Genomic DNA, 56,889 nt, shown 5'->3' with positions numbered 1-56,889 from the left:
CCGCCAAGGAGGAGTACCTCCTCGATCTCTACCGCACCCCCACCGAGGCGCGTTATTGATGCGTGAGCGTTTCTGGGAGCAGTACCCCCTCGAGGAGCTCACCGCCGAGGAGTGGGAGGCGCTGTGCGACGGCTGCGGCCAGTGCTGCCTGCTGAAGTTCCAGGATGACGAGAGCGGCGAGCTGGCGGTGCTCAATCTGGCCTGCGAGCTCCTGGATCTCCACAGCTGTCGCTGCAGCGACTACGAGAACCGCCTTCAGCGTGTGCCGGAGTGCACCCGGCTCACACCGGAACTGATCGACCAGTTCCGCTGGCTGCCCCACTCCTGCGCCTACCGCCGGGTGGCAGAAGGGCGCAAGCTGGCCCGCTGGCACCCGCTGCTCTCCGGGGACCCGGAGCGGGTCCACCGCAAGGGAGTCAGCGTGCGCAGCTTCGCGGTCACCAGCCGCGGGGTCCCCGAGGAGCAGTACGAGGACCATATCATCGCGGTGATTCCCATCGATTGACGGGGCCCTCCCCGGGGGAAGGGCTAGGCCTCGCGGTTTTCCACCCCCAGTGCCCAGAGGATAAAGGCGTCCTGGCGGGCGCCGTCGTGCCACGCCTTGAAACGCCCCGAGGCGCCGCCGTGGCCGGCGGCCATGTCGGTGCGCAGCAGCAGCGGCCCCCGGGCCGAGTCGAGCTCGGTCAGCCGGGCGTAGAGCTTGGCGGGCTCCCAGTAGGGGACCCGGGTGTCGTGCCAGCTGCCCTGCAGGAACAGGGTCGGGTAGGGGGCCTTGGCCAGGTTGTCCAGGGGCGAGTAGGCGCGGATGCGCTTGCGGGCGTCGGGCTCGTCGGGATTGCCCCACTCGGTGTATTCGGCGGTGGTCAGCGGCAGGTCGGGGTTCTCCATGGTGCGCAGCACGTCCACGAAGGGGACGTCGAGCACTGCGGCGCAGAAGGCCTCCGGGTCCAGATTGAGGCTGGCGCCCACCAGCAGCCCGCCGGCGCTGGCGCCATAGGCGGCGATGCGCTCGCCGTCGCTGATGCCGTGCTCCACCAGACACTCCCGGGCGGCCAGGAAGTCGCGGAAGCTGTTGGCCTTGTGCTCCAGCTTGCCGGCCAGGTACCAGGGCTCGCCGCGGTCGCCGCCGCCGCGCACGTGGGCCACGGCGAAGGCCGCGCCCCGGGCCAGCAGCTCCAGGCGCGCCACCGAGAACCAGGGGTCGAGCACCTCGCCGTAGGCACCGTAGCCGTAGAGCAGGGTGGGCAGGGGATGGCCGACGAGATCGGCTCGCATCACGACCGAGACCGGGATGCGCTCGCCGTCGTGGGCGGTGGCCCAGAGCCGCTCGCAGGCGAGCTGCTCGGGCCTGAGGTCGCCATGGATCGGCTGCTGCTTGATCAGGGTGCGCTCGCCGCTGTCCAGGTCGTGCTCGATCCAGCTCACCGGCAGCACGAAGGACTCCTCGCGCAGGCGCAGGCGGCGCTGGTCAAAGTGGGGTGCATCGCCCAGGGCCAGGCTGCAGGGCGTCTCCGGCAGCGGCAGGCGCTCGTCCCGGGTGACGCCATGCTCGGCATCGAGCTCCAGGACCCTGAGCCTGACCTGGGCCTCCTCATGGTCGCGCTCGGTGAGCACCAGCCCCCAGGCGAAGGCGTCGACCCCCTCCAGGGTATCGTTGTCCCGGTGGGGCACCAGCGGCTGCCAGGCGTCGGCATCCGCGCTCCGCTCAAGCCGTGCCTCCTCGATCACATCGAGGCAAAAGTGGGTCGCGCCGCGGTTGTGGAGCAGGTAGAAGTGGCCGGGGCGATGGTCCAGGGCGAGCTCCACGCCGCTCTCCCGGGGACGGAAGCAGCGGGGCGGCGTGGCCGGTGCCCGGGCCGGGATCAGGTGGCACTCGCTGGTGTCCTTGGAGGCGCTTTCCAGCACCAGCCACTCCCGTGAGCGGGTCTTGCCGAGCCCCAGCCAGAACTCCGGATCCTCCTCGCGCAGCACCAGCGCAGGCTCACTCGCCACGCCCTCGGCCAGCGCCAGGCGCCAGACGCTCTCGGGGCGCTGGGTGGCATCGTAGCGGGTGAAGAACAGGGTGGCGTTGTCCTCGGCCCAGGTGAGCTCGGGGCCGATGCCCTCCAGCAGGCGCACCGGCTCGCCATCGGGGAGCCGAGCCAGGAAGAGGTCGAACATCTCGTCCCCGGTGGTGTCCTCGGTCCAGGCGAGCCAGCGCTCGTCGGGAGAGAGGGCCATGTCGCCGAGCTCCAGGAAGTCGTGGTCGGCGGCGCGGGCCTCGAGATCCAGGAAGGGTGCGGCACGGTCCGGCTTGCCGTTGGGGTGGCGCCACCATACCGGGTAGTCGGCCTCGGCGGCGGTCTCGCTCCAGTAGGTGTAGTGGTCCAGCGGGGAGCGCAGGCCGTGCACGGCCAGCTCGCGGCGGGCCAGGTGGCCGTGGTAGAGCCGCTCCACCAGGCTATCCAGGGGGGCAAACCAGGCGGCACACTCGGCGTTGGCCGCCTCGAGGAAATCGGCGACCGCCGGATCCTCGCGGTTCTCCAGCCAGTGCCACTCGGGGTCCTCCGGGCGACGGAAGCGGGCCACCGGGGAGTCGGCGGCCGGGCTGTCGGGGCGATGCGGCGGCTGTGCTTTCATGGTGGGAGATGTACCATACTCAAGACTGTGAATAGAGAGGTGGCAATGCCAATTACCGATTCGATGACCCTACTATGGCTGGTCTACGCCGTCCTGTCGCTGGTGGTGCTGTTGACCGGCTACCTGGGCCTGGCCTTCCTGCCGCGGCTGCTGCGGTTGCCGATCACCTGGCTGGTGGCCGGCGTGATGTGGGTGCCGACGCGCTTCCAAATGCCGCTGCTGGAAGCGGGGGAATTCTACACCGGTCTGGCGCCGGCGGTGGTGGTGGCCCTGGTGGGCCTCCTCGAGCGCGACAGCGGCCTGATGCTGCCGGCCCTGATGCTGACCGCGGCCGGTGCGGCGGCGGGCGTGGCCTTCGGGCTGCTGCTGGCCTGGCGTGGCGGCGACCGCGACCACTATGTCGACATGGATGACAACGAGGACGATGCCCCTCCCGCCCAGCGTGGCGGTGGCGGGCGTCGCGAGCCGGTGATCGGCTGATCGCACGCCGAGCATCGGCCCAACAGGAGCCGATCAGCGGCTAAGGAGCCGGGCATGGCCGGGGCGTGGATGATGACGTCGTGGAGGAGCCGTCGGGCGGGGCGTGGCCTCGCCGGCCTGCTGCTGGCGGGCCTGCTGTGGCTCGCGGCCGGGGTCGGGCTGGCGCAGCCGGTTGAGGAGAGCCCGGACGTGCGGGTGATCATCGATGTCTCGGGCAGCATGCGCAGCAACGATCCCGACCAGCTCGCGGCCAGCGCCCTGGAGCTGCTGTCCGCGCTGCTGCCGGACGGCACCCCGGCCGGCGTCTGGACCTTCGGCGAGCGCGTCGACAACCCGCTCCCGCTCGGCGAGGTCGACGACGAGTGGCGCGAGCGTGCCATGGCCCTGCGTCCCGCCCTGGTGGAGTACCAGCAGCACACCGACATCGAGGCCGCCGTGCGCAGTGCTGCCGAGAGCCCGGCCAACGGCTGGCGCCACCTGGTGCTGCTCACCGACGGCATGATCGACCTGGCGCCGGCACGGGGAGCCAAGCCGGAGATCGACCTCGCCTCGCGGCGTGCCCTGCTCGATGAGCTTGCCCCGGCGCTGGCGCAGCGCGGGGTGGTGGTGCACGCCATCGCCTTCTCCGACGAGGCCGACCTCCGCCTGGTGGAGCGCCTCTCCCGCACCACCGGTGGCCTGCCGGCCCTGGTGCAGTCACCGGAGAGCCTGCTGGGTGCCTTCGTGGACATCGTCGAGCGCATCTTCCCCGCCGACCAGGTGCCCCTTGCCGAGGGGCGCTTCGCCATCGAGCCCGGCGTCGAGGCCTTCTCGGCGCTGCTCTTCCACGCTCCGAACGGCGATCCCCTGACCCTGGTGGCCCCGGACGGTACGCGCTTCACGCCCGATTCGCCGCCGCCCGGCGCCCGCTGGCAGGTGGAGCCCCGCTTCGACCTGCTGCGGGTGCCGGACCCCGTCCCCGGCGAGTGGCGCGTAGAGGGGGAGATCGCCGACGACAGCCGCATCGGGGTAAGCGGTGCCGTGAGCCTGCAGCTGGCGCCGCTGCCGGCCGTCCTGACCCCGGGGCAAACGCTGCCGCTGGAGGCCTGGCTGGCCCGCGGCGGGGAGCCCTGGCAGGAGGCCCCGGAGGATCTCGCCATCAGCGCGACCCTGCTCGATGCCAAAGAGGCGCCGCAGGCGGAGGTCTGGCTGGCCCGCCAGGGGGAGCGCTTCCTCGGCGAGCTGACGGTACCGGAGCTCTCCGGAGCCGCCCGCCTGCGCTTTCAAGCCCAGGGGGAGGGGATCGACCGCCTGCGCGACCTGGCGGTGAACGTGCAGCCGCTGCTGAGTCTGCTGGACGAGGCCGAGGAGGGCCTCGGGGTTGGCGATTCGCGCCCGGCTCCCCTGGGCGAGCGCTTCCACGAGGATCTTGCCACCGGCCGCGAGGGCGAGGCGGTGCCCGACAGCGCCGCCGACCGCTTCATCGATTTCATCCACGATCTGCCGGCCCATGCCGCCACCCTGTGGCGCGAAGGCCGGCCCTGGCTCGAGCGCCGTGGCGCGGCCTTCGCCGGCGACCCGCGCCAGTGGGCGGTGGCGGGCCTGGTGGTCGTGCTGCTGCTGACCCTTTTGGCCCTGCGCCGGACCCGGCGGCGTCGCCGGGTCGTCCACCGGGAGGATCCGTATGTGTGAGCTTTTGGGCATGAGCGCCAACGTGCCCACCGATATCTGCTTCAGCTTCACCGGCTTCCTGCATCGCGGGGGCGGCACCGGCCCCCACCGCGATGGCTGGGGCATCGCCTTCTACGAGGAGGGCGGCTACCGCGACTTCCGCGACCCCCACCCCTCGGTGCATTCGCCGATCGCCCGGCTGATCACCGACTACCCGATCAAGTCGAACATCGTCATCAGCCATATTCGCCAGGCCAACGTCGGCCATGTCCGCCTGGCCAACACCCACCCCTTCGTGCGCGAGATGTGGGGCAGCCCCTGGTGCTATGCCCACAACGGCCAGCTCGAGGGTTGGCGGGGCCTGCCGCTCAGCTTCTACCGCCCCGTCGGGGATACCGACAGCGAGCACGCCTTCTGCTGGCTGCTGGGCGAGCTGCGCCGCTGCTTCCCGGAGCGCCCGCAGAGCGACGCCGAACGCGAGGGGCTGTGGCGGCTGCTCCACCAGCTCTGCGAGCGCCTGCGCGGCCTCGGGGTGTTCAACCTGCTGCTGGCCGACGGCGACTACCTTTACACCTTCTGCTCCACCAAGCTGGCGCATACCACCCGGCGGGCCCCGTTCGGCCGCGCCAGCCTCTCGGACGCCGAGCTCACCGTGAACTTCGCCGAGCACACCACGACCCACGACATCGTCTCGGTGATTGCCACCGAGCCGCTCACCGACAACGAGGCCTGGGAGCGCATGGTCCCGGGGGAGCTGCTGGTATGGCGGGATGGCGTGATCCAGGCGTGCTACGGCCGCCGAGATGCGGGAGATCGGCCGGCTGGCCTTTTCGGCGGCCAGGGCACAGGCTAGCGGTGAGGGGGCCGGAGGGAGCGGTTTCAATCCATTGTTTCAATCGATCGTTTTACACTCCGAGTTGGCCGGTTTAAGGTAGGGCCCCGGGACAACAACAAGCGCCGGTGGTCCATCGGCGACTCAGCGGAGAGACGTGATGAGTGAGCATGCCAACGCCCCGATCCTGTCCGGCCCCGAGCTCAAGGGGATGGAAGAGTACGGTTCGGTCAACGATGTCTTCCAGGCAGCGGTCAAGCGCTATGCCGACAAGCCGGCCTTCAGCTGCATGGGACAGACCCTGAGCTTCGCCGACCTGGATCGCCTCTCCGGCGATTTCGCCGCCTGGCTGCAGCACGAGACGACCCTGCAGCCCGGCGACCGCATCGCTATCCAGCTGCCCAACGTGCTGCAGTTCCCGGTGGCGGTGTTCGGCGCCATGCGGGCGGGCATGGTGGTGGTCAACACCAACCCGCTCTATACCGAGCGGGAGATGGCCCACCAGTTCAAGGATTCCGGCGCCAAGGCAATCGTGATCCTGGCCAACATGGCCGACAAGCTCGAGAAGATCCTCGACCGCACCGATATCCAGCACGTGGTGGTGACCCAGCTCGGTGACCTGCACGGCTTCCCCAAGCGTCCGCTGATCAACCTGGTGGTCAAGCACGTCAAGAAGATGGTGCCCGCCTATCGGCTGCCCGGCCACACGCCGTTCCGGCAGACGCTGAAGGAGGGGGCCGCCCGCCAGCACCGCGACGTCAAGCGCGAGCTGGATGACATCGCGGCCCTGCAGTACACCGGGGGCACCACGGGCCTGGCCAAGGGCACCATGCTGACCCACCGCAACCTGGTCGCCAACATGCTCCAGGCCGGGGAGGCGATCGGCAAGGGGCTCAACAACGGCGAGGAGGTGGTGATCGCGCCGCTGCCGGTCTACCACATCTACACCTTCACGGTGAACTGCCTGTTCCTGATGGAGACCGGCAACCACTCGATCCTGATCACCAATCCGCGCGATCTGCCCAACTTCGTCAAGGAGCTCAAGGGGCTCCAGTTCACCGCCTTCATTGGCCTGAATACCCTGTTCAACGCCCTGTGCAACCGCGAGGACTTCCGCGCCCTGGACTTCTCTAAGCTGCACCTGACCATCTCCGGCGGCATGGCGCTGACCAAGGCGGCGGCGGAGCGCTGGAAGGAGGTCACCGGCTGCGACATCGCCGAGGGCTACGGGCTCACCGAGACCTCGCCGGTGGTCAGCTTCAACCCGGTCGACGCCATCCAGCTCGGCACCATCGGCAAGCCGGTGGCCGGTACCCGGGTCAAGGTGGTGGATGCCGACGGCAACGACCTGCCCTTCGGCGAGCCGGGCGAGCTCTGCGTGCAGGGGCCCCAGGTGATGAAGGGCTACTGGAACCGCGACGACGAGACCATCAAGGTGATCGACGACGACGGCTGGTTCCACACCGGCGACATCGCGGTGCTCCAGGAGGATGGCTACATCCGCATCGTCGACCGCAAGAAGGACATGATCCTGGTCTCGGGCTTCAACGTGTACCCCAACGAGGTGGAGGATGTCGTCGCCACCCATCCGGGCGTGCTGGAGTCCGCGGCGGTCGGCGTGGAGGACGAGAGCAGCGGCGAGGCGATCAAGCTCTTCGTGGTGCCACGCACGGATGACCTCGACCCCGACGAGCTGCGCGCCTGGTGCAAGAAGGAGCTGACCGGCTACAAGGTGCCCAAGTACGTGGAGCTGCGCGACGAGCTCCCGAAAACGAATGTCGGCAAGGTGCTGCGCCGTCAGCTGCGCGATGAGGAGCGCGAGAAGGCCAAAGCCGCCTCCTGAATCGTCGATAGCCGCTGCCTGGCAAGGCCATAGTCAGCCTCAATGGCTCGGATTAGGCGCTGCCCTGGCGGCGGCGTTACAATGATCTGCCCGTTCCGGCTTGCCGGTGCGGGCAGTTTTCCTTATTGCCCTCCACCCCCGGAGCCGCCGTGTCCGACGTGACCATCGACCCTTCTCTCGCCACCGATGCCCTGACCGATGCCGACCGCCTGCGCGCCCTGCGCCAGGCCCTCGACGGCGTGCTGCTGCGCGACCGCGCGTCGCTCGACAAGCGCCTGCACGGCCTGGCGCGGCGGCTGAAGAAGGGCAAGCCGGTGGATCGCGGCCTGGGCGAGGTGGAGCAGGCCGTGGCGCGCTCCCGGGAGGCGGTGGCGCGACGTGCGGCCCGCCCGGTGACGCTCAACTATCCCCCCGAGCTGCCGGTGGTGGAGCGCCGCGAGGAGATCCTCGACGCCCTGCGCGACCACCAGGTGGTGGTGGTGGCCGGCGAGACCGGCTCCGGCAAGACCACCCAGCTGCCCAAGATCTGCCTGGAGCTGGGGCTGGGGCGCCGCGGCTTGATCGGCCACACCCAGCCGCGGCGGCTGGCGGCGCGCTCGGTGGCCGCGCGGCTGGCCGAGGAGCTCGAGACCCCGCTGGGCGAGCAGGTGGGCTACCAGGTGCGCTTCACCGACCAGAGCAGCGACGACACCCTGGTCAAGTTGATGACCGACGGCATCCTGCTGGCGGAGACCCGCCACGATCCCGACCTCACCCGCTATGAGGCGATCATCATCGACGAGGCCCACGAGCGCAGCCTCAACATCGACTTCCTGCTCGGCTACCTGAAGCGTCTGTTGCCCCGTCGCCCCGACCTCAAGGTGATCATCACCTCGGCCACCATCGACGTGACCCGCTTCGCCGAGCATTTCGCGCTGCCGGGCCAGGATGGCGAGGTCACGCCGGCCCCCGTGGTGGAGGTCTCCGGGCGCACCTACCCGGTGGAGGTGCGCTACCGGCCGCTGGCGCGCGAGGCCGACGACGAGGAGGATCGCACCCTGCAGGAGGGCATCCTGCAGGCGGTGGAGGAGATCGAGCGCATCGAGCGCGACAAGCGCTGGCTCCATGGCCCCCGCGACATCCTGGTGTTCCTGCCCGGGGAGCGGGAGATCCGCGAGACCGCCGACACCCTGCGCCGGGCCGACCTGCGCGGCACCGAGATCCTGCCGCTCTACGCTCGCCTCTCCAATGCCGAGCAGAATCGCGTCTTCGCTCCCCACGCCGGGCGGCGCATCGTGTTGGCCACCAACGTCGCCGAGACCTCCCTGACCGTGCCAGGGATCCGCTACGTGATCGACCCGGGCCTGGTGCGCATCAGCCGCTACAGCTACCGGGCCAAGATCCAGCGCCTGCCGGTGGAGCCGATCAGCCAGGCCAGCGCCGACCAGCGCAAGGGTCGCTGCGGCCGGGTGGCCGAGGGGGTCTGCATCCGCCTCTACGACGAGGAGGACTTCCTCTCCCGTCCGGCGTTCACCGACCCGGAGATCCGGCGCACCAACCTGGCTTCGGTGATCCTCTCGATGCTGTCGCTGAAGCTCGGTGACATCGAGGATTTCCCCTTCGTCGACCCGCCCGACTCGCGCTTCGTCAGCGACGGTTTCCGACTGCTCTTCGAGCTGGGTGCGGTGGATGCCGGCAATCGGCTGACGCCCATCGGGCGCAAGCTGGCGCGGCTGCCCATCGACCCGCGTCTGGCCCGCATGGTGCTGGCTGGCGCCGAGCAGGGCGGACTGCGCGAGGTGCTGATCGTGGTCGCCGGCCTGGCGGTCCAGGACCCCCGCGACCGCCCGGCGGAGAAGCGCCAGGCGGCCGACCAGGCCCACCGGCGCTGGCAGGACCCGGACTCCGACTTCATGGCCCTGCTCAACCTGTGGGACGGCTTCGAGGCGGCCCGGGAGTCGCTCTCCGGCAACCGACTGCGCCGCTGGTGCAAGGACCACTACCTGAACTACCTGCGCCTGCGCGAGTGGCACGACACCTTCCGCCAACTGCGCCAGCTGCTGCGCGACATGGAGATCGAGGTGCCGCCGCCGGCGCCGCGGCCCGCCCCCGAGGAGGGTGATGCCGAGCAGGCACGCCAGGAGGCCCGCCGCCGCCATGCCGCCACCCTGCACCGGGCGCTGCTGCCGGGGCTGCTGTCGCACCTGGGGCTTGCCACCGAGAACCGCGAGTACCTGGGGGCGCGCAACCGCAAGTTCGTCATCCACCCCGGCTCCGGGCTGGCCAAGAAGTCGCCCAAGTGGCTGATGGCCTTCGAGCTGGTCGAGACGACGAAACTCTTCGCTCGCACCGTGGCGAAGATCGACCCCCAGTGGATCGAGCCGGTGGCCGGCCACCTGGTCAAGCGCAGCTACGCCGAGCCCCACTGGGAAATGAAGCGTGCCCAGGTGGTGGCCAAGGAGCAGGTGACCCTGTTCGGCCTGCCCATCGTGGCCGGGCGGCGGGTCCACTACGGCCCTATCGCGCCCGCCGAGGCCCGCGAGCTCTTTATCCGCCGCGCCCTGGTGGAGGGGGAGTTCCGCACCCGCGGCGAGTTCTTTGCCCACAACCGGGCGCTGGTGGAGGAGGTCGAGGACCTGGAGGATCGTGCCCGGCGCCGCGACATCCTGGTGGACGAGGAGACGCTGTTCGCCTTCTACGACGAGCGCCTTCCCGAGGGCATCCACAACGGCAAGGGCTTCGAGGCGTGGCGCAAGCAGGCCGAGGCCCAGGACCCGGACGTGCTCAAGTTCGACCGCGCCGCGCTGCTGGCCCGGGAGGCCAGCGAGGTCACCGAGCGGGACTACCCGGACGAACTGGTGCTCGGCGGAGTGCGCTACCCGCTGGCCTATCACTTTGCGCCCGGCGCGCCCGACGATGGCGTGACCCTTACCGTGCCGGCGGCCATGCTGCCCCAGCTGCCGCTGGCGCGGCTCGAGTGGCTGGTGCCGGGGCTGCTGCGCGAGAAATGCATCGCCCTGATGAAATCGCTACCCAAGGCGGTGCGCCGCCAGGTGGTGCCGATTCCCGACTGGGTGGACGCCGCCCTGGAGGCGCTGGTGCCCGACGACGTGCCCCTCACCGAGGCGCTGGGCGAGTTCCTGCGCCGGCGCACCGGCGTGCGCGTCCACCCCGACGACTGGCAGCGGGACCAGCTCGAGCCCCACCTGGTGATGAACCTCAGGGTGGTGGACCATGAGGGCCGAGTGATCGGCCAGGGGCGCGACGCCCGGGCGCTGGAGCGGCGCTTCGAGGAAGCGGCGGGGCAGGGCGCCCGGGCGCTGGCCGAGGAGGTGCGGATGGAGGCGCCGGTGGCGGGGCTGCCCGAGGCGCCGCTGCCCGAGTCGCGGGTCACCTCCCAGGCGGGTATCCGCGTCGAGGCCTACCCGGCCCTGGTTGCCGACGGCGGAACCTTCCGGGTGGAACTCTTCGACCATCCCGACAAGGCCCGGGAGGCCCACCGCGATGGCGTGGTCAGCCTGGCCATGCAGCGCCTGCCCGAGGCGGTTCGGGCCATCGAGCGCCTCAAGGGGCTCGAGACCTGCGCCCTGCTGTTCGCCAAGGTGGGCAGCAAGCGCCAGCTGATCGACGACGTGGTGCGGGCAGTGTTCACCCGGGGAGTGGCGCAGGACCCGTTGCCGCGCTCGGCGGCTGAGCTCGAGGCGCGCCTGGCGGCGACCCGTGCTGAGCTGCTGCCCCGAGCCGAGGCCCTGGTCGTGACCCTGGAGGCCGCCCTCAAGGGCCACCTGGCGGTGACCAAGGCGTTGAAGGGCAACCTGAACCTGGCCCTGGCCCTGGTATACAGTGACCTCAAGGCGCAGATGGCACGGCTGGTCCACCCCGGCTTCATCAGCGAGGCGGGGGAGTGGCTCGAGGAGTACCCGCGCTACATGGAGGCGGCGCTGATCCGCCTGGAGAAGGCCCCCCTCGAGCGCATGCGCGACCAGATGCACATGCAGGAGATCCACGCCCTGGAGTCGCGCCTCGAGGCTCGTCTGCAGAGTGAACGCCGTGGCGGCATGGCGCCCCCGGCGCTGGCCGAGTTCCGCTGGTGGATCGAGGAGCTGCGCGTCTCGCTCTTCGCTCAGCAGCTGGGGACCAGATTTGCGGTCTCCGCCAAGCGCCTCGAGAAGCGCTGGGCGGAGATCACCGGGCGCCCCTGAGCGCCCGCATGCACAGCGGCCGCGACGAGCGGCCTTGGCGGCTTGGGCCGCGAAAGGGAGAGCGTATGACCAACGTCGTGATCACCGGCACAGGACTCTTCACGCCGGAGCACACCATCGACAACGATGCCCTGGTGGCCTCGTTCAATGCCTGGGTGGACGCCGAGAACGCACGCCGTGCCGAAGCCGGCATCGAGGAGCGCCTGGCGCACTCGAGCAGCGAGTTCATCGTCAAGGCCTCGGGCATCCGCAGCCGCCATGTGCTCGATGCCGAGGGCATCCTCGACCCCGAGCGCATGCGCCCTCGGCTGCGCGAGCGCAGCAACGACGAGCCCTCCATCCAGTGCGAGATGGGGGCCGTGGCGGCCCGCCAGGCCCTGGCCCGTGCCGGGGTGGAGGCCGCCGATATCGATCTCGTCATCGTCGGCTGCTCCAACCTGGAGCGCCCCTATCCGGCGGTGGCGGTGGAGCTGCAAGCCGCGCTGGGCGCCGGCGGCTACGCCTTCGACATGAACGTGGCCTGTAGCTCGGCTACCTTCGCCATCGAGACTGCGGCCAACGCCATCCGCGCCGGCAGCGCCCGCCGGGCGCTGGTGGTCAACCCGGAGATCTGCTCGGCGCACCTCAACTTCCGCGACCGCGACAGCCACTTCATCTTCGGCGACGCCTGCACCGCCATCGTGCTGGAGCGCGACGACCTGGCCACCAGTGAGGCGCGCTTCGAGATCCTCGGCACGCGCCTGGTGACGCGCTTCTCCAATGCCATCCGCAACAACGCCGGCTTTCTCAACCGGGTCACCGACGCGGACCCCCAGGCGCTGGACAAGCTCTTCGTCCAGGAGGGGCGCCGGGTCTTCAAGGAGGTCTGCCCCCTGGTGGCGGCGCTGATCGGGGCGCACCTGCAGGCGCTGGGCTTCTCCGGCGACGACCTGGCGCGGATGTGGCTGCACCAGGCCAACCGCCACATGAACGACCTGATCGCCCGCCGGGTGTTGGGCCGCGAGCCCAGCGAGCAGGAGGCGCCGATCATCCTCGACCGCTACGCCAACACCAGCTCGGCGGGCTCGATCATCGCCTTCCACCTGCACCATGATGACCTTACCGCCGGAGCGCTGGGGGTGATCTGCTCCTTCGGGGCGGGCTACAGCGCCGGCAGCGTGGTGGTGAAACGTGTCTGACGCCCAGCCAACCATTCGCGAAACGAGCCGCAAGGAGAGCAGGATGACAGCCACTACGACAGGAAGGCGGGGCAGGGCGGCGGCGGGTCTGCTGGCCGTGGCGATGCTGGCCGGCTGCGCCAGCACCGCGACCATCGAGGAGCGCCATCCCGATGACCCCTGGGAGGGCTTCAACCGGCGGGTGTTCGCCTTCAACGATGCGGTGGATCGCGCCGTGCTGAAGCCCACCGCTCGGGGCTATCGGGCGGTGACGCCCCAGCCGGTGCAGACCGGGGTGGGCAACTTCTTCTCCAACCTGGGCGAGCCGCGCACGGCGATCAACAGCCTGCTGCAGGGCAAGCCGGGCAACGCGGGCATCGCCATGTCGCGCTTCCTGATCAACACCACCGTCGGCATCGGCGGCCTATGGGACTTCGCCACCCATATGGAGATCACCGGCCGCGATGAGGACTTCGGCCAGACCCTGGCCGTGTGGGGGTGGGAGGAGTCACGCTACCTGGTGCTGCCCCTCCTGGGACCGAGCACGGTGCGCGATACCGGTGGCCTGCCCGCCGACATGTACAGCTATCCGACCACCTACATCGAGGATGACGAGACGCGCCTCGGCCTTACTGCGCTGCGCATCATCGATACCCGGGCGGGGCTGCTCGACCAGGAGGAGCTGATCCGCGGTGACCGCTACAGCTTCATCCGCGACGCCTGGCTGCAGCGGCGCCGCTTCGAGATCAGCGATGGCGAGATGGGCGATGACCCCTTCGCCATGGATGACTTCGATTTCGACGACGCCGACTTCGACGACGCCGACGTCGACGACGCCTTCTCCGACTGAGGCCCCCTACCATGGATCGTCCCAAGCAGCTGATCGGTGTGATCGATGCCCCCGGCCCGGCGCGCAACGCCCTGGCCGAGACCATCGCCCGTGACGGCCTGGCGGTGATCGCCGCCGACAGCCCCGATGAGCTGCCCCCGGAGGTCTCGCTGGTGGTGGCCCATGCGCGGGCGCTCTCCGAGGAGCAGTGGGCGCCGCTCTGCGAGCGCCTGCCGACCCTGGTGGTCAGCGACAGCCGCGAGTTCCCCGGGCTGCTCTCCGCGGTGGATGCGGGCCTGGTGGATTACATCGTCGAGCCGCTGCGCCACGGTCAGCTGCTGCGGCGGATGATCCGCAAGGTGATCGAGCTGCGCCGCCTGGAAGAGGCGCGGCGCGAGGATCAGGCGCGCCTCGAGGAGCTCAACGAGAGCCTGGAGACCCACCTGGCGATGCTGCGCCTCGACCAGCAGGCCGGCGGCCAGATCCAGCGCAAGCTGCTGCCGCCGCGTCCCCAGACCTCGGGAGGGGTCACCTGCGACTACTGGTTCGCCCCCTGGCTCTATCTTTCCGGCGATTTCCTGGATTTCCAGCGCCTGGACGAGCGCCATCTGCTGTTCTATTTTGCCGATGTCTCTGGCCATGGTACCTCCTCGGCCTTCGTCACCGTGCTGCTCAAGTACCTGGCCAACCGCTGGCAGGGCGAGTGGGACGGCACCGCGCCCGAGGCCCTGCCACCGCGCTGGCTGAACGACCTGAACCGTGAACTGCTGGACACCGGGATCGGCAAGCATGCCACCCTGTTCGTCGGGGTCATTGACCTCGAGCGCCGCTATCTGCACTATTCGCTGGGCGCACAGCTGCCGATGCCCCTGCTGGTGGCGGATGGCGAGGTCAGGCCACTGCCCGGCGAGGGCATGCCGGTAGGGCTGTTTCCCGGTGCCGACTACCCCACCCTGGGGTGTTCGCTGCCCGAGAACTTCCGCCTGTGGCTGTGTTCGGATGGAGTATTGGAATGCCTGCCGGGCGAAACGCTCGACATGCGGCTCAGGGAGCTCGAGCAGCGGGTGCTGGCCAGCGAGACGCTGGAGGACCTGCGGGCCAGTCTGGCCCTCGGCCATCTGGCCAGCGGTGACGATGTCGGTACGGATACGGCCATCGAGGCACTGCCCGACGACCTGACCATCATGATGTTGAGCGGATTTGGCAATGTTGATTCCTGAAGGACGCGTCAAGGCGGCATTCGACGCCGGTGTCTTCGTCCTCAAGCTGTGCGGCGATGTGCGCCTGACCCTCTGTGCGACCCTGGACCGTCAGGCCCAGCAGCTCGCCGAGACGCCGGGGCTCAAGACGCTGATCATCGATCTGCGCGACGCCACCAACGTGGACTCCACTGCACTGGGCTTCCTGGCCAAGGTGGCCATGGCGGTGGATGGCCGCCTGGCCGAGCGTCCCACCATCGTCGCCGACAACCCCGACATCCAGCGCATGCTGGACGTGATGGGCTTCGCCCGCTACTTCACCCAGGTGGAGGCGCCCATCACCGAGGTCTGCGAGCTATGCGACCTGCCGGAGATCCCCTGTGACGTGGAGGAGACCCGCCAGCGCATCCTCGAGGCCCACCGCATCCTGATGCGCATGAACGAGCACAACCGGGAGGAGTTCCAGCCACTGGTGGAGATGCTCGAGGCCCAGGAGGCCGCCTCCCACCCCCACTGACCCCGGCCTTCTCCTCCCGCGTCGCGCTACTTTTCCCCCGCGTCGCTACGCCCGGCGCAGCTCGCCCAGCAGCGCCTCCAGCTTGCGCTGGTCCTCCATGAACTTGCGGATGCCCTCGGCCAGCTTCTCGGTGGCCATGGCGTCCTCGTTCATCTGCCAGCGATACTCGGCTTCGTCGAGAGGCTCGAGGGCGCCGGTCTCGGCGTCCTCCGGGACCAGGCGGCGTTCGAGGGCGCCACGGCTCTCGGCCAGCTCGCCGAGCAGGGCAGGGGAGATGGTCAGGCGGTCGCAGCCGGCCAGCGCCAGGATCTCCCCGGCGTTGCGAAAGCTCGCCCCCATCACGATGGTGTGGTAGCCGTGCCCCTTGTAGTGCTCGTAGATGCGCTTGACCGACTGCACGCCGGGATCGCAGTCGCCGCTGAAGTCGGCGTCCGGCGACTGGGCCCTGTGCCAGTCCAGGATGCGCCCCACGAAGGGGGAGATCAGCGTCACCCCGGCGTCGGCGCAGGCCTGGGCCTGGGCGAAGCTGAACAGCAGGGTCAGGTTGGTGTGGATGCCCTCGCGCTCGAGCTGCTGGGCGGCGCGGATGCCCTCCCAGGTGGCGGCGACCTTGATCAGGATGCGCTCCGGCCCGATGCCGTGGCGGGCGTAGCGCTCGATCAGCGAGCGGGCCCGGGCCAGGGTGGCGTCGGTGTCGAAGGAGAGCCTGGCGCTCACCTCGGTCGAGACATAGCCCGGCACCAGGGAGCTGATCTCGCTGCCGATCTCCACCGCCACCGCGTCCAGGGCGTCATCGAGGTCCGTCGCGCGGCGGGCGATCTCGGCCAGGCGCTCGCGGCGCCCCTCCAGCTGGGCGGCCTGCAGGATCAGCGAGGGGTTGGTGGTGGCATCGGTGGGTTCGAACCGGCGGATGGCGTCGATGTCGCCGGTATCGGCGACCACGGTGGTCATCTGCCGGAGTTGCGAGAGCAGGTCGTCGGCCATGGGGTAGGGCTCCTGGGGAAAGGGGAAGATCACTCTATCAAGCCAGTATGACAGGGAACAGGGACCGGCAGGGAAGGCGACGATAGGCTATGATTAGCGGCCTATCTATGCATGCCAAGACATGCCAAGGAGTCTCCTTGACCCTCGACGCCCGACGCGTGGCGCTGCTGGTGGCCGCCAACACCGCTCTGGCGCCCTTTGCCATCGACGCCTACCTGCCCGCCATGGCGGCCCTGGCCGATGCCGTGGGCGCCAGCATCCACCATACCGAGCTCTCGCTCTCCGCCTTCCTGGCCGGTTTCGCCCTCGGCCAGCTGCTGTTCGGGCCGCTCTCCGATCGCATCGGCCGCAAGCCCGTCCTGCTCGGCGGCCTGGTGGTCTTCCTGCTGGCGAGCCTGGCCATCACCACGGTGGGCTCGCTGTCCGAGCTGCTCGCCTGGCGCTTCGTCCAGGCCCTGGGCGGTGGGGCCACGGTGGTCAACTCGGCGGCCATCGTGCGCGACTGCTTCAGCGGCCGCGAAGCGGCCAAGGTGATGTCCACCATGGCGATCATCATGCTGCTGGCCCCGCTGGTGGCCCCGCTGGTGGGCAGCGGCCTGCTCTATCTGGGCGAGTGGTGGCTGATCTTCGTCTTCCTGGCGGTCTATGCCGCCTTCCTGATGTGGTTGCTGGGTACCCGCTTGCCGGAGACCCGGGCCCCGGGGTCGCCCGTCGCCTCGCCGCGCCAGGTACTGGCCAACTACGCGAGCGTGCTGTGCCACCGCGAGGCGATGGGCTATGTGTGCGCCGCCTCGATGTCGTTTGCGGGGCTCTTTGCCTTCATCACCGCCTCGCCCTTCCTCTATCTCGAGCACTTCGGGCTGGGCCCCGAGCTCTATCCGCTGGTGTTCGGGGTCAACGTGATCGCCATGGCGGCCTCCAACCGGCTCAATATTCGCCTGCTCAGATCGCGAAGCCCCCAGCAGAACCTGCGCCTGGGGCTGGCCATCCAACTGGGCGCGGCGTTGGGGCTGGTGCTGGTGGCGGCCAGCGGTCTGGCGTCGTTGTGGACCATGGTGCCGCTGATCATGGTATTCACCGGCACCATCGGCCTGGTGGCCCCCAACGCTATCTCCTCGCTGCTCGACCACTTCCAGCACATGAGCGCCACCGCGGCGGCCCTGCAGGGCAGCATCCAGTTCTCCTGCGGGGCGCTGGCCGGGGTGCTGGTGGGCGCCTTCGAGGTGGACAGCCCCTGGCCCATGGTAGGCACCATGCTGGGGGCGGCCCTGGTCGGCAACCTGGGGCTGCGCCTGCTGGCGGGGCGGGCCGGCCATGCCTGAGGCGCTGCTGGCTTGGCTCGATATGGGCCTCGGCACCTGGCTCGGCTGCGCCGTCACCTTAGCGCTGGGGGCCTGTCATGCCTGAGGCGCTGCTGGTCTGGTTCGACATGAGCCTTGCCGTCTGGCTGGGCTGCGCGGCAACGCTGGCGCTGGGGGCCTTTGTGCAGCGGGCCACCGGCTTCGGCCTGGCGGTGGTGGGGGCGCCGCTGCTGCTGTTGCTGGAGCCGCGCCTGGTGCCGGTGGTGCTGGTGCTGTTCGGTTTCACGGTGGCGCTTACCACCCTGCGCCACTACTGGCGCGAGGTGCAGCCGGGCGAGATCGCCACGGCCCTGGTGGGGCGGATTCCCGGCAACGCCCTGGGACTCTGGCTGCTGCTGGCCGCGCCCATGGCGGTGCTGGAAAAGCTCATCGCCGGCAGCGTGCTCTTCGCGGTGGCGGTGACCCTGTTCCGCTTCCGGCTGCCGGTCAATCGCGCCACCCTGTTCGGCGCCGGGGTCTTCTCGGGCATCTTCGGCACCATCGCCGCGCTGAGCGGCCCGCCCCTGGTGCTGCTGCTCCACGGCTTCTCCCCGGACCGCCTGCGCGGCACCCTCTCGGCCTTCTTCGTGGTCACCGCCCTGATGACGCTCGTCACCCTGGGCCTTGGCGGGCTGCTCCGCGCCTGGCACTTCGGCCTGGCGCTGACCTTCGCGCCGGGGGTGCTGGCCGGCAGCTGGCTGGCCGGGCGCGTCGCTCACCGCCTCGACCGCCGCCTGCTCCAGGGGGCGTCGCTTGCCCTCTGCACCCTGGCGGCGCTGGGGCTGCTGGTCTGAGCCCCGGATGACACGCAACCGACATCTTGCCGTCACAGAACTGCAATCCATGACGCGCAAACTCCTCCCTGCAAACGGCCGTTAGTGCCGAACCAGAGCCCCTGGACCTACCGTCCCGGGGCCCCATGCAGAGAGGATCCTCAAGATGAACGTCAGCAAGCGTACCCTGGGCTTCGCCCTGGCCACCGGTCTGGCCGTCGGCTTCTCCACCGCCGCCATGGCGCGTGACACCATCCAGATCGCCGGCTCATCCACCGTCCTGCCCTTCGCCAGCATCGTGGCCGAGGAGTTCGGCAACAACTTCCCGCAGTTCAATACCCCGGTGGTGGGTTCCGGCGGCTCCGGCGGCGGCCTGCGTCAGTTCTGCCAGGGCGTCGGCGAGAACACCATCGACATTGCCAACTCCTCACGGGCCATTCGCAGCGGCGAGCTCGAGAACTGCCAGTCCAACGGCGTCAACGAGGTGCTCGAGGTGATGTTCGGCTACGACGGCATCGTCTTCGCCTCTCGCGCCGACCGCGGCGCATTCGCCCTGACCCCGGCCCATGTCTTCGCCGCCGCCGCCCAGCAGGTGCGTGTCGACGGTGAGCTGGTCGACAACCCCTATACCCGCTGGTCCGAGATCGATGCCGACCTGCCGGACCAGGAGATCGTGCTGGTCATCCCGGCCTCCAACCACGGCACCCGCGAGGTGTTCGAGGAGAAGGTGCTGCACATCGGTTGCGACAGCTACGAGATGGAAGGCGACGCCTGCGACGCCCTGCGTGGCGACGGCCGCATCATCGAGATCGCCGGCGACTACACCGAGACCCTGGCGCGCCTGGACGCCGAGGCCGATGCGGTGGGCGTCTTCGGCCTGAGCTTCTACGACCAGAACCGCGACCGGCTGCAGGTGGCCACCGTGGACGGCGTGACCCCGAGCCTCGAGACCATCGGCTCCGGCGAGTACCCGGTCTCCCGCCCGCTGTTCTTCTACGTGAAGGGCGAGCACCTGGACGTGATCCCGGGCCTGGCCGAGTACACCGAGTTCTTCCTCAACGAGATGATCTCCGGCTACGGCAGCCCGCTGGAGGATGCCGGCCTGATCCCGCTGGATGACGACGAGCGGGCCGAGGCCCTGGCCCAGTTCCAGGCGCGCACCCACGTTACCGCCGAGTGACGCCCGGGTCGCCCGATGACTCACGTCCGCCGGGGTCCCGTCACGGGGCCCCGGCGCAGTGATGCGGAGAGAGGATGAATAATCTCGTACTGATCGCCATCCTGCTGATCGTCATGGCCCTGGCCTATCAGGTCGGCCTGACGCGCAGTCGCACGGTGGCAACCGACGGAGTGCGGCTGCACTCGCGTCCCGGATACTACGGCATGCTGGTGGCCCTCTGGTGCGGCCTGCCGGCCTTTGCCCTCTTCCTGCTCTGGAGTCTGGCGGGCACCTCGCTGGTGGAGCTGCTGGTGGTGCGCCAGCTGCCCCCCGAGATCGCCACGCTAGGCGAGCGGGAGCTCTCCACCTTTCTGCGCCGCGTCTCGGCGCTGGCCGCCGATCGCGCCGTCTCCGGCACGCCCAGTGAGACGGAACTGGCCGCTGCCGCCCATATGGCGAGCCTGCAGACGCTGGGGCGCATGATCACCATCGCCGCCATGGCCGTGGCCGCCGTTGCCGGCCTGGTGCTGGCCCGGGGCCGCATCTCGCCACAGCTGCGCGCCCGCAACCAGGTGGAGCGGGTGATCACCATCGCACTGGCGCTCTGTTCCGGGGTGGCCATCCTCACCACGGTGGGCATCGTGCTCTCCATGGTGGGCGAGGCGATGAACTTCTTTCGCTTTATCAGCCCGGCGGAGTTCTTCTTCGGCACCACCTGGAATCCGCGCTTCAGCACCTCCGGAGATACGGGCCAAGGGGAGTTCGGCCTGCTGCCGCTGCTGTGGGGTACCCTGATGGTCAGTGCCATCGCCCTGCTGGTGGCGGTGCCGCTGGGGCTGATGACCGCGATCTACATGGCCGAATATGCGCCGCCCTGGCTGCGCAACGTCGCCAAGCCGGTGATCGAGGTGCTCGCTGGCATCCCCACCATCGTCTACGGCTTCTTCGCCCTGATCGTGATCGGCCCCTTCCTCTCCGGGCTCGGTGACATGGTGGGCATCAGCATCCGCGCCACCAGCGCGCTCACCGCGGGCCTGGTGATGGGGATCATGATCATTCCGTTCGTCTCCTCGCTCTCCGACGACATCATCACCCAGGTGCCCAAGGCCCTGCGCGACGGGGCGCTGGGTCTCGGCGCCACCAAGTCGGAGACCATTCGGCAGGTGGTGCTGCCGGCGGCGCTCCCGGGCATTGTCGGCGCCTTCCTGCTGGCCGCCAGCCGCGCCATCGGCGAGACCATGATCGTGGTGCTGGCGGCGGGCAACAACCCGGTGCTGCACGCCAACCCCTTCGAGGCGGTCTCCACCATTACGGTGACCATCGTCAATCAGCTGACCGGCGACATGGACTTCGCCAGCCCCCAGTCGCTGGTGGCCTTCGCCCTGGGCCTGACGCTATTCGCCATCACCCTGGGGCTGAACGTCATCGCCCTGGTGGTGGTGCGCCGCTACCGGCAGCAATATGAGTAACCGCCCGTGACCACTGACACCCTCTCCATCGAAGAACGCAGCCGCCAGCGGCTGGCAACCATCGAGGCCTCCCTGGCGGGGCGCCACGCCCGCGAGCGACGCTTCCGTCGTCTGGGGCTGGCGGCGGTGGTCACCGGCATGGGCCTGGTGCTGATCCTGTTCGCCAGCATCCTCTCCCGCGGGGTGCCGGCCTTCTGGCAGGCCACCTTCCATCTGGATGTCCACTTCGACCCCGAGCTGATTCGGGTCGAGGAGAAGCCGGTGCGCGCCTCCGGCGAGAGCGCCAGTGCCTTCCGCGAGCGCGAGCTGGCCTGGATGAGCCAGGTGGGCCTGGTCAACTGGCAGCAGATCATCGATGAGGCGCTCAAGACCGAGCTCGGCGAGATCGAGGCGAGCCAGACCCGTGACCTGCGTGCCCTGATCACCTCCGGTGAGCGCTTTGCCCTGCGCGACCGCTTCATCGAGGACCCCTCGTTGCTGGGGCAGACGATCACCGTCAAGATGCTGGCCTCGGCCAACGTGGATGTGTGGCTGAAGGGCAACATCGACCGCAGCCTGCCGGATCATCAGCAGCAGCTCAGCCCCCAGACCCGGGAGTGGGCCGACGAGCTCTTCGACCGCGGGGTGATCACCAACGCCTTTAGCACCGCGCTCTTCCTCAACACCGACTCGCGCAGCTCGCCGGCCTCGGCGGGCCTGGCCGGCGCCTTCATGGGCTCGCTGTTCATGATGCTGGTAGTGATCGTGCTCTCGGTGCCGATCGGCGTGGCCAGCGCCATCTACCTGGAGGAGTTCGCACCGAAGAACCGCCTGACCGACCTGATCGAGATCAATATCAACAACCTGGCGGCGGTGCCCTCCATCGTCTTCGGCCTGCTGGGGGCGGCGATCTTCATCGGCTACCTGGGGCTGCCGCTCTCCGCGCCTCTGGTGGGTGGCTTGGTGCTGACCCTGATGACCCTGCCCACCATCATCATCGCCACCCGGGCCTCGCTGCGCTCCATTCCCGGCTCGATCCGCCAGGCGGCGCTCGGCATCGGCGCCTCGAAGGTGCAGACGGTCTTTCATCACGTGCTGCCGCTGGCGCTGCCGGGGATCCTGACCGGCTCCATCCTCGGTGTCGCCCAGGCCCTGGGCGAGACGGCGCCGCTGCTTCTGATCGGCATGAACGCTTTCGTCGCCAACGTGCCGGGCACCCCCCTGGAGCAGTCCACGGCCCTGCCGGTGCAGATCTACCTGTGGCAGGGCAACGAACTGCGCAACTTCTTCGAGGCGCGCACCTCGGCAGCCATCATCGTGCTGCTGGGCCTGATGCTGAGCCTCAATGCGCTGGCCATCTGGCTGCGCAAGCGATTCGAGACGAGGTGGTAAATGAACATGGTAACCAACACCCCGGTACCCACCGGCCTCGGAGACAGTCGGACCAGCAAGGCCTCCGATCGCATCAAGATGCGCGCCCGCGGCGTCAAGGTGCACTACGGCGAGACCGAGGCGCTCCACGGCATCGACGTAGACATCTTCGAGAACGAGGTGGTGGCCTTCATCGGCCCCTCGGGCTGCGGCAAGTCGACCTTCCTACGCTGCCTCAACCGCATGAATGACACCATCCCGGGCTGCCGGGTGGAGGGCGAGGTGACCCTGGAGGGCCAGGACATCTACGCCCCCAACCTCGATGTGGTGCTGCTGCGGGCTCAGGTGGGGATCGTCTTCCAGAAACCCAACCCCTTCCCCAAGTCGATCTACGAAAACATCGCCTACGGGCCGCGTCTGCACGGCCTCGCCCGGCGCAAGGCGGAGCTCGACGACATCGTCGAGAGCAGCCTGCGCAAGGCGGGGCTCTGGGAGGAGGTCAAGGACCGCCTCGACCAGCCCGGCACCGGCCTCTCCGGCGGCCAGCAGCAGCGCCTCTGCATTGCCCGGACCATCGCGATCAGCCCCGAGGTGATCCTGATGGACGAGCCCTGCTCGGCCCTGGACCCCATCGCCACGGCGAAGATCGAGCAGCTCATCGACGAGCTCTCCGACAGCTACACCATCGTCATGGTGACCCACAACATGCAGCAGGCCGCGCGCGTCGCCGACCGCACCGCCTTCTTCCACATGGGCGACCTGGTGGAGGTCGACAAGACCGACAGGATCTTCACCAACCCCAGCAACCAGCGCACCCATGACTACATCACCGGGCGCTTCGGCTGAGGAGAACGTGATGGGCAGGAAGCTTCAGGTGCTGTTTCTGTGCAACGCCAACTCGGCGCGCTCGCTGATGGGGGAGGCGCTGCTCAACCACATGGCCGGGGATCTCTGCGAGGCCTTCAGCGCCGGGGTGGAGCCCGATGCGCCCCACGAGCACACCCTGGCGGCGCTGCGCGAGTTCGGTATCCCGACGGAGGGCTTGGCCAGCGAGCCCATCGAGCGCTATGCCGACCGCCACTTCGATGCCGTGATGATCCTCTGCGAAAAGGCTCAGCAGCGCTGTCGCGACTGGCAGGGCAGGACGGACGAGCTGATCTACTGGGATATCCCCGATCCGCGCCTGCACGAGGGACCAACGGCCTATACCCGGGCGCTGCGCGACATTCGCGGCCGGCTGGAGCTCTGGGTGGCGGTCAAGCGCCGCCAGCAGCGGCGCGCCGAGGGCGGCGGGGTGAGCGACGGCGGAATGCCTGGGGTACCATAGCGGGCATCCCCTGCCCGATATGGTGAGCCCTCGATGATTGCACCTTCTCGCCTGTTCAAGTGCCTCGGTGACGACACCCGCCTGCTGGTGACCCTGCTGATCCGCCGGGAGGGTGAGCTCTGCGTCTGCGAGATGACCCACGCCCTGGAGGAGTCGCAGCCCAAGGTATCGCGCCACCTGGCCCAGCTGCGCGCCTGCGGCCTGCTCAACGATCGCCGCGAGGGGCAGTGGGTCTACTATCGCCTGGGCGAGGGGCTGCCGGCCTGGGTCGAGGCGGTGCTCGCCGCCGCGGAGCAGGGCGAGGCCGGGCGGCTCGCCCTGCTGCAGCAGCGCCTGGCGGGCATGGGCAACCGTCCGGAGCGGTGTGCCGCGCTCTGCTGATCACCCCTTGAGGAGCGTCTCCAGCTCCTCGGCGCTGGCCACCTTGCCCTCGGTGACCAGCTCGCCGTCGATGGCGAGGGCCGGCGTATTCATCACGCCGGCATCGATGATGGCGTTCATGTCGGTGACCTTCTCGATCTCCACCGTCATGCCCAGGGCCTCGGCGGCTTCCTGGGCGTTGGCGGTGAGCTGGTCGCACTTCTTGCAGCCCTTGCCGTAGATGCTCAGTTTCATGGGAGTCTCCTTGTGAAGTGTGTCGGTATCACGGCCACAGCTGGCCGTAGAGATAGCCGGTGAAGGTCGCCATGACCACCACCAGGGCACAGTAGACCAGGGTCTTCTGTGTGCCCATGATGGTGCGGATCACCAGCATGTTGGGCAGCGACAGGGCGGGGCCCGCCAGCAGCAGCGCCAGCGCCGGGCCCTTGCCCATGCCGTTGCCGATCAGGCCCTGGACGATGGGCACCTCGGTCAGCGTCGAGAAGTACATGAAGCCGCCCAGCAGCGAGGCGAGGAAGGTGGAGCGAAAGCTGTTGTCGCCCACCGCCAGCACCACCCACTCGGAGGGGATCAGCCCCTCCTCCCCGGGTCGGCCCAGCAGCAGCCCGGCCACGAAGACCCCGACCAGCAGCAGCGGCATGATCTGCTTGGTGAAGTCCCAGCTCTGCTCGGCCCACTCGCGGTCCTCGTCGCGCAGGGTGGCGATCAGCATCAGGCCGATGATGCCCACGGCGAAGGCCAGCTCCGGCACGCCGGGCGCCAGCAGGGCGGCGAGCACCACGGCGCCGGCCAGCGCCGCCACCTGGTGCAGCGGCCAGCCCCAGCGGCGCATCAGCAGCAGGGCGAAGAGGCCGGCGAGCACGGCGGTGATCTGCCACTTCCAGCCGTGGATGGCCATCCAGGCGGGGCTGTCGGCGACGGCCCAGTTGGCGAACACCAGGATGCCCACCATCAGCCCGAAGAAGGCGGCCACCTGGCCCAGGGGGCGGGAGAGCTCGCCCTCGAAGCCGCGGCCGTTGGCCGCCGCCCGGGCCTGCTCCTCCCGGCGATAGATCAGGTGCATGATCACCCCGATCACCACGGCGAAGATGATGGCGCCGACGGCCCGCGCCAGCCCCAGCTCCAGCCCCAGCACCTTGGCGGTGACCACGATGGCCATGATGTTGATGGCCGGCCCCGAGTAGAGGAAGGCCACCGCGGGGCCCAGGCCCGCTCCGCGCCGGTAGATGCCGCCGAACAGCGGCAGCACGGTGCAGGAGCAGACCGCCAGCAGGGTGCCGGAGACCGAGGCCATGCCGAAGGCCACCGGCTTGGGAGCACTGGGCCCCAGGTAGCGCATCACCGCGCCCTGACTCAGGTAGGTGGCCATGGCGCCGGCGATCACGAAGGCCGGGAGCAGGCAGAGGATCACGTGCTCCCGGGCGTACCAGTGGGTCAGGCGGATGCCTTCCAGCACGGCGTTGTCGAAGCGCGCCGTGCCGGCGGGCAGGAAGTAGATCAGCAGGAAGATCCCCACCACGGCCCCCAGCCAGCGGACCTGCTCGGGGTTCTCCCTGGCCATGGCCAGCAGGCGGCGGGACGGGGAGGGTGTAGCAGGCTCTGACATGGTGCGGTTCCTGGCCAGGGGGAGGTGTCACGCCCAGTGTATGCGGAAATCCATATGTCTTGCAGGTCCCGCTTGCCGCTGGGATGACCCCGGTCAAGTCCGCTGCCGGCTGGCCCCATCATCGCCCGCCGGCGTGTCCGGGAGCTCGCGCAGGCCGCGCATGGCCCAGAGCCCGAGCAGCGGACCCGGCAGCAGCCACCACAGCACCCAGCTCCCCTGCAGCCCCCACAGCGCTGTGGTGAGGGAGATGGCGGGGATGGTCAGGGCGAAGCCCACGGCGTTCATGACGGCCAGGGTGGAACCCACCCGCTCGCGCGGGGCGCTGGCCGCCGCCAGGGCCGAGAACTGCGGTGAGTCGGCGATCACCGTCAGCCCCCACAGGGCCAGCAGTCCCAGCAGCAGCCCGGGCGGCGCCCAGGGCAGCAGCGGATAGGCCAGGCAGACCAGCCCGGAGGCCGCCAGGGCCCGGCGCGCCACCCACAGGCTGCCGAGCCGACGGCTCAGGGCGCCGCCGCCGACACAGCCCGCGAGGCCAAGTGCGATCACCGCGAATGATAGCCAGGGAATCCAGGCCTCCGGGGCGCCGAGCCTCGCCACCTCCCGCGCCACCAGGAAGGGCGTCAGGGTCCAGAGCGCATAGAGCTCCCAGCAGTGGCCGAAGTAGCCACCCGCCACGGCGCGAAAGCGCCGTTCGCCCAGGGCGGCCAGGCCGTCCAGCAGGCGCGCCTTGCCGCCGGGCGGTGGCAGGTGGGGGCCGTCCCCAAGGGCGAGGATCATGGCGCCGCCCGCCAGCGCCAGGGCCGAGGCGCCCAGCAGGGGCCACTCCCAGGGCAGGCCCAGGGTGGAACCGCGCAGCAGGTGGGGCAGGGCGGTGCCCAGGGTCAGCATGCCGACGAGCCATGCCAGCGCCGCCCCGGTGTGCCTGGGCGTCCAGCCGATCACCAGCTTCATGCCCAGCGGGTAGATGCCGGCCAGGCAGAGCCCGGTGGCGAAGCGCAGCAGCAGGTCCAGGGGCGGATGGGGGGCGGCGATCACGAAGCCCGCATTGGTCAGCGCGCCGAGCAGGCAGGAGAGGGCGAAGATCCGGCTGGCCCGAAAGCGATCGGCCAGGCCGGTGGCGGCCAGGGTCAGGGTGCCGACGATAAAGCCCGCCTGGACGGTCAGGGTCAGGCGGCCCAGGTCCGCCTCGGAGAGGCCCAGGTCCCGGGAGAGCGAGAGGCCCACGCCGTTGACCGAGAACCACAGCGAGGTGCCGAACAGCTGGGCGAGCACGATGATGGCCAGGGGATGGCGCTGCCATAAGGAGGAGGTCATGTCGTGATAGTCGCCGGCGGCCCCCGGCGGGGCAAGCGCCGATCAGTTCAACCCTTCAACGGCGCGCCGTCCACGTAGAGATGGCGGAAGATCCCCCAGCCCTCCAGGTCGATGATCAGCCCCTCGTCGACCAGCTCCGGGGCGATATGGAGCCTCATGCCGTCCTGCTCGATGCGCCGGTAGCGGCTCGCATCGTCGGGCGCGACGGCATCCGCCACGGCGAGGCTCGCTATGCCGCCGCAGCAGCCGTGGCGGGGGGCGAGACGCACCGTCACCGCGCCCCCCTTGCGCTGGATGAACTCCCTTGCCCTGCGGCTGATGGCGATGGCCATGCTCTCCTCCTTGCCGGTGTTCAGCGCGCCGACTCGACGGCAGGCGAGGCGGCGGCCGGGAAGTGATGGCGGGTCCGGTTGGCGATGCGCACCAGCGCCAGCATCAGCGGCACCTCGACGAGTACCCCCACCACCGTGGCGAGCGCTGCGCCGGACTGCAGGCCGAACAGGGCGATGGCGGCGGCGACGGCCAGCTCGAAGAAGTTGCTGGCGCCGATCATCGCGCCGGGGGCCGCCACGCTGTGGGGCACCTTCCAGGCCTTGGCCCAGCCGTAGGCGATGAAGAAGATCAGCACCGTCTGGATGATCAGGGGGATGGCGATCAGCAGGATATGCAACGGGTTGGCCAGTATCACGTCGCCCTGGAAGGCGAACAGCAGCACCAGGGTCACGATCAGCCCGATGGGCGTCACCGGGCCGATACGCTTCATGAAGACGTTGTCGTACCATTCGGCGCCGCGGCGGGCGATCAAGGCGCGCCGGGTCAGGACGCCGGCGGCGAGCGGAATCACGATATAGAGAAAGACCGACAGCGCCACCGTGTCCCAGGGCACCTGAATGTTGGAGATGCCGAGCAGGAGAACCACGATGGGCGCGAAGGCGAAGAGCATGATCAGGTCGTTGAGCGACACCTGCACCAGGGTGTAGGCGGCGTCGCCCCGGGTCAGGTAGCTCCACACGAAGACCATGGCGGTGCAGGGCGCGGCCCCCAGCAGGATGGCACCGGCCAGGTACTGACTGGCCAGCTCCTCTGGAATCAACGGCCGAAACACCACCATCAGGAAGAACCAGGCGATGGCGAACATGGTGAAGGGCTTGATCAGCCAGTTCACCGTGGTGGTGATGACCAGTCCCTTCGGCTGGCGACGCACGCCGAGCACCGCGGAGAAGTCGATCTGCGCCATCATCGGGAAGATCATCGCCCAGATCAGGATTGCCACCGGGATCGACACCTGGGCCACCTCGAAGCGCGACAGCGTCTCGGGCACCGCTGGGGCGAACTGGCCGAGCAGTACCCCGGCGACGATGGCCAGGGCGACCCATACCGAGAGATAGCGCTCGAAGCGCCCCATGCCCTCGGCGACGCTGGGGGAATCGGTGGCGGTATCAGACATCGGGTACTCCTCGGATCGGGAATCTGGCGTCAATATATATGTTATTCCATATATGTATAGTCCCGACCGGCGGATTGTGCGCCTGCTATCATGCAGCCTCCTGACGTTGAGGATGCCCCGTGATCACCAGCCCGACCCTGCGACTCGAGGGTGTGGCCATCGGCACGCTCTCGGACGTGTCGCTGGCCGTCTGCCCCGGCGAAATCCACTGCCTCTCCGGCCCCAGCGGTTCCGGCAAGAGCCGGCTGCTGCGTGCCGTGGCCGACCTCGAGCCCCATGCCGGCGAGGTGTGGCTGGGGGAGGTCGCCCAGTCGTCGTTGCCCGCCCACGCCTGGCGCGCCCGGGTGATGCTGGTACCGGCGGAGAGCCAGTGGTGGGCGGACAGCGTTGGCGAGCATCTCCCCGCGCCGCCCGATGCAGAGGACCTGGCGGCGCTCGGTTTCGAGGCTGCCGTGCTGGGCTGGCAGGTGGCCCGGCTCTCCTCGGGCGAGAAGCAGCGCCTGGCGCTCCTGCGGGCCCTCGGCCAGGCGCCCTCGGCGCTGCTGCTCGATGAACCCACGGCCAACCTCGACGACGCCACCACTCGCCGGGTTGAAGAGTGGCTGGTGGGGCGAATCCGGCAGCGTGGCTGGCCGGTGATCTGGGTGGCCCACGACCGCAACCAGATCGCCCGGGTGGCGGATTGCCACTGGCACATCCACGGGACCGAGCTCCAGGCCGAGGAGATGGCGCCATGGAAGTGATACCACTGACCTGGTGGCAGCTGGCGCTGGCCGCCCTGATGGTGGTGGGGCTTGCCGGCTGTACCGCGGCCCTGCGCCTGGGGATGAGCCGCAGCCTGCTGATCGCCGCGCTGCGCACGGTGATCCAGCTGGGGCTGATCGGCCTGGTGCTGGAGGCGCTGTTTGCCGCCGAACGGCTGCTGTGGGTGGTGCTGATGGCGCTGGCCATGCTGCTGATTGCCGGCCGGGAGGTGATGGCGCGTCAGAAGCGGCGCCTGAGCGGTGGCTGGGCCTTCGGCATCGGCACCCTGGCGATGTTCCTCTCCTCGTTCACGGTGACCGTGCTGGCCCTGACCGTGATCATCGGGCCTGACCCCTGGTACCGCCCCCAGTACGCCATCCCGCTGCTGGGGATGCTGCTCGGCAATACCATGACCGGCGTGGCTCTGGCGCTGGATCGCCTCACCGACGGGGCCTGGCGCCAGCGGGCGGTGATCGAGAACCGGCTGATGCTCGGCCAGCCCTGGCAGGTGGCGATCGGGGACATCCGCCGCGAGGCGATGCGCAGCGGCCTGATGCCGATGATCAACGCCATGGCCGCCGCCGGGGTGGTCAGCCTGCCCGGCATGATGACCGGCCAGATCCTGGCCGGCACCGCCCCGGGGCTGGCGGTGAAGTACCAGATCCTGATCATGTTCGCGATCACCCTGGGCACCGGTTTCGGCACCCTGGCGGCGGTGGCCGCGGGCAGCCGGCGGCTCTTCGACGGCCGGGAGCGGCTGCGCCTCGACCGCCTGGTGGCGCCGCGCCGCTGATCAGCGAGCGGAGAGGAACTCCGCCACGATGGCGGCGAGTGTCTCCGGGCACTCCCGGTGAGGCACATGCCCGCAGGGCAGGATCGACGGTTCGGCAGGGCCCGGGGTCAGGGCGGCGATTCGTCGAGGCTGGTCCAGGGAACCGTACTCGTCGTGTTGGCCGTGGATGGCCAGCGTGGGGCAGCGCACCCGCGCCAGGGCATCATCCAGGCACCAGTGGCGGAAGGCCTCGGAGTGCCAGGTGTCCACCCAGGCGCGCAGCACCCACTCGGCCTTGTCGCCGTGGTACCTGGCCAGACGGGCCATGGCATCCGGTTCGGTAAAGGTCGCCTCGGCTTCGCGGATGCCGGCCAGGGTGCGGGGCTCGATGAAGGCTTGGGCCGCTACCGTGACCAGTGTCTCGCAGCGGTCGGCGTGCCGGCCGGCGATCTCGACTGCCATGCCGCCGCCGACGCTATGGCCGAGCAGCACGAAGCGGTCGAGCGCGAGCCCCTCGCGCAGGGCGGCGAAGGCACCCGAGGCCTCGTCGGTGATAAAGCTCGAGGGCTGCTGACCCGGAAACGGCGCCGAGCGTCCATAGCCCAGGCGGTCGTAGGCGATCACCTCGCGGCCGGTGGTGTCGGCCAGCAGGGCAGGAAAGGCACGCCACAGCGCCACGCAGCCCAGCGAATCATGCAGTAGCACGATGGGGCTGCGCGCCGCGTCAGGCGTATCTGGACGCCAGCGGGCGGCATGAATGCCGCCCGCCGGGGTCTCGAGGGTGAAGGCCTCCATCAGTCGATCAGCTCGACCGCCACCGCGGTGGCCTCGCCGCCGCCGATGCACAGGCTGGCGATGCCGCGCTTGCCGCCGCGGGTGCGCAGGGCGTGGATCAGGGTGGCGATGATGCGCGAGCCGGTGGAGCCGATGGGGTGGCCCTGGGCGCAGGCGCCGCCGAAGACGTTGACCTTGTCGTGGGGGATGTCGAGCCCGTCCATGGCCAGCAGGGTGACCACTGCGAAGGCCTCGTTGATCTCGAACAGATCGACGTCGTCCACCGTCCAGTCGAGCTTCTTCATCAGCTTGTCGATGGCGCCCACCGGGGCGATGGTGAACTCGCTGGGGTGCTGGGAGTGGGTGCTGTGGCCGAGCATCCGGGCCAGCGGCCTGGCGCCCAGGCGTTCGGCGGCGGTGGCACTGGCCAGGATCAGTGCCGAGGCGCCGTCGGAGATGGAGCTGGAGTTGGCCGCGGTGATGGTGCCCTCCTTGGCGAAGGCGGGACGCAGCGTGCGGATCTTGTCCAGCTTGGCCTGGAAGGGCTGCTCGTCGTGGTTCACCACGCTCTCGCCCTGGCGGGTGGTGACGGTGACCGGGGCCATCTCGGCGTCCAGGTGGCCGGCATTGGTGGCCGCCATGGCGCGCTCGAGCGAAGCGATGGCGAAGTCGTCCAGGCGCTCGCGGCTGTAGTCGCGGGCGGTGGCGACGTCCTGGGCGAACACTCCCATCAGCTTGCCGGTCTCGGCATCCTCCAGGCCATCCAGGAACATGTGGTCCTTGAGCTCGCCGTGGCCCAGGCGGTAGCCGGTACGTGCCTTGGTCAGCACGTGGGGAGCGTTGGACATGGACTCCATGCCGCCGGCCAGCATCACCTCGCCGCTGCCGGCACGGATCAGGTCGTGGGCCAGCATGGTGGCCTTCATGCCGGAACCGCACAGCTTGTTGATGGTGGTGGCGCCGATGGCATCGGGGATGCCGGCCTGGCGCATGGCCTGGCGGGCCGGGCCCTGCTTGACGCCGCCGGGCAGCACGCAGCCCAGGATGCCCTCGTCGATGGCGGAGGCCTCGATGCCGGCGCGCTCGATGGCGGCGCGGATGGCGACGGCGGCCAGCTCCGGCGCGGTCATGGTCGACAGGCTGCCGAGCATGCCCCCCATGGGGGTGCGGGCGGCGGAGAGGAAGACGATATCGCTGGAGTGGCTCATGGTGGTTCTCCCGGTGTGGCGTGCGGTTCCCGGTGGAGCCGCCTTGTGATGGTAAGTCGAGATCGCGGGTTGGCCCGCGCTGCGTTGACCCGCTGGCGGGGCTGTGCTTTTCTCAGGGTCAACCAAGCAAGCGCTAGTGTAAACGTCGATGAATGTAGTGAATGAGTCACCGCGCCGCAAGGAACTGACCCGCCAGGCCGCCCAGCTGTTCGTCCAGGAGGGCTTCGACCGTACCACGGTGCGCATGCTGGCCCAGGAGATGGGCATCAAGTCCGGCAGCCTCTTCCATCATTTCCGTGACAAGCAGGAGATCCTCGCGGCGGTGATCGAGGAGGGGACCCAGAATGCCCTGGTCATCGCCCGCGAGGCCCTGGCCCGCTGCGGCGCCAGCGCCGACGCCCGGCTGCACGCCATGGCCCGCGCCCACCTGGAGACCCTGCTCACCGACCGCAACGCCCACGTGGTGGCGCTCTACGAGTGGCGCCGCCTCGACCCCGACGCCCGCGCCCACCTGAGCCACCTGCGCGACGCCTACGAGGAGCTCTGGGAGCAGGTGATCGACGAGGCCCTGGCCGAGGGGCTGATCTACGGCGACCGCTTCCTGGTGTCGCGTTTCGTGATGGGCGCGCTCAACTGGACGGTGCGCTGGTACGACCCCGCAGGGCCCCGCACCCCCGACGACCTGGCCGACGAGCTGGTGGCCATGATCACCCGTCGTCCCGCCTGAGCCTCTCTCCACGCTTCCGCTCCGCCCTTTCCTGCCCGCCGCTGCCCGTCCCCGAGCTGCCCTCCGGCGGCTCGCTCGACCATGGTCTAGTCGCTTCACGAACGCCCGCTCTTGCCCTGTTCGCGAGGAGTCGCTAGCTTGGACCTAGCGCTTGATAGGTTGACGCTTACGTTAACTGAATCTATCCAGAGAGCCTACAACAACCACAAACCGCCAGATGAGGACCGTCATGAGCCCGCAAGCGAGCCTGCCCGACTATCGCGCCTATCTCGAGACCTTCTCCGTCGATGAGATGATCGCCCGCCTGGACGATCACCGTGACGGCAAGGCCAACGCCTTCGAATCCTGCTGCGGGCGCCACCTGCGCGCCGGCCGCGGCGGGGTGCTGGCGCTGGTCCAGGAGGACACCCAGGGCAACGTCAACACCCTGACCTACGCCGAACTCGAGGCCGAGAGCGCCCGGCTCGCCGGCTGGTTCGCCGAGCAGGGGCTGGGGGTGGGCGACCGCATCGCCTGCATGCTGCCGCGCTCCCCGCAGCTGCTGGTGGCGGTGCTGGCCACCTGGCGCATCGGCGCCGTCTACCAGCCGCTGTTCACCGCCTTCGGCCCGGATGCCGTGGACTACCGCCTGGGGCGCGCCGACACCAAGCTGGTGATCACCGATCACGCCAACCGCTTCAAGTTCGACGGCCTGACCCAGTGCCCGCCGGTGCTGGCGGTGGGTGGCCCGGACGCCGACCACCCGGGCGACCTGGACTGGGCCGATGCGCTGGCCCACTCGCCGATCGCGGCCAACCCGCCGCGCCTGGGTCGCGACGCCCCCTTCCTGCAGATGTTCACCTCCGGCACCGTGGGCAAGCCCAAGGGCGTGGCGGTGCCGCTGGCCGCCATGACCGCCTTCGCCCTCTATATGGAGCTGGCCGTGGACCTGCGCGAGAGCGACCGTTTCTGGAACATGGCCGACCCGGGCTGGGCCTACGGCCTCTACTACGCCATCACCGGGCCGCTGCTGCTGGGGGTGACCACCCACTTCTGCGAGGCGGGCTTCAGCGCCGAGGGGGCACTCGCCTTCATGAAGCGCCACCGCATCACCAACTTCGCCGCCGCGCCCACCGCCTATCGCTTGATGAAGGCCTCGGGGCTCTTCGACAACGCCCACGAGACGCTGTCGCTGCGCGCGGCGAGCTCCGCCGGCGAGCCGCTCAACACCGAGGTGGTGACCTGGGTGGAGCGCTCCCTGGGCTGCCCGGTCATGGATCACTACGGCCAGACCGAGACCGGCATGACCTGCAACAACCACCACGCCCTGGGCCATCCCAAGCACGTCGGCGCCATGGGCGTGCCGATGCCGGGCTATCGCCTGGCGATCCTCGACGCCGAGTACAACGAGCTGCCCCCGGGCGAGCCGGGCGTGCTGGCGGTGGACATCAAGAACTCCCCGGCGCACTTCTTCGCCGGCTACACCTGGCAGGAGAAGCACCCCTTTGCCGAGGGCTACTACCTGACCGGTGACGTGGTGATCAGAAACGAGGACGGCACCTTCCAGTTCGCCGGCCGCGACGACGACATCATCACCACCGCCGGCTACCGGGTGGGCCCCACCGACGTGGAGAACAGCGTGATGACCCACCCGGCGGTGGCCGAGTCCGCCGCCGTGGGCCAGCCCGACGAGATCCGCGGCGAGATCATCAAGTCCTACGTGGTGCTGCGCGAGGGCTTCGAGGCAAGCGAGCAGTTGGCCGACGAGATCCGCCAGCAGGTGCGCGAGCGACTCTCCACCCACGCCTTCCCGCGGGTGATCGAGTTCGTCGATGAGCTGCCCAAGACCCCGAGCGGCAAGATCCAGCGCTTCAAGCTGCGTGCCGATGCCGTCGAGAAGGCCGAGACGGGCGCCGAGCAATGATAACTGCAAGTCTCTGAAGCGAGAGGCGCCGGGGTCAGGGCGAAGAGGGGGGTCCTATGCCAGGGATGGCATCGGTAGCGCCCACGGAGGGGTTCACAGCGCCCCCTCGCAGCCCTGGCGCCGGATCAGCCTCGAGCGCTCTCTATCGTTGCCTTTCAATTCCAGGAACCTGATATGCACGTCAAGGACAATACCTTTCTGATCACCGGTGCCGCCTCCGGTCTGGGGGCGGCCACCGCCGAACGCCTGGTCGCCGCGGGCGGCCGGGTGGTGCTCTGCGACCTCTCCGACGCCGTGGAGGCCCACGCCGAGCGGCTGGGCGGCGCCGCCCGGGCGGTGCGCGGCGACGTCACCTCCGGTGACGACATCCAGGCCGCCGTGGACGCCGCCGTCGAACTCAGCGGTGGCCGCGGCCTCGCCGGTGTGGTGCACTGCGCCGGCGTGGTCAGCGTGGCCAAGCTGGTCGACCGCGAGGGCAACCCCGCCGATCTGGATGCCTACGCCCGCACCATCAACATCAACCTGGTGGGCACCTTCAACGTGATGCGTCTGGCCGCCGCCGCCATGGCGAAGAACGCCCCGGGCGAGGACGGCGAGCGCGGGGTGATCATCAACACCGCCTCCATCGCCGCCATGGACGGCCAGGTGGGGCAGTGCGCCTACAGCGCCTCCAAGGCCGGCGTAGTGGGCATGAGCCTGCCCGCGGCTCGGGAGCTCTCGCGCCACGGCGTGCGGGTGATGGCCATCGCCCCAGGGGTCTTCGAGACCCCGATGATGAGCGAGATCCCCGACGAGGCGGCCCAGGCCCTGGCCGCCGCCGTGCCCTTCCCCAAGCGGCTTGGCCGGCCCGAGGAGTTCGCCCGCCTGGCCGAGCAGATCATCACCAACGTGATGCTCAACGGTGAGGTGATCCGCCTCGACGGCGGTATCCGCATGCAGTAGCAGTGAAATCAAACGAGCGCTTGACTCTCGAGGCGGCGGCGGCTAATTTCAAACGTATGTTTGAAAGCGGCCGCCGCCGCCTTCGCGTCCCTATGACTCGGTGCCCCACGTGGCCCGGCCGTGGAACTGGAGAGATCGAGATGCCCGACTATCAGGCCCCCCTGCGCGATATCCGCTTCGTGATGGACGAGATGCTGGACTACCCGGCCCATTACGCCCGCCTGCCCGGCGGCGAGGAGGCCAGCTCCGACGTGGTGGCGGCGATCCTCGAGGAGGGCGCTCGCTTCGCCCGCGAGGTGCTGCTGCCGCTAAACCAGAGCGGCGATCGCGAGGGCTGCCGGCTGGAGGGCGGCGAGGTGAAGGCGCCCAAGGGCTTCAAGGAAGCCTACGCCCAGTACGTGGAGGGCGGCTGGCCGAGCCTCGCCGCCGATCCCGAGCACGGCGGCCAGGGCCTGCCGCCATCGCTTGCCATGGTCCTCTCGGAGATGATCTGCTCCACCAACCTGGCCTGGGGCATGTACCCGGGGCTCTCCCACGGCGCTGCCGACGCCCTGCGCCACCACGGCACCGAGGAGCAGCAGGCCACCTACCTGACCAAGCTGGTGGAGGGCACCTGGACCGGCACCATGTGCTTGACCGAGCCGCACTGCGGCACCGATCTTGGCCTGATCAAGACCCGTGCGGTGCCCACCGATGACGGCGCCTTTGAGATCACCGGCACCAAGATCTTTATCTCCGCCGGGGAGCACGACCTGGCCGAGAACATCGTTCACCTGGTGCTGGCCAAGCTGCCCGACGCCCCGGAGGGCTCCAAGGGCATCTCGCTCTTCGTGGTGCCCAAGTTCCTTCCCGATGCCGGGGGCAATCCGGGGGAGCGCAACGGTGTGGTGTGCGGCTCGCTGGAGCACAAGATGGGCATCCACGGCAACGCCACCTGCGTGATGAACTTCGATGCGGCAAAAGGCTTCCTGGTGGGCGCGCCCAACAAGGGCCTGGCCTGCATGTTCACCATGATGAACGCGGCCCGCATCGGCGTCGGCATCCAGGGCCTCGGCCTCACCGAGGCGAGCTTCCAGAACGCCCTGGCCTACGCCCGCGACCGCCTGCAGATGCGCGCGCTCTCCGGGCCCAAGGCGCCGGAGAAGGCCGCCGACCCGATCATCGTCCACCCGGACGTGCGGCGCATGCTGCTGACCCAGAAGGCCTTCGCCGAGGGCGGCCGGATGCTGGTGCTCTACACCGCCCAGATGATCGATATCGTCGAGCACGGCAGCGATGCCGCCGAGCGCGAGCGCGCCGAGACCCTGCTGGGTCTGCTGACCCCCATCGTCAAGGCGTTCCTCACCGAGGTGGGCTTCGAGGCCACCAACGAGGGCGTGCAAGTCTTCGGCGGCCACGGCTTTATCCAGGAGTGGGGCATGGAGCAGCTGGTGCGTGATGCGCGCATCACCCGCCTCTACGAGGGCACCACCGGCATCCAGGCCCTCGACCTGCTCGGCCGCAAGGTGCTGATGAGCCAGGGCGAGAACCTCAAGGTCTTCACCAAGGAGATTCACAAGTTCTGCCAGGCCGAGGAGGGCAACACCGCCCTTGCCGAGTTCGTGCGCCCTCTGGCCAAGCTCAACGCCGAGTGGGGCGAGCTGACCATGAGCATCGGTATGAAGGCCATGGCCGATCGCGAGGAGGTGGGCGCGGCCAGCGTCGACTACCTGATGTACTCGGGCTACGTGACCCTGGCCTACCTCTTCGCCCGCGCCGCGAAGCAGGCCCGCCTGGCACTCGCCGAGGGCAGCGATGAGGCCGCCTTCTACCGCGCCAAGCTCGACACCGCCCGCTTCTTCTTCCAGCGCCTGGTGCCGCGCACCCGCGCCCACAAGCAGGCCATCGAGGCCGGCGCCGAGTCGCTGATGGCGATCAGCGCCGAGGACTTCGGCCTGGGCTTCGAGATCTAGCACTCTCTCGGTCGCAAGGAAGTTCGACTTCCAGGACGATCGGTGGCTTGGCGGCGGGGCTCCCCGCCGCTTTTTTACGCTCGACTTTCCTGTCGTCGCGCTGGTTCAGGGGGCGTGGGCGAGGCATCATGTGTCGCCCCGGTCCTGACCCACAAGGATTCCCGCCAGCATGACCGCGACTTCCCACCTGGATAACGCCCTGGCCTCCCTGGCAGGGGAGAACCCCCTGGAGGCCTGCCTGGCCGCCCTATTCGGCTGGCTGCGTGCCGGTGCGCCCGAGCGGGTTGGCGAGCGCCTCGAGGCGCTGGTGCGGGCGCTGGCCGACGACCCGGAGCGGGCCCGTACCCTGGCCGAGGGCATCCTCGGGCGGTTCTCCGAGCTCGAGATCTATCCGTCGCTGGTGCGGCTGGGGATCCTCTCGCGGGAAGGGCTGTTCAGCGAGATGTCCACCCGGCTCTATGATCGGCTGAACCCGCCGCCGGTGGACCTGGACGACTCCAGTGATCTGCTGGCAAGCCTGATCACCCGCCATGACAAGCCCTGGCTCGAGGCCCTGCCGGCCCATGGCTGGCTGCGCCTCGGCCGCGTGCTGCTGGCCGCCCTGGATGCCGAGACCCGCCGCCGGGTCCGCGTGCACCTGCAGGAGGAGTGCCTCTATGCCTTGGAGATGCTGGCCATCTGGGTGGCGGCGGAGGAGCTCGACCCCGAACTGATGCGCATCGACGAGCGGCTGACCCGCATCGACTCCCCCTTCATCGCCCTGCAGCGGGAGATCCACGCCTTCGTGAAGTTCCGGGACACGGCGGCGGGGGAGACGTGCAGGGACGACTATCCGGCCATCGACCACCTCTGGGTGATGCTCGCGCAGTGCAACGACCAAGTGGCCCGCTTCCGGCGGCGCGGGGCCGGCAGCCTCGGCTCCTCGGTCAACGCCTCCTACCTGATCGAGCGGCTCGAGGACACCCTGAAGCGCATCGAGCGGCTGATCCTGCTGACCAGCCCGCAGCCGCGGATCGCCTGCACCCGAAGCGGTCTCGCGCTGTGGCAGGAGCTGCTGCTGGCGACCGCGGAGAAGGGCAGCCTGCGCGCGGTGTGGAAGAAGAGCACCCGGATGATGTCGCGCAGCATCACCCAGAACAAGAGCGACCACGGCGAGCGCTATATCTCCCGGGACATGCGCAGCTACCTGGGCCTGGTGGCCACCGCCGCCGGGGCCGGGGTGATCATCGCCGTGATGGCGCTGCTCAAGATCACCATTGAATCCTGGGGGCTCTCGCCGCTGCCCCAGGCCCTGCTGGTGAGCCTCAACTACGGCCTGGGCTTCGTGCTGGTCCACCTGCTGCACTTCACCATCGCCACCAAGCAGCCCGCCATGACGGCGGCGAGCTTCGCCGCCGAGGTGGAGCGCAACCGCCGCGGCCGAGCCGTCAGCCGCAAGCTGGGCAGGCTGCTGCTGGAGGTGAACCGCTCCCAGTGGGCGGCCGTGTGGGGCAACGTCTGCGCGGCGCTGGCCACCGCCCTGGTGATCACCTCGGCGGCCATGGCGGTGAGCGGCAGCGCCCTTTTGGCCAGCGACCAGATCGCCTACCAGCTCAGGGCCATCTCGCCGGTCCAGAGCCTGGCCCTGCTCTACGCGGCCATCGCCGGCATCTGGCTGTTCTGCTCCGGGATCATCGCCGGCTTCTTCGACAACCGCGCCGACCATATCCAGCTGGCGCGACGGCTCATGGGCCATCCCGCCCTGCAGCGCCTCTCACCGGCGCGACGCCAGCGCCTCGCCCACTATCTGCACGAGAACTACGGGGCACTTGCCGGCAACTTCCTGTTCGGCGTGTTGCTGGGCATGACCGGCTACCTGGGCCATCTGCTGGGCCTGCCACTGGATATCCGCCACGTGGCCTTCTCCTCTGCGAACCTGGGCTACGCCAGCTTCAGCGACTTCCAGGGCGTGGGGCCTTTCCTGATCGGCCTGCTGTTCGTGATGATGATCGGCTTCGTCAATCTCTGGGTCAGCTTCTCCCTGGCGCTGATGGTGGCGCTGCGCTCGCGCGCCTGCCGGATCGAGCCGGGCGTTCTGCTGGCCGGGGTCTGGGAGGAGATCCGCCGCGAGCCGCTGCGCCTCTTCCTGCCGGCGGTGCTTTCCGGCAGGAAGAGCGGTTAGGCGCAGGCCCCCCGAAGGGAGCCGGCATCCAGGCCCCCGGCATGTTGGGCCAAGGCCAGCCGGGCAGGGCCGGCGGTGGCCCGGGGAGTCGAGCTACCAGCCGAGCCGTCGTCGCAGCAGCGACAGCAGCGCCTGGAGGGGGCCCGAGACGTCGGCCGGGGAAGGGGTTGGGGAAGTATTCAGGGAAGCGGGCCGTTCAGGCTTTTGGAGGGTGCCGGTCAGGGCATTGCCCCGGGCCAGCTGCGTCAGAAAGGCGATCTCGCTCTCGCTGAGCGGTTCGCGGGGGTGTTCCAGGACCTTGTGCATCGCGGTTCACCTCGTTCAGGAGGGACAGGAAGGAACAGGAAGGGGAGTGGCGCCCGGGCCGCGTCGGCCGCGGGCGCCTGCTGCCGCTTCGATCAGCGGCTCGTCTCCTCAATGGCGGCGAGCATGGCGTCGAGCAGGGTCACGCCCTCGTCCCCATAGCGCCGCTCGATCACCTCCCGCACGGCAGGCTGGGTGGCCGCGACGAACGCCTCGCGGGCCTCCGGCGTGATGGTGTTGACCTCCATGCCGCGCGAGAGCTTCGGCAGCCCGCCCTCCGAGGCCTCGATGATCCGCGACATGGCGCGGCCGGCATCCACCGCTACCTTGGAGGCCCAGTCGACCACCCGCTGGTGCTCCTCGGAGAGGCTGGCGTAGAACTCGTCATTGATCAGCCACAGGTAGGGGGTGATCAGGTGGTTGCTGATGGTCAGGTAGTCCTGCACCTCATCGAAGTTGGCGAAGGCGGTCTGCTGGATCGGGTTCATCTGCCCGTCGGCCACGCCGGTCTGCAGCGCGGTATAGACCTCGGACCAGGCCAGCGGCGTGGCGCGGGCGCCCAGCGCGTTGATCATGGCCTCGTGGGTGGGCAGCGTCATGGTGCGGATGCGCATCCCTTCCATGTCCGCCGGCGCGGTGATCGGGCGCTCGGAGTTGGTGAAATGGAAGAAGCCGCCGCTGTCGAGCAGGCCCAGCAGCTTGAGCCCGTCGGTGTGCCCTTCCAGGTCCTCCGCCAGCATCTGGCCGAAGTCGCTGGAGAGGTCGATCACCTCGGTGGCGACGCCGATGTTCGGGAAGGCGAAGGGGATGTCGAAGATGCCGATGCGCGGGTAGTGCTCGGCGATGCCGCCCGCCGAGGAGATCGACGACTCGACGATGCCCTGGCTGACCTGGTTGATGACGTTGGCGTCATCGCCCAGCTGGCCGGCCGGGTAGATCTCCACCTTGAGCTCGCCGTCAGTGGCGGTTTCCACCAGCTGCTTGAAGACCGCGGTCATGGCACCGGAGTTGCTTGCCGTGGCCTCGGCCGGGTTGAGGTGGGCGATGCGCATGGTGGTGGCGGCATGGGCCGAGGCGCTGGCCAGCATGGCCAGCGACAGGGTGGCGCTGGCCAGGGCCCGGCGAGAGAAGGGCAGGGTGCGAAGGGTAGGGGTCATGGGTGGCTCCTTGGGTGTGACGACGGTCGGGTGGTCGGGTGTGATGACGCTCGCGTGAGCGAAGGATCTGCCAGCGGCCGGCATCAGCCGGCCAGCCCGAGCAGGCGGGGAACGAAGAGGGTGATCGGCTGCCAGTAGGCCGCCACGATCAGCACCAGCAGCTGGGCCACGATGAAGGGCCACAGCGAGCGGGTGATCGCCTCAATGCGCTCGCCGGTGACGGAGGCCAGCACGAAGAGACAGGCCCCCACCGGTGGTGTCATCAGCGAGATGGTCAGCGAGAGGATGATGATCATCCCGGCATGCACCGGCTCGAGGCCGATGGCCAGGGTCAGCGGCGCCAGCACCGGCGCCAGGATGATCAGCGCGGCGTTGATGTCCATGAACAGCCCGATGAAGAGCAGCAGGGCGATGATCATGCCCACCACCACGGCCGGGTTCTCGGAGATCGACAGGAAGCCAGAGGCAATGAGCTGGGGAATCTGGTTGAAGGTCATCCACCACCCGAGGATCGAGGCCGAGGCGATGATCAGGAAGATCACCCCGGTGATCAGGGCGGTGCGGGCGAGCATCTGGTAGAGGTCGCGCAGCCCGACGTTGCGGTAGATGACGCAGCCCACGAACAGCGCATAGAAGACGGCCAGGGCGGCGGCCTCGGTGGGAGTGGTGATGCCCGTCAGGATCGCCGCCAGGATGAAGACCGGCAGGATCAGGGCCAGCAGGCTGTAGCGAAACTCCCGGAGGATGCGCATCAGGCTCGGGCCGCGATCATCCTTGGGGAGGTTGAGGCGGCGCGCCGTGGCGGCGATCAGGCACATGCAGACCAGGCAGAGCAGCAGCCCCGGGATGATGCCGGCGGCGAAGAGTCCGGCGATCGACACCCCCATCAGGGAGCCATAGATGATCGCCAGCGTGGAGGGCGGGATGATCGGCCCGATGATCGAGCCCGCGGCGGTCACCGCACAGGCATAGGGGCCGGAGTAGCCCGCCTTCTTCATGGCCGGCACCAGGGTGTTGCCGAAGGCCGCTGCATCCGCGGTGGCGGAGCCGGTGAGCCCGGCAAACATCACCGAGGCCAGCATGTTGGAGTGCGCCATCCCCCCGCGCAGCCAGCCCACCAGGGCCTGGGCGAAGTTGACCAGGCTCATGGTCAGCCCGGAGCGGTTCATGATCTCCCCGGCCAGGATGAAGAAGGGCATCGCCAGGAAGGGGAAGAGGTTCAGCCCGGAGAAGAAGCGGTCGGGCACCATGGCGAGGAAGCGTCCCCCGCCCATGTCGAAGATGCCGATCATGCCGGCGACTCCCAGCACGATGCCGACCGGCATGCCGAGGAAGAGCAGAAGGAAGAAAGCGGAAGCGACGATGGCCATGGGGCGTATCCTTCAGGCGCGGACCTGGGCGGGCTGGGGGGCTCTTTCGAGGAGGTCTCGGGCGGCGCCGAGGGCGAGCTGCAGGCACGCCAGGCCCGAGGCGATGGGGATGATCAGGTAGGGATAGCCGCGGGGAATCCCGAAGATCATGGTGGACTGGTTGAAGCCCCGCTCCACGTAGGTCAGCCCGTGGTAGAACATGATGGCGAAGAAGGCGAAGCCGATCAGGTCGAAGGAGAAGGCCAGCGTCTTGCGCATCAGGCGCGGCAGGCGGTCAAAGATGACCAGCATGCCGACATGCTGGCGCTTGCAGATGCCGAGCGAGACCGCGAGCAGGGCCACCCAGATCATCAGGTAGCGAGCCAGCTCCTCGGTAAAGGTCAGGTTCCAGGGCAGTACATAGCGTGACAGGATGCCGATCCATACGGTGACGACCAGGATCGTCAGCATGGTCACGGCCAGGCGTTCCACCCAGAGGTTGAGGGTTTCGCTGATGAGGGTGAGGCGATGGTGCAGCGTTGTCATGGTGGCGTTGGCTCTTGAGTCATTCGGCTAGCTGTCACCATTCAATAAGCGTTCCACCTCTTGATAAGTCTAATAAAAACAAAGATATAAGTCCTCGTTACCTGTGGAAAGGTACGGGGTGCTTGCGAGGCGCTTCATCATGATGGTGCATCGATGCACCGCAACAAGGCGTTGGGAAAGGCGGGAGTGGGGCGGTGTTATGGCCTGGGGGAATATAGACCGATAAGTTCGGTAATGATGGCGATCACTTTCCACAAATAGAAAGGGAATAAATACGCAGAATCACCGGGCGATTCGTGGGGAATCTCCGGGGAATGGGGGGAGGGGTTACTGGGGAGTGGGTGGGAATTGTCAGGCGCGTGATGCGGTCGGTCAGGGGCTCCTCAGCTCGTGGTGGTGCCGCTGTTGCGCTGGGTAAGCCAGCTCAAGGCATCGAGCTCCTCCAGGTCGTCATGCAGGGTTTCGATCCGCTTCAGGCGCTCCTGTCCCTGGTGAAGCTCATGGTGGAACAGCGAGCTGCACAGCAGGTTCATCACGCTCATGGCGGCGGAATAGCTGTCGAAGAGTGACTGCGAGCGCACCTCGCAGACGAAGGCCCAGGTGGCGTTCTGGGTCGGCTCCGCCGCCGAGGGGTCGGTCAGCAGCAGGGTGCGGGCCCCCTGCCGGCGCGCGATCTCCAGGATGCGCGAGACCAGGGCCACGCGGCGGCGCATGCCCACCATGACCAGCACATCGCCCTCGGCGATATCGACGAGGTCTTCCGCCAGGGTCTGGCCCGCCCGGGGCAGCAGCGCCACGTCGGGCCGCACGATCTGCAGCTGCCGCTGCAGGTAGCTGGCCAGCATGTGGCTGTTGCGAAACCCCGCAACGTGCACGCGCCTGGCGTGGGCGAGGGCATCCACGGCGTCCCGCAGCCGGTCGGGGCGGATCGACTCCAGCGTCAGGGTCAGGTTGTCGCGCTCCTGGGCCAGGTGGTCGGCAATGGGCTGGCTCGCCTGGGTCGAGCCCGGCTGGCCGCCGGAGGGCGACGCGGAGGAGAGATAGACCGGTGAGCCCCAGCGCTTGGCCTCTCGGGCCTGCTGGCGCGCCTCGTTGAAGTCCCGATACCCCAGGCGCTGGAAGAAGCGCGAGGCCGCGGCGCGGGACGTGCCCGCCGCCTGTGCCAGTTCTCCGGCGCTGTAGGTGGCGATGTCGCCGGGAAAGCTGAGCAGCAGGTCGCCTAGCCGCTTCTCCGCCGGGGGCAGGGCGTCGTAGTGCTCATGGATCCGCGCTTCGAGCGAGTGGGGGTCTTGGCGTTGGGTCATGGGGCGATGATGCCATTCTCGGTCGCGATTGGAAACAGATTTTCAATCATTGACAGATTGAAAATTGTATTTCAGATTGGATGGCATTCGATCACGCCCGTTCACACCCCCATTTTCGTTATGCCCCCAGCCAGCCGGCGTGAGCCTGCCCAGCGCCAGGCCCGGGGCCAGCCCAAGGATGCCCATGAAACCCCTGATCCCCCACGACACCCTGCATCACCATGCCAATCCGCGCGCCCGGCGCGGGGAGCCGATCGGCCCGCGGCCTCGCGCCGTGCTGACCCAGGAGGCCATGCGCGAGGCCCGCGAGGAGATTCGCGCCTGGCCGGGCTACCGGCCCACCCCGCTGCTGGCGCTGGAGGGGCTGGCGGCGGCGGCAGGGGTCGGCCAGGTGTTCTACAAGGACGAGGCCCACCGCTTCTCGCTGAACAGCTTCAAGGCCCTCGGCGGCGCCTACGCCGTGCTGCGCCTGCTCAAGTCGCGGCTGCCGGCGGGGGTCACCACCGAGGCGCTGCTGGCGGGGGAGCACCGCGAGGCCGTCGGCGAGATCACGGTGTGCTGCGCCACCGACGGTAACCATGGCCGCTCCGTGGCCTGGGGGGCGCAGCAGTTCGGCGCACGCTGCGTGATCTATCTGCATGCCACCGTCTCCCGGGGCCGGGAGGAGGCCATCGCCCGCTTCGGTGCCGAGGTACGCCGGGTAGGCGGCAACTATGACGACTCGGTGCGCCAGGCGGCGCGCGACGCCGAGGCGAACGGCTGGTTCGTGGTCTCCGACACCTCCTACCCCGGCTACATGACGGTGCCGCGGGATGTCATGCAGGGCTACACGGTGATGGTCGACGAGGCCATCCAGCAGCTCGACGCGCCGCCGACCCACTGCTTCATCCAGGGTGGCGTGGGCGGGCTTGCCGCGGCGACTCTGGCCCAGCTCTGGGAGGCCTACGGGGCCGATCGGCCGCGGGTCGTGGTGGTGGAGCCCGAGCAGGCCGCCTGCCTCTACGCCAGCGCCCGGGCCGGCGCGCCCACCGCCGTGGAGGGCGAGCTCGAGACCCTGATGGCGGGCCTGGCCTGCGGGGAGGTCTCCCTGCTCGCCTGGGAGGTGCTGGACGAGGGCATCGACGACTTCATGACCGTGAGCGACGCCGCCGCCGTAGACGCCATGCGGCTGCTGGCCGATGGCGTGGACGGCGACGCCCCGCTGGTGGCCGGTGAGAGTGCGGTGGCGGGCCTGGCGGGACTGTTGATCGCGAGCCAGGAGCCGGCGCTGCGCAGTGCTCTCGGCCTGGATGCCCAGAGCCGCGTTCTGCTGATCGGCAGCGAGGGGGCCACCGACGAGGCGGTCTATCGGGAACTGGTCGGCCGCTCCTCGGCCGAGGTGATGGCGGAGGTGGCGACCCATGCGTGATGCCCTGCGAATCAACGGCCAACGCCTGGTGGCCCGCCTGGCCGCCCTGGGCGAGATCGGTGCCCTGGAGGGTGGCGGCGTCTGCCGGCTGGCGCTCAGCGACGAGGACCGCCAGGGGCGGGAGCGCGTCATCGACTGGATGCGGGAGCTCGGCCTCAGCGTCAGCGTGGATGCCATGGGCAACCTCTTCGGCCTGCGTCCCGGGCGCGAGGAGGGGCCGCCGGTGATGACCGGCTCCCACATCGACACCGTGCGCACTGGCGGCCTCTACGACGGCAACCTGGGCGTGTTGGCCGGCCTCGAGGTGATCGAGACCCTCAACGACGCCGGCATCACCACCCGTCGCCCGCTCTGCGTGGCGGCGTTCACCAACGAGGAGGGCGCCCGCTTCGCCCCGGACATGATGGGCAGCCTGGTCTACGTGGGTGGCATGCCCCTGGAGGAGGCGCTCGAAACCCGGGGCATCGACGGCGCGCGGGTCGGCGACTGCCTGGACGCCATCGGCGCCCGGGGCGAGGCGCCGGTGGGCGCACCGGACGTACACGCCTTCGTGGAGCTGCACATCGAGCAGGGGCCGGTGCTGGAGGAGTCCGGCGTGACGATCGGCGCCGTGGAAAAGGTGCAGGGCATCTCCTGGACCGAGTTCACCTTCACCGGGACCTCCAACCACGCCGGCACCACCCCCATGCGGCTGCGCCACGATGCGGGCTACGCGGCCATGGCCACCGCCACCTTCGTGCGCGAGCTAGCGACCCGCCTCGGCGGGGACCAGGTCGGCACCGTGGGCGCCCTGACGCTCTCTCCCAACCTGGTGAATGTTGTGGCCAACCAGGCGCGCTTCACCGTGGATCTGCGCAACACCGACAACGAGCTCCTCAAGCAGGCCGAGCGATCCCTGGCCGACTTCGTGACGCAGCTGGCCGAGGAGGAGGGGATCGAGGTGGAGCGCCGCACCCTGGCACGTTTCGATCCCGTGCCCTTCGACCCCGCCATGGTGGACCGCGTGGAGGCCAGCGCCAGGGCCCTCGGTCATTCGGTGATGCGCATGCCCAGCGGGGCCGGCCACGATGCCCAGATGCTGGCCAGGGTCTGCCCCACCAGCATGATCTTCGTGCCGAGCGTCGGGGGCATCAGCCACAACATCAAGGAGTACACGGCGCCCGACGACCTCGAGGCCGGTGCCAACGTGCTGCTGCAGGTCCTGCTGGGCCTGAGCGAATGACGCCCCGTCAGCACGCCTGTCCCCCATTCGCTCACCGAAAGGAGTCCCCATGAGCCGTCAACTGATCGTAGGCGCCGCCCAGCTCGGCCCCATCGGCCGCCACGAGACCCGCCGCCAGGCCGTCTCCCGCATGATCGAGCTGATGCGCGAGGCACACGCCCGCGGCGTGCAGCTGGTCGTCTTCCCGGAGCTGGCGCTGACCACCTTCTTCCCGCGCTGGTACTTCGAGGACCCGGCCGAGGTCGATGCCTTCTTCGAGCAGGAGATGCCCGGCCCCGAGACCCGGCCGCTGTTCGAGACGGCGCGGGAGCTGGGGGTGGGCTTCTACCTGGGCTACGCGGAGCTGGCCCGGGAGGCGGGGCGGGTGCGCCACTTCAACACCTCCATCCTGGTCGATGACCACGGCGAGATCGTCGGGAAGTACCGCAAGATGCACCTGCCGGGGCATCACGAGCACGAGCCCTGGCGCCCCTTTCAGCACCTGGAGAAGCGCTACTTCGAGCCCGGCGACATGGGTTTCGGCACCTGGCAGGCGTTCGGCGGCACCATGGGCATGGCGCTGTGCAACGACCGGCGCTGGCCGGAAACCTACCGCATGCTGGCCCTGCAGGGTGCCGAGCTGATGATGCTGGGTTACAACACGCCGATGCACTACCCGCCGGTGCCGACCCATGACCACCTGCAGGGGTTTCACAACCATCTCTGCATGCAGGCCGGGGCCTACCAGAACGGCATGTGGGTCGTCGGGGTGGCCAAGGCGGGCCGCGAGGAGGGCTGCGAGCTGCTCGGCCAGAGCTGCATCATCGCCCCGACCGGCGAGATCGTCGCCATGGCGGGAAGCGTCGAGGACGAGCTGATCACCTACGCCTGCGACCTCGATCGCACCCGCGAGATCCGCGAGCACATCTTCAACTTCGGCCGCCACCGCCGCCCGGAGACCTACGGCCTGATCACCGACCCCAAGGCCGCCGGCTGACGCCCCTCGGGTGTGGCGCCTGTCGGCATGGCGGGGGTGACTGGCCAGCGGGCCCGGGCAGGGCCATGATGATGCTCTCGTCTCCGCCTCGCCGGCGGGAACGCGTTCACCCGCTACCTGCCCGAGGAAACGCCCATGACTCGAACGACTCACCTGCAGGAGCTGCTCCGGGTGCTGCGCCACCACCAGGGCCCGATAGGCGGGCCCGAACTCGCCAGGGCGCTTGGCGTGACCCTGCGCCACCTCTACCAGGACATCGCCGTGCTGCGCGCGGTGGGGGTCGAGGTGGTCAACGAGCCGGGCCGCGGCTATGTGCTGCCGCCGGAGGTCAAGCTGCCGCCGGCGGCGCTGGCCGAGCCAGCCCCGGCCGCTGGCGCTCAGGATGAGCCCGCCCCGCTTATCTTCTACACCAACCCGCTCTCCCGGGGCGGCATCGTCCACTGGATGCTCGAGGAGCTCGGCGCCACCTATCGCATGGTGACCCTCGAGTACGGCGCCGCCATGAAGACGCCGGAGTACCTCGCCATCAACCCGCTGGGCAAGGTGCCGGCGATCCGCCACGGCGAGACGGTGGTGACCGAGGCCGCCGCCATCTGCGCCTACCTGGCCGATGCCTTCTCCGAGGCCGGCCTGGCACCGCCGCCCGCCGCCCGGGGCGACTACTACCGCTGGCTGTTCTTCGCCGCCGGCCCCCTGGAGAGCGCCATCGCCCTGAACGACCTCGGCGTTGCGCCCACGGCGGAGCAGGCGATGCGCTTGGGCTCTGGCGACTACTGGACCCTGGTCGAGACCCTGGCCGCAGCCGTGGCGGGCAGGCCCTATATCGCCGGCGATGCCTTCAGCGCCGCGGATGTCTACGTCGGCTCCCATATCGGTTGGGGCATGCAGTTCGGCACCCTGCCGCGCCGCCCGGAGTTCGAAGCCTACTGGGCCGGGCTGCGCGAGCGGCCGGCCCACCGGCGCTGCGAGGCCCATATCGAGCAGGTGCTGGCCCGGTAGGGATCATGGCCATGGGACGCCCAGCCGGTCATCTTTCGAGCCTCTCGTGGCACCTCGTCCTGCCGGTGCTGGCGCTGCTGCTCTGGTCGCTTGCGGGCAGTGCCTGGGCCCGCTGGCTCTTCCTGCCCGCCTGGGTGCTGGCCACCCAGCTGATCGCCGCAGGCAGCCTGGAGGCGGCCCGCCTGCGGCGCCGTGCCTGGCTGGGGCAGTACCTGCGTGACGGCTCCCCCTGGCATCATCGGCTGCGCGGCGGCGCCCTGATGGTGGCTCGCCACCAGTTCCTTGGCGCCCTGCTGGCGCTGGTGCTGCTGGTGAAGCTGCGGGGGTTGCCCCTGGCCGCCTGGCCGCTGCTGCTGGCGGGGGCATTCGGCGTCGCGCTGGCCCGCGGCTGGCTGCACCAGCGCCTGGCCCCGCACGTGATCGAGGCGCGGCTGCCGGCGGTCACCCGGCGCCTGCTGGTGGGGCCGGCCGCCGGCCTGCTGGCCCTGGCGCTGGTCGGGCTGGCCCTGTGGCTGCCCCAGCCATGGCTCGTCGACCTGGGCTGGGAGGCGGCGCTCCTGCGCCACCTGCCGGCCGGCGAGGGCGGATCGCTGCTCGCCTTCTTCGAACGCTTGGCGGCCGCCGCCGAGATCATCCGGGCCTGGGCGATGCAGAACGCCGAGGCGCAGCTGTCGTTGGGGGCGCCGCTGGCGCTGCTGGGCTGGCTGCTGATGCTGCTGACCCAGGGCGCCCTTGCCTGGGCCTTCGTGCGCCTGCTGGTCGGTGCCGATGTGCTGCGCGGCGAGGGGATAGTGAATCGACGCCAGGAGGAGACCCCGTGAGCGACGTGACCCTGCCTCGTCGAGAGGGGCAAGCCCCCACGCGCGGCTGGCACCGCTGGGGGCTCTCGCTGCTGGTGGTCCTGCTGCTGCTGGTGCTGTTCGAGGGTGGCCACCGCTGGCTGGAGTCGCGCAGCCAGGCGCCGCTGTTCCGGGTGATCGTGGCGGGGGAGTCGCTGACCCTGGATGCGCAGGCCCATGCCGACTTCACCCGGGACCTGGCGACGCTCACCGGCGAGGCCCAGGCGCGGCTCGCGGCGCGCATGACGCCCTGGTGGGAGACGCGCCTCGAGGCGGCCTTCGACCCGTTGGCCGCGGCGGTGCCCGGCTATCTGGACTGGTACTTCTCCGCGCCGGGCAGCTACCAGCGGCTCGCCGTGGCCCTGGTCGGCGACCTGGACGGGTGGCTGGACGAACAGCTCCACGAGCGGCTGGTGGTTCCCAGCGGCCTGGAGGCGGCGCTGGTCCAGCTCCAGGCGGACTACCCGGAACGCCTGGCCCGCGAGCAGCAGGCGATGGCCGAGGGCCTGGCCGCCACGCTTCACGAGCGCTATGCCCCGCGCCAGGTGGCCGCCGAGCCGGGGGAGGGCGAGAGCCCCGCCCTCGATCTGGACGCCGTGCTGCAGCACGCCCTCGATGAGGGCCTGGATCGTTCGCGATGGAGTGCAGCGGCGGTGGGGGGAAGCGGCGTGGGGTTGGTGGCGGGCCGCGCCCTGGCCGGGCGGCTGGGAGCCGGCGCAGCCGTGCAGGGCAGCCGCATGGCGCTGCGCAGCCTCGCGCTGCGTCTTGGGACCGGCGCCGCGCTCCCTGGCCAGCGGCGGGGCGGCGGCGGTAGCCATCTCGCCAACCGGCCCGGGGGCCGTGGTGGTGGGCACGCTGACCACGGCCGCGACCCTGGCCGGCATCGCCGGCAGCGAATACGCCTTGCTCAAGGGGCAGGAGGCACGCTATCGCCCGGCCATGGAGGCGCAGCTGCAGGAGGCCCTCGACGAGGCCCGTGCGGCTCTGGCCCTGAGCCTCGAGGCCGCCACCGTTGCCATGGCCCGCGACATGGAGGCGCGGGTGAATCGCGTAGTTTCGCCGGATGGTGCGACGGAAGAGGTGGGCAACGAGGCGACGCCCGAGGCCTACCGTATCCTTGGCAGGTGGGGCGTAACGGCCCCAGGATGCCTACCGTCTCCCGCCAAGGTCGGGATACACTCGATGTTCGCGAACCGGACGCCCTGACTCATGCCCGTTGATCTTCAAGCCCTCTATCCCAAGCTGGTCCACCTGATGCTGGACACGGTCTTCGTGGTCGACAGGGACAACCAGATCGTGTTCGTGAGCGATGCCTGTGAGGCACTGCTCGGTTACCGTGCCGACGAGCTGACGGGGACGACGATCACGAACTACATGCATCCGGACGATCTGGCGGCCTCTCTGGCCTCCATCACCCGGGTCATGAAGGGACAGTCCCACATCGATTTCCGTAACCGCTATATCCGCAAGGATGGCGGTATCGTTCATATCCTGTGGTCTGCCCGCTGGTACGAGGAGGAGGGGGTGCGGATCGGTGTCGCCCGGGATGTGACGGCCCTGAGGCAGGCCGAGGACGAATTGCGCTACCTCGCCCATCATGATGCGCTCACGGGGCTGACCAACCGCTCGCTGTTCTATGATCGGCTGGAATCGGCGCTGCATGCGGCCCACCGCCATCAAAGCGGCCTGGCGCTGCTGTTTCTGGATCTCGATGACTTCAAGCGCATCAATGATGCCCACGGCCATGCGGTGGGGGATCGTGTGATCTGCTCGGTGGCACGACGGCTGGAAGGCTGCGTGCGAGAGACGGACACGGTGGCGCGGATGGGCGGCGATGAATTCACCGTCCTGTTGACGGACATCCACTCGACGGATGCCGTCTCCAGGAAGGTGGAGCAGATTCTCGCGGTCCTTTCCCAGCCCCTGGGCGGTGAACTGGACGGGATCGCGCCCTCTTGCAGTATCGGCGTGGCCTGTTATCCCTACGACGGGGAGGATGCCGACACCCTGCTGAGCCATGCGGATGGCGACATGTACCGGATCAAGAGGCACCGCTCGGCCGCTCGGTGACGAGCGGCCAGGCCAGTCAAGCGCCGTGCAGGCGCCTATGCAGGTCGCGGATTCGCTCGGCGAAGGCCGGCACCGGCCCCTCGACCACGGCATCGGGCACCACCTGCCGGATCGGCAGCGGCGCCACCGGCGCCGGCGAAGCGCCGATCTCCCCAAGCCAACCGATGAGCTGCTCCGACGAGCTGGCATAGACGATCCGCCCCAGACCCACCCAGCCGTGGGCCGCCGCGCACATGGGGCAGTGCTCGCCGGAGGTATAGACGGTGGCCCGCGCCCGCTGCTCGGGCGTCAGGTGCTCCGCGGCCCAGCGTGCCAGGAAGAACTCCGGGTGCTGGGTAGCGTCGCCGCCGGCCACGTGGTTATGGTCTTCCGCCAGCACCTCGCCATCCCCGCTCACCAGTACCGAGCCGAACGGCTCATCCCCCGCCTCCAGCGCCTGCTCCGCCAGCGCCACGCAGCGTTCCAGGTAGGCCATATCCTTCTCGTCGATCATCGTCCGGGCTCCTTGGGTTTCCGAGTGAGCCACCAGCATACTCCCAACGCGCCGTTGGCCAACCGAAGCTCACTGAGCTAGGCTGGGTGCATTACAAACGGAAACAGCTCGGCAACAGGGCTGACCCAGGGAGCAGGGAAGGCGACATGGCAGCGACACCCACTGACTTTTCATCGACCGTCCGGCATGGCTGCGGGAAATGGCAGAACGCCGTTTCCCGCAGCCATACCGGTTTTTCTGTGGCCGCTTTCGACCCTGAGCGGACATGTCGGAAAATGCAGCAAGCACGTTCATTAGGGATGTTTAGCACGCACAATTATTGGTGTTATACTACCGCGCTATAATCAGTGTTTTAGTGGGTTAGGTATAGGGTCTCAACAATTTAAACACGCTTGGACATTGGGTAGGGAACAGAAGGTATGCAGTTCATCACCAACGGCCCTGACATACCAGATGCACTCGTGCAAGCGCACGAGGAAGGTCGAGTGGTGTTTTTCTGTGGAGCCGGAATATCTTACCCCGCCGGGCTTCCTGGTTTTAAAGGCTTGGTAGAGAAAATCTATCGCGAATGCGGAACTACTTTTTCTGAGATTGAAAAAGAGGCTTTTGATCGTGGTCAGTTTGACGCAACGCTTGATCTACTAGAGCATCGTCTACCTGGCCAGCGGTTAACAGTTCGCCGTGCCTTAGCAAAGGCCCTGAAACCAAAGCTCCGACGTAAAGGAGCCATCGATACGCAAGCGGCATTATTGTGCCTTGCCGGTAGTCGAGATGGCGCATTGCGGATGGTGACAACTAACTTCGATAGTATCTTTAATGTGGCGGCAAAACGTACGGGGCAGACATTGCAATCCTATGCTGCCCCGATGTTGCCAATTCCTAAAAACAGTCGCTGGAACGGACTGGTGTATCTTCATGGTCTGCTACCTAATAAGGAAGATGACACTTCGCTGAACCGCTTAGTTGTCACCAGCGGTGATTTTGGTTTGGCCTATCTCACAGAACGCTGGGCGGCACGTTTTGTCAGTGAGTTGTTTCGCAACTATGTGGTCTGCTTCGTGGGCTACAGCATCAATGACCCGGTTCTTCGCTATATGATGGATGCGTTGGCGGCGGACCGTATGCTAGGCGAGGTGACACCACAAGCCTGGGCATTGGGCGACTGCGAGCCTGGTGAGGAACACCGGAAGAGCATTGAGTGGGGAGCTAAAGGTGTTAGGCCAATTCTCTATGAAGTGCCTACTGGCACTCATGATCACTCTGGGTTGCACAAAACTCTGCATGCTTGGGCAGAAACTTATCGCGATGGAGTACAGGGTAAAGAGGCTATAGTCGTCAAACATGCCTTAACTCAGCCTCAGGCAAGCACCCAGCAGGACGATTTTGTCGGCCGAATGCTGTGGGCTTTGTCAGATAAGTCCGGATTGCCCGCAAAACGCTTCGCTGACTTCAATCCCGCTCCCTCATTAGATTGGTTATTAGAATCATTTGCTCATGAGAATTTCGAGCACAGCGATTTGGCTCGCCTTGGTGTGCCTCCGCGTGACGAAGTTGACGCCAAATTATGCTTTAGCTTAGTTCGCCGTCCTGCTCCCTATGATCGTGCACCGCCGATGCTGTTAGTTTCTGGTGGTGTTTCCGGTAGCCAATGGGATGAGGTCATGTTTCAACTGGCTCGCTGGCTTACGCGCCACCTAAATGATCCAAGACTTGTTATATGGATTGCGGAGCGAGGTGGACAGTTGCACGATCGTTGGTCGTGGCTGATCGAGAATGAGTTAGATCGTTTCTTCAAATTGGAACAGGAGGGTAACACGTCCGAGCTTGACGAAATACGATCACAAGCCCCAATGGCTATTCCCAGTCCGTTGATGAAGACGTTTTGGAGGCTTTTGCTGAGTAGCCGAGTGAAATCGCCATGGCACAATTCTGACCTGTATCACTGGCAAAGCCGATTAAAGAGAGAGGGTCTCACTACCACGCTGCGTCTGGAACTTCGCGAGTTATTAAGTCCCAAAGTGGCGTTTAAAAAACCGTTTCGCTGGAATGGCAATGACTCGAGCATAGATGATGAACCCTCTCATATTAGGCAATTAGTAGACTGGGAGCTTGTTTTGGCCGCTGACCATGTGCATTCAGCATTGCAGGACATGGCCGACCCGCAGTGGACATCAGCTCTACCACTCTTGTTGGAGGATTTTCAGCAACTACTGCGTGATGCGCTGGATGTGTTACGGGAGGTGGGAGAAGCCAACGATCAGAGCGACAGATCGCACTGGGATTTACCATCTATATCGCCTCACTGGCAAAACCGTGGGTACCATGATTGGGTAAGCTTGATTGAATTGCTCCGTGATTCGTGGCTGGCTCTGCATGCAAGTGACAATGCTCGTAGTACACGTATCGCACAAGCTTGGTTCGATTTTCCGTACCCTACTTTCAAGCGTCTGGCACTATTTGCAGCCAGCCAGGATAACAGTATACAACCTAGGCAATGGGTGGAGTGGCTTTTGTCCGATGGTGCTTGGTGGCTCTGGTCCACTGAAACCGGACGAGAAGTTTATCGGCTGTTAGTTCTGAAAGGGCGGTTGTTGGATGGAACTCCCCAAGAGCGTCTGGAGGTAGCCATCTTGGCTGGCCCTCCTCGCGAGATGTACAGAGATGATTTAGAGCATGATCGATGGCAGGACTTGTTAGCTCACTCCGTCTGGCTGCATCTTGCCAAACTAAATTCGTCTGGGCTTGCTCTTGGCGAAGCTGCAGCAATACGGTTGGCGGAAATATCCAATGCTTTCCCGCAGTGGCAATTGGCGGCTAACGAGAGTGATGAATTCTCACACTGGATGAGTGGCACCGGTGATCCTGACTACGAGGACAAACGAGACGTAGATATTGCCCCTCGCAAACGAAAGGAGCTGGTAAAATGGCTATCAAAACCAGTTCCCGAAAGACGACCATTCTACGAAGATACGTGGCGTGATGTTTGCCGCACCCGCTTCTTTCACAGCATTGGCGCCTTATATGATTTGTCTCAAAGAGGAGAATGGCCAACCGAGCGCTGGAGAGAAGCCCTTCAGGTATGGGCGGAAGATAGCTTGGTATCACGTGCTTGGCGATACATTCCACCATTGGTACAGGCTATGCCTGATGCCGTAATAAAAGAAATTGCTCACAGCATTACCTGGTGGTTGGAAAAGGCATCAAAGGACGTAGATCGACACGAAGATATTTTACTGAACCTATGCGGCCGTGTACTAGCGCTAGACATTGATGCTGGCACAGGGGGGCGCAACGGCCAACCGTTCCATCAGCCTGTTATGGAGGCCATTAATCATCCGGTTGGGCATGTCACTCAAGCCATCATCAATTTGTGGTTCAAGCAAAATCCGAACGACAACGATTTGCTTCCTGCAAATATTAAGCCCTTCTTTACCTCTCTTTGTAATATTCAGGTAGTCCGATTCCGCCACGGCCGTGTTCTCCTTGGGTCGAGACTAATCGCACTATTCCGCGTGGATCGGATCTGGACAGAGCAACATTTGCTACCTCTTTTCAGTTGGGGCAATCTCACGGAGGCAAAGGCCGTTTGGGAGGGTTTTCTTTGGTCGCCGCGCTTGTATCAACCTTTGTTGATCGAAATCAAACAGCAGTTACTCGATAGCGCAAATCATTACACCGATCTTGGCGAGCATCGCCAGCAGTTCGCTGCCTTCCTGACTTACGTTGCATTAGGCCCGGCCGAGGGATACACTGTAGATGAGTTCCGTGCTGCTATTGGTTCATTACCACAAGAGGGGCTGGAAAAGTGCGCCCAAGCATTATCGCAAGCGTTAAAGGGTGCCGGCGAGCAACGTGAGGATTATTGGAAAAATCGTGCTCAACCTTTCTGGCAGAAAATTTGGCCAAAGTCTCGCGACCTCGCCACCCCGAGAATTGCAGAGTCGCTAGCGCGTTTGGTGATTGCTGCTCGAGGTGAGTTCCCCGCGGCCTTGGCTGCAGTGTTTGACTGGTTACAGCCAATAGAACATCCTCATTATGTCGTTCGTCAGTTGCATGGATCCGGTCTGTGCAGCAGGTTCCCCAACGATGCCTTGCTGTTGCTAAATGTGCTGATTTCTGAACAGCAATGGGCACCCCGTGAGTTGGGTCAATGCTTGGACGAGATAGCTCAAGCCGGGCCACAGCTTGCACGAGACGCCCAATACCAGCGATTATATGAGTACTTCCGTATGCGCCGGCAGTGATGGTGATGAAAGTATGGGATTGTAAACATCAGGGTCTAACAACAAATACTGTCAGGCTGGTTCTTCGCTTTGCTACTAATCAGCCAAAAATACGGGCGTTAGTCGTAAAGAGAGATTGAACTGTGAGCACGTAAAAAATAGAGCAGCTCAAGTGGGTATGCGGAGGTTTTGCGGGGATCTGTCTAGCCTTTTTCTGACTATTTTGGGTGCTAAGTGGCTATTCAAAATTTATCGTGCGCTCAGACCCGTAGCCGTCGAGTAGGCGACAGACCTCCTTGCTGAGGTGGTCAAATGAGAGATAGGCACTCAACGGTAGCCATGCGTACTTCATCTGCCGCC

At 67.8% G+C, this 56,889-nt stretch carries 49 protein-coding genes and 1 pseudogene (1 of these 50 only partly in view); 34 read left to right on the top strand and 16 right to left on the bottom strand.

Annotated features, from left to right (window positions below):
• Nucleotides 1–59, top strand: partial view of a YcgL domain-containing protein gene (locus DER72_RS09785; protein ID WP_110069808.1) — the final stretch only. The gene continues 253 nt to the left of window position 1, outside the view; the window shows 59 of its 312 coding nt (coding positions 254–312); its start codon lies off the left edge, out of view; its stop codon occupies nucleotides 57–59.
• Nucleotides 59–505, top strand: a complete 447-nt coding sequence (locus tag DER72_RS09780; protein ID WP_110069807.1) for a YcgN family cysteine cluster protein — start codon at nucleotides 59–61, stop codon at nucleotides 503–505. The genes DER72_RS09785 and DER72_RS09780 overlap by 1 nt, the downstream gene beginning before the upstream one ends.
• Nucleotides 506–528: 23 nt before the next feature.
• Here the strand turns inward: DER72_RS09780 and DER72_RS09775 are convergent, their stop codons facing one another.
• Complete coding sequence (locus DER72_RS09775; protein WP_110069806.1) at nucleotides 529–2,619, bottom strand: S9 family peptidase; 2,091 nt, start codon at nucleotides 2,617–2,619, stop codon at nucleotides 529–531.
• 45 nt (nucleotides 2,620–2,664) lie between these two features.
• Between DER72_RS09775 and DER72_RS09770 the strand changes: the two genes are divergently transcribed.
• The 9 genes from DER72_RS09770 to DER72_RS09730 all read left to right on the top strand — a co-directional run bounded on the left by DER72_RS09770 (nucleotide 2,665) and on the right by DER72_RS09730 (nucleotide 15,307).
• Complete coding sequence (locus DER72_RS09770; RefSeq protein ID WP_146209045.1) at nucleotides 2,665–3,099, top strand: hypothetical protein; 435 nt, start codon at nucleotides 2,665–2,667, stop codon at nucleotides 3,097–3,099.
• A 54-nt stretch (nucleotides 3,100–3,153) separates the two neighbouring features.
• Nucleotides 3,154–4,770 (top strand): vWA domain-containing protein, encoded by a 1,617-nt coding sequence (locus tag DER72_RS09765; protein WP_110069804.1) that lies wholly within the window; start codon nucleotides 3,154–3,156, stop codon nucleotides 4,768–4,770.
• Nucleotides 4,763–5,602: a class II glutamine amidotransferase gene (locus DER72_RS09760; RefSeq protein WP_110069803.1), complete on the top strand. Its 840-nt coding sequence runs from the start codon at nucleotides 4,763–4,765 to the stop codon at nucleotides 5,600–5,602. The genes DER72_RS09765 and DER72_RS09760 overlap by 8 nt, the downstream gene beginning before the upstream one ends.
• Before the next feature lie 139 nt (nucleotides 5,603–5,741).
• Nucleotides 5,742–7,424, top strand: coding sequence for an AMP-binding protein (locus DER72_RS09755; protein WP_110069802.1), 1,683 nt, complete (start codon nucleotides 5,742–5,744; stop codon nucleotides 7,422–7,424).
• 149 nt (nucleotides 7,425–7,573) lie between these two features.
• Nucleotides 7,574–11,605, top strand: coding sequence for an ATP-dependent RNA helicase HrpA (hrpA, locus tag DER72_RS09750; RefSeq protein ID WP_375153270.1), 4,032 nt, complete (start codon nucleotides 7,574–7,576; stop codon nucleotides 11,603–11,605).
• Nucleotides 11,606–11,670: 65 nt separating this feature from the next.
• Nucleotides 11,671–12,783, top strand: coding sequence for a beta-ketoacyl-ACP synthase III (locus DER72_RS09745; protein WP_110069801.1), 1,113 nt, complete (start codon nucleotides 11,671–11,673; stop codon nucleotides 12,781–12,783).
• A gap of 43 nt (nucleotides 12,784–12,826) precedes the next feature.
• Nucleotides 12,827–13,612, top strand: a complete 786-nt coding sequence (locus DER72_RS09740; protein ID WP_110069800.1) for a VacJ family lipoprotein — start codon at nucleotides 12,827–12,829, stop codon at nucleotides 13,610–13,612.
• 11 nt (nucleotides 13,613–13,623) lie between these two features.
• The gene (locus tag DER72_RS09735) at nucleotides 13,624–14,811 is read left to right on the top strand and encodes a PP2C family protein-serine/threonine phosphatase (RefSeq protein WP_110069799.1); all 1,188 of its coding nucleotides are present in this window, start codon (nucleotides 13,624–13,626) and stop codon (nucleotides 14,809–14,811) included.
• On the top strand, nucleotides 14,798–15,307 hold the full coding sequence (locus DER72_RS09730; protein WP_110069798.1) for an STAS domain-containing protein: 510 nt from the start codon (nucleotides 14,798–14,800) through the stop codon (nucleotides 15,305–15,307). Before DER72_RS09735 ends, DER72_RS09730 begins: the two co-directional genes overlap by 14 nt.
• A gap of 45 nt (nucleotides 15,308–15,352) precedes the next feature.
• On the opposite strand, the gene tal is transcribed toward DER72_RS09730, so the two are convergent.
• Nucleotides 15,353–16,291 (bottom strand): transaldolase, encoded by a 939-nt coding sequence (tal, locus tag DER72_RS09725; RefSeq protein WP_110069797.1) that lies wholly within the window; start codon nucleotides 16,289–16,291, stop codon nucleotides 15,353–15,355.
• 137 nt (nucleotides 16,292–16,428) lie between these two features.
• Between tal and DER72_RS09720 the strand changes: the two genes are divergently transcribed.
• The 8 genes from DER72_RS09720 to DER72_RS09685 all read left to right on the top strand — a co-directional run bounded on the left by DER72_RS09720 (nucleotide 16,429) and on the right by DER72_RS09685 (nucleotide 24,090).
• Complete coding sequence (locus DER72_RS09720; RefSeq protein WP_110069796.1) at nucleotides 16,429–17,613, top strand: Bcr/CflA family multidrug efflux MFS transporter; 1,185 nt, start codon at nucleotides 16,429–16,431, stop codon at nucleotides 17,611–17,613.
• 77 nt (nucleotides 17,614–17,690) lie between these two features.
• Nucleotides 17,691–18,425: a sulfite exporter TauE/SafE family protein gene (locus DER72_RS09715; protein ID WP_110069795.1), complete on the top strand. Its 735-nt coding sequence runs from the start codon at nucleotides 17,691–17,693 to the stop codon at nucleotides 18,423–18,425.
• A 145-nt stretch (nucleotides 18,426–18,570) separates the two neighbouring features.
• Nucleotides 18,571–19,584 (top strand): substrate-binding domain-containing protein, encoded by a 1,014-nt coding sequence (locus DER72_RS09710; protein ID WP_110069794.1) that lies wholly within the window; start codon nucleotides 18,571–18,573, stop codon nucleotides 19,582–19,584.
• Between the two features lie 74 nt (nucleotides 19,585–19,658).
• The gene (gene pstC, locus DER72_RS09705; protein WP_110069793.1) at nucleotides 19,659–21,032 is read left to right on the top strand and encodes a phosphate ABC transporter permease subunit PstC; all 1,374 of its coding nucleotides are present in this window, start codon (nucleotides 19,659–19,661) and stop codon (nucleotides 21,030–21,032) included.
• Nucleotides 21,033–21,038: 6 nt separating this feature from the next.
• Nucleotides 21,039–22,403, top strand: coding sequence for a phosphate ABC transporter permease PstA (gene pstA / locus DER72_RS09700; protein ID WP_110069792.1), 1,365 nt, complete (start codon nucleotides 21,039–21,041; stop codon nucleotides 22,401–22,403).
• Complete coding sequence (gene pstB / locus DER72_RS09695; protein WP_110069791.1) at nucleotides 22,404–23,228, top strand: phosphate ABC transporter ATP-binding protein PstB; 825 nt, start codon at nucleotides 22,404–22,406, stop codon at nucleotides 23,226–23,228.
• Between the two features lie 10 nt (nucleotides 23,229–23,238).
• Nucleotides 23,239–23,709 (top strand): arsenate reductase ArsC, encoded by a 471-nt coding sequence (locus DER72_RS09690; protein ID WP_110069790.1) that lies wholly within the window; start codon nucleotides 23,239–23,241, stop codon nucleotides 23,707–23,709.
• 33 nt (nucleotides 23,710–23,742) lie between these two features.
• Nucleotides 23,743–24,090: a metalloregulator ArsR/SmtB family transcription factor gene (locus DER72_RS09685; protein WP_110069789.1), complete on the top strand. Its 348-nt coding sequence runs from the start codon at nucleotides 23,743–23,745 to the stop codon at nucleotides 24,088–24,090.
• Here DER72_RS09685 and DER72_RS09680 read toward each other — a convergent pair whose 3' ends face one another.
• The 5 genes from DER72_RS09680 to arsB form a co-directional block, all read right to left on the bottom strand.
• Entirely contained in the window at nucleotides 24,091–24,324 is a 234-nt protein-coding gene (locus DER72_RS09680; protein WP_110069788.1) for a thioredoxin family protein, read from the bottom strand.
• A 28-nt stretch (nucleotides 24,325–24,352) separates the two neighbouring features.
• A complete protein-coding gene (locus DER72_RS09675; RefSeq protein ID WP_110069787.1) occupies nucleotides 24,353–25,696 on the bottom strand; it encodes a permease in 1,344 nt (447 codons plus the stop codon).
• Nucleotides 25,697–25,789: 93 nt separating this feature from the next.
• Entirely contained in the window at nucleotides 25,790–27,010 is a 1,221-nt protein-coding gene (locus DER72_RS09670) for an MFS transporter (protein WP_110069786.1), read from the bottom strand.
• 47 nt (nucleotides 27,011–27,057) lie between these two features.
• On the bottom strand, nucleotides 27,058–27,342 hold the full coding sequence (locus DER72_RS09665; RefSeq protein WP_110069785.1) for a CC/Se motif family (seleno)protein: 285 nt from the start codon (nucleotides 27,340–27,342) through the stop codon (nucleotides 27,058–27,060).
• 20 nt (nucleotides 27,343–27,362) lie between these two features.
• On the bottom strand, nucleotides 27,363–28,457 hold the full coding sequence (arsB, locus tag DER72_RS09660; protein ID WP_110069784.1) for an ACR3 family arsenite efflux transporter: 1,095 nt from the start codon (nucleotides 28,455–28,457) through the stop codon (nucleotides 27,363–27,365).
• A 119-nt stretch (nucleotides 28,458–28,576) separates the two neighbouring features.
• Between arsB and DER72_RS09655 the strand changes: the two genes are divergently transcribed.
• Both DER72_RS09655 and fetB read left to right on the top strand, forming a co-directional pair.
• Nucleotides 28,577–29,200 (top strand): ATP-binding cassette domain-containing protein, encoded by a 624-nt coding sequence (locus tag DER72_RS09655; protein ID WP_258306262.1) that lies wholly within the window; start codon nucleotides 28,577–28,579, stop codon nucleotides 29,198–29,200.
• Entirely contained in the window at nucleotides 29,191–29,994 is an 804-nt protein-coding gene (gene fetB / locus DER72_RS09650) for an ABC transporter permease (protein ID WP_110069783.1), read from the top strand. Before DER72_RS09655 ends, fetB begins: the two co-directional genes overlap by 10 nt.
• Here the strand turns inward: fetB and DER72_RS09645 are convergent, their stop codons facing one another.
• Nucleotides 29,995–30,768, bottom strand: a complete 774-nt coding sequence (locus DER72_RS09645) for an alpha/beta fold hydrolase (RefSeq protein ID WP_110069782.1) — start codon at nucleotides 30,766–30,768, stop codon at nucleotides 29,995–29,997.
• Nucleotides 30,768–31,955: an acetyl-CoA C-acyltransferase gene (locus DER72_RS09640; protein ID WP_110069781.1), complete on the bottom strand. Its 1,188-nt coding sequence runs from the start codon at nucleotides 31,953–31,955 to the stop codon at nucleotides 30,768–30,770. Before DER72_RS09640 ends, DER72_RS09645 begins: the two co-directional genes overlap by 1 nt.
• Before the next feature lie 148 nt (nucleotides 31,956–32,103).
• On the opposite strand from DER72_RS09640, the gene DER72_RS09635 reads away from it, so the two are divergent.
• The 5 genes from DER72_RS09635 to DER72_RS09615 all read left to right on the top strand — a co-directional run bounded on the left by DER72_RS09635 (nucleotide 32,104) and on the right by DER72_RS09615 (nucleotide 39,640).
• Nucleotides 32,104–32,682, top strand: a complete 579-nt coding sequence (locus DER72_RS09635) for a TetR/AcrR family transcriptional regulator (RefSeq protein ID WP_110069780.1) — start codon at nucleotides 32,104–32,106, stop codon at nucleotides 32,680–32,682.
• Between the two features lie 229 nt (nucleotides 32,683–32,911).
• Complete coding sequence (locus DER72_RS09630; RefSeq protein WP_110069779.1) at nucleotides 32,912–34,585, top strand: AMP-binding protein; 1,674 nt, start codon at nucleotides 32,912–32,914, stop codon at nucleotides 34,583–34,585.
• 174 nt (nucleotides 34,586–34,759) lie between these two features.
• Nucleotides 34,760–35,527, top strand: a complete 768-nt coding sequence (locus DER72_RS09625) for an SDR family NAD(P)-dependent oxidoreductase (RefSeq protein WP_110069778.1) — start codon at nucleotides 34,760–34,762, stop codon at nucleotides 35,525–35,527.
• A 140-nt stretch (nucleotides 35,528–35,667) separates the two neighbouring features.
• On the top strand, nucleotides 35,668–37,479 hold the full coding sequence (locus DER72_RS09620) for an acyl-CoA dehydrogenase C-terminal domain-containing protein (RefSeq protein ID WP_110069777.1): 1,812 nt from the start codon (nucleotides 35,668–35,670) through the stop codon (nucleotides 37,477–37,479).
• 169 nt (nucleotides 37,480–37,648) lie between these two features.
• Nucleotides 37,649–39,640 (top strand): recombinase, encoded by a 1,992-nt coding sequence (locus tag DER72_RS09615; protein WP_110069776.1) that lies wholly within the window; start codon nucleotides 37,649–37,651, stop codon nucleotides 39,638–39,640.
• Nucleotides 39,641–39,733: 93 nt separating this feature from the next.
• On the opposite strand, the gene DER72_RS09610 is transcribed toward DER72_RS09615, so the two are convergent.
• The 5 genes from DER72_RS09610 to DER72_RS09590 form a co-directional block, all read right to left on the bottom strand.
• Nucleotides 39,734–39,946, bottom strand: a complete 213-nt coding sequence (locus tag DER72_RS09610; RefSeq protein WP_110069775.1) for a hypothetical protein — start codon at nucleotides 39,944–39,946, stop codon at nucleotides 39,734–39,736.
• 92 nt (nucleotides 39,947–40,038) lie between these two features.
• Nucleotides 40,039–41,100 (bottom strand): DctP family TRAP transporter solute-binding subunit, encoded by a 1,062-nt coding sequence (locus DER72_RS09605; protein ID WP_110069774.1) that lies wholly within the window; start codon nucleotides 41,098–41,100, stop codon nucleotides 40,039–40,041.
• Nucleotides 41,101–41,183: 83 nt separating this feature from the next.
• A complete protein-coding gene (locus tag DER72_RS09600) occupies nucleotides 41,184–42,470 on the bottom strand; it encodes a TRAP transporter large permease (protein WP_110069773.1) in 1,287 nt (428 codons plus the stop codon).
• Nucleotides 42,471–42,482: 12 nt separating this feature from the next.
• Complete coding sequence (locus DER72_RS09595; RefSeq protein ID WP_110069772.1) at nucleotides 42,483–42,995, bottom strand: TRAP transporter small permease; 513 nt, start codon at nucleotides 42,993–42,995, stop codon at nucleotides 42,483–42,485.
• A 383-nt stretch (nucleotides 42,996–43,378) separates the two neighbouring features.
• Nucleotides 43,379–44,299 carry a MurR/RpiR family transcriptional regulator gene (locus DER72_RS09590; RefSeq protein WP_110069771.1) on the bottom strand — a complete coding sequence of 307 codons (921 nt, stop codon included), beginning with the start codon at nucleotides 44,297–44,299 and terminating at the stop codon, nucleotides 43,379–43,381.
• Between the two features lie 184 nt (nucleotides 44,300–44,483).
• Between DER72_RS09590 and DER72_RS09585 the strand changes: the two genes are divergently transcribed.
• From DER72_RS09585 to DER72_RS09555, 7 genes are all read left to right on the top strand, one after another.
• Entirely contained in the window at nucleotides 44,484–45,707 is a 1,224-nt protein-coding gene (locus DER72_RS09585; RefSeq protein WP_219983260.1) for a diaminopropionate ammonia-lyase, read from the top strand.
• Nucleotides 45,700–46,929 (top strand): Zn-dependent hydrolase, encoded by a 1,230-nt coding sequence (locus DER72_RS09580; RefSeq protein ID WP_110069769.1) that lies wholly within the window; start codon nucleotides 45,700–45,702, stop codon nucleotides 46,927–46,929. Before DER72_RS09585 ends, DER72_RS09580 begins: the two co-directional genes overlap by 8 nt.
• Nucleotides 46,930–46,978: 49 nt before the next feature.
• Entirely contained in the window at nucleotides 46,979–47,905 is a 927-nt protein-coding gene (locus DER72_RS09575; RefSeq protein ID WP_110069768.1) for an N-carbamoyl-D-amino-acid hydrolase, read from the top strand.
• A gap of 135 nt (nucleotides 47,906–48,040) precedes the next feature.
• A complete protein-coding gene (locus DER72_RS09570; protein WP_110069767.1) occupies nucleotides 48,041–48,904 on the top strand; it encodes an HTH domain-containing protein in 864 nt (287 codons plus the stop codon).
• A gap of 11 nt (nucleotides 48,905–48,915) precedes the next feature.
• The gene (locus tag DER72_RS09565) at nucleotides 48,916–49,725 is read left to right on the top strand and encodes a hypothetical protein (protein ID WP_110069766.1); all 810 of its coding nucleotides are present in this window, start codon (nucleotides 48,916–48,918) and stop codon (nucleotides 49,723–49,725) included.
• On the top strand, nucleotides 49,722–50,963 hold the full coding sequence (locus DER72_RS09560) for a hypothetical protein (protein WP_110069765.1): 1,242 nt from the start codon (nucleotides 49,722–49,724) through the stop codon (nucleotides 50,961–50,963). The genes DER72_RS09565 and DER72_RS09560 overlap by 4 nt, the downstream gene beginning before the upstream one ends.
• Nucleotides 50,953–51,813 (top strand): sensor domain-containing diguanylate cyclase, encoded by an 861-nt coding sequence (locus DER72_RS09555; RefSeq protein WP_110069764.1) that lies wholly within the window; start codon nucleotides 50,953–50,955, stop codon nucleotides 51,811–51,813. The genes DER72_RS09560 and DER72_RS09555 overlap by 11 nt, the downstream gene beginning before the upstream one ends.
• Before the next feature lie 16 nt (nucleotides 51,814–51,829).
• Here DER72_RS09555 and DER72_RS09550 read toward each other — a convergent pair whose 3' ends face one another.
• Nucleotides 51,830–52,306 carry a nucleoside deaminase gene (locus DER72_RS09550; RefSeq protein ID WP_110069763.1) on the bottom strand — a complete coding sequence of 159 codons (477 nt, stop codon included), beginning with the start codon at nucleotides 52,304–52,306 and terminating at the stop codon, nucleotides 51,830–51,832.
• Between the two features lie 419 nt (nucleotides 52,307–52,725).
• Between DER72_RS09550 and dsr1 the strand changes: the two genes are divergently transcribed.
• Nucleotides 52,726–56,550 carry an anti-phage defense-associated sirtuin Dsr1 gene (gene dsr1 / locus DER72_RS09545; protein ID WP_110069828.1) on the top strand — a complete coding sequence of 1,275 codons (3,825 nt, stop codon included), beginning with the start codon at nucleotides 52,726–52,728 and terminating at the stop codon, nucleotides 56,548–56,550.
• Between the two features lie 217 nt (nucleotides 56,551–56,767).
• Here dsr1 and DER72_RS09540 read toward each other — a convergent pair.
• A pseudogene (locus DER72_RS09540) lies at nucleotides 56,768–56,889 on the bottom strand (IS630 family transposase); the annotation flags it as partial.

Origin of the sequence: Halomonas sp. A11-A, from assembly GCF_003182195.1 — a bacterium.
Taxonomy (GTDB): Bacteria; Pseudomonadota; Gammaproteobacteria; order Pseudomonadales; family Halomonadaceae; genus Halomonas; species Halomonas alkalicola.
The sequence above is the reverse complement of the archived record's forward strand: the minus strand, read 5'-3'. Positions and strand labels throughout refer to the sequence as shown.

Bases quoted from the DNA above. Each gene is read 5' to 3' on its own strand.
- DER72_RS09780 (WP_110069807.1), top strand. From the start codon at position 59: ATGCGTGAGCGTTTCTGGGAGCAGTACCCCCTCGAGGAGCTCACCGCC.
- DER72_RS09775 (WP_110069806.1), bottom strand. From the start codon at position 2,619: ATGAAAGCACAGCCGCCGCATCGCCCCGACAGCCCGGCCGCCGACTCC.
- DER72_RS09770 (WP_146209045.1), top strand. From the start codon at position 2,665: ATGCCAATTACCGATTCGATGACCCTACTATGGCTGGTCTACGCCGTC.
- DER72_RS09765 (WP_110069804.1), top strand. From the start codon at position 3,154: ATGGCCGGGGCGTGGATGATGACGTCGTGGAGGAGCCGTCGGGCGGGG.
- DER72_RS09760 (WP_110069803.1), top strand. From the start codon at position 4,763: ATGTGTGAGCTTTTGGGCATGAGCGCCAACGTGCCCACCGATATCTGC.
- DER72_RS09755 (WP_110069802.1), top strand. From the start codon at position 5,742: ATGAGTGAGCATGCCAACGCCCCGATCCTGTCCGGCCCCGAGCTCAAG.
- DER72_RS09745 (WP_110069801.1), top strand. From the start codon at position 11,671: ATGACCAACGTCGTGATCACCGGCACAGGACTCTTCACGCCGGAGCAC.
- DER72_RS09740 (WP_110069800.1), top strand. From the start codon at position 12,827: ATGACAGCCACTACGACAGGAAGGCGGGGCAGGGCGGCGGCGGGTCTG.
- DER72_RS09735 (WP_110069799.1), top strand. From the start codon at position 13,624: ATGGATCGTCCCAAGCAGCTGATCGGTGTGATCGATGCCCCCGGCCCG.
- DER72_RS09730 (WP_110069798.1), top strand. From the start codon at position 14,798: ATGTTGATTCCTGAAGGACGCGTCAAGGCGGCATTCGACGCCGGTGTC.
- tal (WP_110069797.1), bottom strand. From the start codon at position 16,291: ATGGCCGACGACCTGCTCTCGCAACTCCGGCAGATGACCACCGTGGTC.
- DER72_RS09715 (WP_110069795.1), top strand. From the start codon at position 17,691: ATGCCTGAGGCGCTGCTGGTCTGGTTCGACATGAGCCTTGCCGTCTGG.
- DER72_RS09710 (WP_110069794.1), top strand. From the start codon at position 18,571: ATGAACGTCAGCAAGCGTACCCTGGGCTTCGCCCTGGCCACCGGTCTG.
- pstC (WP_110069793.1), top strand. From the start codon at position 19,659: ATGAATAATCTCGTACTGATCGCCATCCTGCTGATCGTCATGGCCCTG.
- pstB (WP_110069791.1), top strand. From the start codon at position 22,404: ATGAACATGGTAACCAACACCCCGGTACCCACCGGCCTCGGAGACAGT.
- DER72_RS09690 (WP_110069790.1), top strand. From the start codon at position 23,239: ATGGGCAGGAAGCTTCAGGTGCTGTTTCTGTGCAACGCCAACTCGGCG.
- DER72_RS09685 (WP_110069789.1), top strand. From the start codon at position 23,743: ATGATTGCACCTTCTCGCCTGTTCAAGTGCCTCGGTGACGACACCCGC.
- DER72_RS09680 (WP_110069788.1), bottom strand. From the start codon at position 24,324: ATGAAACTGAGCATCTACGGCAAGGGCTGCAAGAAGTGCGACCAGCTC.
- DER72_RS09675 (WP_110069787.1), bottom strand. From the start codon at position 25,696: ATGTCAGAGCCTGCTACACCCTCCCCGTCCCGCCGCCTGCTGGCCATG.
- DER72_RS09670 (WP_110069786.1), bottom strand. From the start codon at position 27,010: ATGACCTCCTCCTTATGGCAGCGCCATCCCCTGGCCATCATCGTGCTC.
- DER72_RS09665 (WP_110069785.1), bottom strand. From the start codon at position 27,342: ATGGCCATCGCCATCAGCCGCAGGGCAAGGGAGTTCATCCAGCGCAAG.
- arsB (WP_110069784.1), bottom strand. From the start codon at position 28,457: ATGTCTGATACCGCCACCGATTCCCCCAGCGTCGCCGAGGGCATGGGG.
- fetB (WP_110069783.1), top strand. From the start codon at position 29,191: ATGGAAGTGATACCACTGACCTGGTGGCAGCTGGCGCTGGCCGCCCTG.
- DER72_RS09645 (WP_110069782.1), bottom strand. From the start codon at position 30,768: ATGGAGGCCTTCACCCTCGAGACCCCGGCGGGCGGCATTCATGCCGCC.
- DER72_RS09640 (WP_110069781.1), bottom strand. From the start codon at position 31,955: ATGAGCCACTCCAGCGATATCGTCTTCCTCTCCGCCGCCCGCACCCCC.
- DER72_RS09635 (WP_110069780.1), top strand. From the start codon at position 32,104: ATGAATGTAGTGAATGAGTCACCGCGCCGCAAGGAACTGACCCGCCAG.
- DER72_RS09630 (WP_110069779.1), top strand. From the start codon at position 32,912: ATGAGCCCGCAAGCGAGCCTGCCCGACTATCGCGCCTATCTCGAGACC.
- DER72_RS09625 (WP_110069778.1), top strand. From the start codon at position 34,760: ATGCACGTCAAGGACAATACCTTTCTGATCACCGGTGCCGCCTCCGGT.
- DER72_RS09620 (WP_110069777.1), top strand. From the start codon at position 35,668: ATGCCCGACTATCAGGCCCCCCTGCGCGATATCCGCTTCGTGATGGAC.
- DER72_RS09615 (WP_110069776.1), top strand. From the start codon at position 37,649: ATGACCGCGACTTCCCACCTGGATAACGCCCTGGCCTCCCTGGCAGGG.
- DER72_RS09610 (WP_110069775.1), bottom strand. From the start codon at position 39,946: ATGCACAAGGTCCTGGAACACCCCCGCGAACCGCTCAGCGAGAGCGAG.
- DER72_RS09605 (WP_110069774.1), bottom strand. From the start codon at position 41,100: ATGACCCCTACCCTTCGCACCCTGCCCTTCTCTCGCCGGGCCCTGGCC.
- DER72_RS09600 (WP_110069773.1), bottom strand. From the start codon at position 42,470: ATGGCCATCGTCGCTTCCGCTTTCTTCCTTCTGCTCTTCCTCGGCATG.
- DER72_RS09595 (WP_110069772.1), bottom strand. From the start codon at position 42,995: ATGACAACGCTGCACCATCGCCTCACCCTCATCAGCGAAACCCTCAAC.
- DER72_RS09590 (WP_110069771.1), bottom strand. From the start codon at position 44,299: ATGACCCAACGCCAAGACCCCCACTCGCTCGAAGCGCGGATCCATGAG.
- DER72_RS09585 (WP_219983260.1), top strand. From the start codon at position 44,484: ATGAAACCCCTGATCCCCCACGACACCCTGCATCACCATGCCAATCCG.
- DER72_RS09580 (WP_110069769.1), top strand. From the start codon at position 45,700: ATGCGTGATGCCCTGCGAATCAACGGCCAACGCCTGGTGGCCCGCCTG.
- DER72_RS09575 (WP_110069768.1), top strand. From the start codon at position 46,979: ATGAGCCGTCAACTGATCGTAGGCGCCGCCCAGCTCGGCCCCATCGGC.
- DER72_RS09570 (WP_110069767.1), top strand. From the start codon at position 48,041: ATGACTCGAACGACTCACCTGCAGGAGCTGCTCCGGGTGCTGCGCCAC.
- DER72_RS09565 (WP_110069766.1), top strand. From the start codon at position 48,916: ATGGGACGCCCAGCCGGTCATCTTTCGAGCCTCTCGTGGCACCTCGTC.
- DER72_RS09555 (WP_110069764.1), top strand. From the start codon at position 50,953: ATGCCCGTTGATCTTCAAGCCCTCTATCCCAAGCTGGTCCACCTGATG.
- DER72_RS09550 (WP_110069763.1), bottom strand. From the start codon at position 52,306: ATGATCGACGAGAAGGATATGGCCTACCTGGAACGCTGCGTGGCGCTG.
- dsr1 (WP_110069828.1), top strand. From the start codon at position 52,726: ATGCAGTTCATCACCAACGGCCCTGACATACCAGATGCACTCGTGCAA.